Source organism: Embleya hyalina (assembly GCF_003967355.1).
Classification (GTDB): Bacteria; Actinomycetota; Actinomycetes; order Streptomycetales; family Streptomycetaceae; genus Embleya; species Embleya hyalina.
The window spans coordinates 166,221-223,891 of sequence record NZ_BIFH01000016.1 but is presented as its reverse complement, the minus strand read 5'-3'; the positions used below and the strand labels follow the sequence as shown (position 1 = coordinate 223,891).

Annotated in this window: 49 protein-coding genes (2 of these 49 cut by a window edge); 28 read left to right on the top strand and 21 right to left on the bottom strand. The window is 70.7% G+C overall.

The features are described 5' to 3' along the window. Both EMA17_RS11690 and EMA17_RS11675 read left to right on the top strand, forming a co-directional pair. A protein-coding gene (locus EMA17_RS11690; protein WP_126636868.1) for an ABC transporter substrate-binding protein crosses the window boundary here: on the top strand, nucleotides 1-461 show its 3' portion. The gene continues 682 nt to the left of window position 1, outside the view; 461 of the gene's 1,143 nt are visible here — the last part of the coding sequence; the start codon falls outside the window, past its left edge; it ends in the stop codon at nucleotides 459-461. A 1,695-nt stretch (nucleotides 462-2,156) separates the two neighbouring features. Further along, nucleotides 2,157-2,642 (top strand): hypothetical protein, encoded by a 486-nt coding sequence (locus tag EMA17_RS11675; RefSeq protein ID WP_160161377.1) that lies wholly within the window; start codon nucleotides 2,157-2,159, stop codon nucleotides 2,640-2,642. A 708-nt stretch (nucleotides 2,643-3,350) separates the two neighbouring features. On the opposite strand, the gene EMA17_RS11665 is transcribed toward EMA17_RS11675, so the two are convergent. Together EMA17_RS11665 and EMA17_RS11660 are read right to left on the bottom strand one after the other, a co-directional pair. Next, entirely contained in the window at nucleotides 3,351-4,181 is an 831-nt protein-coding gene (locus EMA17_RS11665; protein WP_126636865.1) for an SDR family oxidoreductase, read from the bottom strand. 782 nt (nucleotides 4,182-4,963) lie between these two features. Further along, complete coding sequence (locus EMA17_RS11660) at nucleotides 4,964-5,422, bottom strand: TetR/AcrR family transcriptional regulator (protein ID WP_160161376.1); 459 nt, start codon at nucleotides 5,420-5,422, stop codon at nucleotides 4,964-4,966. A gap of 535 nt (nucleotides 5,423-5,957) precedes the next feature. Between EMA17_RS11660 and EMA17_RS11655 the strand changes: the two genes are divergently transcribed. The 7 genes from EMA17_RS11655 to EMA17_RS11625 all read left to right on the top strand — a co-directional run bounded on the left by EMA17_RS11655 (nucleotide 5,958) and on the right by EMA17_RS11625 (nucleotide 18,442). Then, nucleotides 5,958-6,167 carry a hypothetical protein gene (locus EMA17_RS11655; protein ID WP_126636863.1) on the top strand — a complete coding sequence of 70 codons (210 nt, stop codon included), beginning with the start codon at nucleotides 5,958-5,960 and terminating at the stop codon, nucleotides 6,165-6,167. Then, the gene (locus tag EMA17_RS11650; protein ID WP_126636862.1) at nucleotides 6,155-7,234 is read left to right on the top strand and encodes a D-2-hydroxyacid dehydrogenase; all 1,080 of its coding nucleotides are present in this window, start codon (nucleotides 6,155-6,157) and stop codon (nucleotides 7,232-7,234) included. The genes EMA17_RS11655 and EMA17_RS11650 overlap by 13 nt, the downstream gene beginning before the upstream one ends. 109 nt (nucleotides 7,235-7,343) lie before the next feature. Beyond that, entirely contained in the window at nucleotides 7,344-7,700 is a 357-nt protein-coding gene (locus tag EMA17_RS11645; RefSeq protein WP_126636861.1) for a cupin domain-containing protein, read from the top strand. A 231-nt stretch (nucleotides 7,701-7,931) separates the two neighbouring features. Beyond that, complete coding sequence (locus tag EMA17_RS11640) at nucleotides 7,932-10,673, top strand: NACHT domain-containing protein (protein ID WP_371862989.1); 2,742 nt, start codon at nucleotides 7,932-7,934, stop codon at nucleotides 10,671-10,673. Next, complete coding sequence (locus EMA17_RS11635) at nucleotides 10,670-13,300, top strand: NACHT domain-containing protein (protein ID WP_126636859.1); 2,631 nt, start codon at nucleotides 10,670-10,672, stop codon at nucleotides 13,298-13,300. The genes EMA17_RS11640 and EMA17_RS11635 overlap by 4 nt, the downstream gene beginning before the upstream one ends. 182 nt (nucleotides 13,301-13,482) lie before the next feature. After that, complete coding sequence (locus EMA17_RS11630) at nucleotides 13,483-15,000, top strand: hypothetical protein (RefSeq protein WP_126636858.1); 1,518 nt, start codon at nucleotides 13,483-13,485, stop codon at nucleotides 14,998-15,000. A gap of 1,309 nt (nucleotides 15,001-16,309) precedes the next feature. Beyond that, the gene (locus EMA17_RS11625; protein ID WP_126636857.1) at nucleotides 16,310-18,442 is read left to right on the top strand and encodes a phosphocholine-specific phospholipase C; all 2,133 of its coding nucleotides are present in this window, start codon (nucleotides 16,310-16,312) and stop codon (nucleotides 18,440-18,442) included. 318 nt (nucleotides 18,443-18,760) lie between these two features. Here EMA17_RS11625 and snpA read toward each other — a convergent pair whose 3' ends face one another. Together snpA and EMA17_RS11615 are read right to left on the bottom strand one after the other, a co-directional pair. Beyond that, complete coding sequence (snpA, locus tag EMA17_RS11620; RefSeq protein WP_126636856.1) at nucleotides 18,761-19,471, bottom strand: snapalysin; 711 nt, start codon at nucleotides 19,469-19,471, stop codon at nucleotides 18,761-18,763. A gap of 188 nt (nucleotides 19,472-19,659) precedes the next feature. Beyond that, nucleotides 19,660-20,490, bottom strand: coding sequence for an SDR family NAD(P)-dependent oxidoreductase (locus EMA17_RS11615; protein ID WP_126636855.1), 831 nt, complete (start codon nucleotides 20,488-20,490; stop codon nucleotides 19,660-19,662). Nucleotides 20,491-20,842: 352 nt separating this feature from the next. Between EMA17_RS11615 and EMA17_RS11610 the strand changes: the two genes are divergently transcribed. From EMA17_RS11610 to EMA17_RS11600, 3 genes are all read left to right on the top strand, one after another. After that, on the top strand, nucleotides 20,843-21,736 hold the full coding sequence (locus EMA17_RS11610) for a LysR family transcriptional regulator (protein ID WP_126636854.1): 894 nt from the start codon (nucleotides 20,843-20,845) through the stop codon (nucleotides 21,734-21,736). Nucleotides 21,737-22,029: 293 nt separating this feature from the next. Further along, nucleotides 22,030-22,728 carry a helix-turn-helix transcriptional regulator gene (locus EMA17_RS11605; RefSeq protein ID WP_126636853.1) on the top strand — a complete coding sequence of 233 codons (699 nt, stop codon included), beginning with the start codon at nucleotides 22,030-22,032 and terminating at the stop codon, nucleotides 22,726-22,728. Nucleotides 22,729-22,906: 178 nt separating this feature from the next. Next, nucleotides 22,907-23,398: a DUF3291 domain-containing protein gene (locus EMA17_RS11600; protein ID WP_126636852.1), complete on the top strand. Its 492-nt coding sequence runs from the start codon at nucleotides 22,907-22,909 to the stop codon at nucleotides 23,396-23,398. Between the two features lie 736 nt (nucleotides 23,399-24,134). Here the strand turns inward: EMA17_RS11600 and EMA17_RS11590 are convergent. Both EMA17_RS11590 and EMA17_RS11585 read right to left on the bottom strand, forming a co-directional pair. Continuing rightward, entirely contained in the window at nucleotides 24,135-24,614 is a 480-nt protein-coding gene (locus tag EMA17_RS11590; RefSeq protein ID WP_126636851.1) for a nuclear transport factor 2 family protein, read from the bottom strand. Between the two features lie 67 nt (nucleotides 24,615-24,681). After that, the gene (locus tag EMA17_RS11585) at nucleotides 24,682-24,876 is read right to left on the bottom strand and encodes a hypothetical protein (protein WP_371862988.1); all 195 of its coding nucleotides are present in this window, start codon (nucleotides 24,874-24,876) and stop codon (nucleotides 24,682-24,684) included. 31 nt (nucleotides 24,877-24,907) lie between these two features. On the opposite strand from EMA17_RS11585, the gene EMA17_RS11580 reads away from it, so the two are divergent. Beyond that, nucleotides 24,908-26,545, top strand: coding sequence for an ISL3 family transposase (locus tag EMA17_RS11580; protein WP_160161375.1), 1,638 nt, complete (start codon nucleotides 24,908-24,910; stop codon nucleotides 26,543-26,545). A 33-nt stretch (nucleotides 26,546-26,578) separates the two neighbouring features. On the opposite strand, the gene EMA17_RS11575 is transcribed toward EMA17_RS11580, so the two are convergent. Both EMA17_RS11575 and EMA17_RS11570 read right to left on the bottom strand, forming a co-directional pair. After that, on the bottom strand, nucleotides 26,579-27,112 hold the full coding sequence (locus tag EMA17_RS11575) for a hypothetical protein (protein WP_126636849.1): 534 nt from the start codon (nucleotides 27,110-27,112) through the stop codon (nucleotides 26,579-26,581). Between the two features lie 161 nt (nucleotides 27,113-27,273). Further along, nucleotides 27,274-27,642, bottom strand: coding sequence for a hypothetical protein (locus tag EMA17_RS11570; protein WP_126636848.1), 369 nt, complete (start codon nucleotides 27,640-27,642; stop codon nucleotides 27,274-27,276). Nucleotides 27,643-27,933: 291 nt separating this feature from the next. Here EMA17_RS11570 and EMA17_RS11565 point away from each other — a divergent pair, with 291 nt between their 5' ends. The 8 genes from EMA17_RS11565 to rox all read left to right on the top strand — a co-directional run bounded on the left by EMA17_RS11565 (nucleotide 27,934) and on the right by rox (nucleotide 33,284). Continuing rightward, nucleotides 27,934-28,518 (top strand): DUF3995 domain-containing protein, encoded by a 585-nt coding sequence (locus EMA17_RS11565; protein WP_246126594.1) that lies wholly within the window; start codon nucleotides 27,934-27,936, stop codon nucleotides 28,516-28,518. 8 nt (nucleotides 28,519-28,526) lie between these two features. Then, entirely contained in the window at nucleotides 28,527-29,060 is a 534-nt protein-coding gene (locus EMA17_RS11560) for an RNA polymerase sigma factor (RefSeq protein ID WP_246126593.1), read from the top strand. Beyond that, nucleotides 29,057-29,584 (top strand): hypothetical protein, encoded by a 528-nt coding sequence (locus EMA17_RS11555; RefSeq protein ID WP_246126592.1) that lies wholly within the window; start codon nucleotides 29,057-29,059, stop codon nucleotides 29,582-29,584. The genes EMA17_RS11560 and EMA17_RS11555 overlap by 4 nt, the downstream gene beginning before the upstream one ends. A gap of 261 nt (nucleotides 29,585-29,845) precedes the next feature. Further along, nucleotides 29,846-30,523 carry an MFS transporter gene (locus tag EMA17_RS53975; RefSeq protein WP_246126591.1) on the top strand — a complete coding sequence of 226 codons (678 nt, stop codon included), beginning with the start codon at nucleotides 29,846-29,848 and terminating at the stop codon, nucleotides 30,521-30,523. 6 nt (nucleotides 30,524-30,529) lie between these two features. After that, entirely contained in the window at nucleotides 30,530-30,691 is a 162-nt protein-coding gene (locus EMA17_RS53970) for a hypothetical protein (protein ID WP_246126590.1), read from the top strand. Nucleotides 30,692-30,836: 145 nt separating this feature from the next. After that, nucleotides 30,837-30,971 (top strand): hypothetical protein, encoded by a 135-nt coding sequence (locus tag EMA17_RS55295; protein WP_281290477.1) that lies wholly within the window; start codon nucleotides 30,837-30,839, stop codon nucleotides 30,969-30,971. Between the two features lie 161 nt (nucleotides 30,972-31,132). Next, on the top strand, nucleotides 31,133-31,540 hold the full coding sequence (locus EMA17_RS11545) for a RidA family protein (protein ID WP_126636845.1): 408 nt from the start codon (nucleotides 31,133-31,135) through the stop codon (nucleotides 31,538-31,540). A 301-nt stretch (nucleotides 31,541-31,841) separates the two neighbouring features. After that, on the top strand, nucleotides 31,842-33,284 hold the full coding sequence (gene rox, locus EMA17_RS11540; RefSeq protein ID WP_126637173.1) for a rifampin monooxygenase: 1,443 nt from the start codon (nucleotides 31,842-31,844) through the stop codon (nucleotides 33,282-33,284). Between the two features lie 163 nt (nucleotides 33,285-33,447). Here rox and EMA17_RS11535 read toward each other — a convergent pair whose 3' ends face one another. From EMA17_RS11535 to EMA17_RS11510, 5 genes are all read right to left on the bottom strand, one after another. Then, on the bottom strand, nucleotides 33,448-33,987 hold the full coding sequence (locus tag EMA17_RS11535; protein ID WP_126636844.1) for a nuclear transport factor 2 family protein: 540 nt from the start codon (nucleotides 33,985-33,987) through the stop codon (nucleotides 33,448-33,450). 1,032 nt (nucleotides 33,988-35,019) lie between these two features. Next, complete coding sequence (locus EMA17_RS11525) at nucleotides 35,020-35,487, bottom strand: SRPBCC family protein (RefSeq protein ID WP_246126589.1); 468 nt, start codon at nucleotides 35,485-35,487, stop codon at nucleotides 35,020-35,022. Nucleotides 35,488-35,593: 106 nt separating this feature from the next. Beyond that, entirely contained in the window at nucleotides 35,594-36,154 is a 561-nt protein-coding gene (locus tag EMA17_RS11520; RefSeq protein ID WP_126636843.1) for a hypothetical protein, read from the bottom strand. 279 nt (nucleotides 36,155-36,433) lie between these two features. After that, a complete protein-coding gene (locus tag EMA17_RS11515; RefSeq protein ID WP_126636842.1) occupies nucleotides 36,434-36,640 on the bottom strand; it encodes a hypothetical protein in 207 nt (68 codons plus the stop codon). Between the two features lie 1,023 nt (nucleotides 36,641-37,663). Next, complete coding sequence (locus EMA17_RS11510) at nucleotides 37,664-37,855, bottom strand: hypothetical protein (protein ID WP_126636841.1); 192 nt, start codon at nucleotides 37,853-37,855, stop codon at nucleotides 37,664-37,666. A 3,911-nt stretch (nucleotides 37,856-41,766) separates the two neighbouring features. On the opposite strand from EMA17_RS11510, the gene EMA17_RS11505 reads away from it, so the two are divergent. Next, nucleotides 41,767-42,594: a ParA family protein gene (locus EMA17_RS11505; RefSeq protein ID WP_126636840.1), complete on the top strand. Its 828-nt coding sequence runs from the start codon at nucleotides 41,767-41,769 to the stop codon at nucleotides 42,592-42,594. Next, the gene (locus tag EMA17_RS51700; protein WP_160161374.1) at nucleotides 42,594-43,964 is read left to right on the top strand and encodes a hypothetical protein; all 1,371 of its coding nucleotides are present in this window, start codon (nucleotides 42,594-42,596) and stop codon (nucleotides 43,962-43,964) included. Before EMA17_RS11505 ends, EMA17_RS51700 begins: the two co-directional genes overlap by 1 nt. 313 nt (nucleotides 43,965-44,277) lie before the next feature. On the opposite strand, the gene EMA17_RS11490 is transcribed toward EMA17_RS51700, so the two are convergent. The 3 genes from EMA17_RS11490 to EMA17_RS51695 all read right to left on the bottom strand — a co-directional run bounded on the left by EMA17_RS11490 (nucleotide 44,278) and on the right by EMA17_RS51695 (nucleotide 47,203). Next, nucleotides 44,278-46,251 carry a hypothetical protein gene (locus EMA17_RS11490; RefSeq protein WP_126636837.1) on the bottom strand — a complete coding sequence of 658 codons (1,974 nt, stop codon included), beginning with the start codon at nucleotides 46,249-46,251 and terminating at the stop codon, nucleotides 44,278-44,280. Between the two features lie 328 nt (nucleotides 46,252-46,579). Next, nucleotides 46,580-47,047, bottom strand: coding sequence for a hypothetical protein (locus EMA17_RS11485; protein ID WP_020554288.1), 468 nt, complete (start codon nucleotides 47,045-47,047; stop codon nucleotides 46,580-46,582). 15 nt (nucleotides 47,048-47,062) lie between these two features. After that, nucleotides 47,063-47,203: a hypothetical protein gene (locus EMA17_RS51695; protein ID WP_160161372.1), complete on the bottom strand. Its 141-nt coding sequence runs from the start codon at nucleotides 47,201-47,203 to the stop codon at nucleotides 47,063-47,065. A gap of 1,024 nt (nucleotides 47,204-48,227) precedes the next feature. Between EMA17_RS51695 and EMA17_RS11480 the strand changes: the two genes are divergently transcribed. Continuing rightward, the gene (locus EMA17_RS11480) at nucleotides 48,228-48,962 is read left to right on the top strand and encodes an HAD family hydrolase (RefSeq protein ID WP_160161371.1); all 735 of its coding nucleotides are present in this window, start codon (nucleotides 48,228-48,230) and stop codon (nucleotides 48,960-48,962) included. Between the two features lie 490 nt (nucleotides 48,963-49,452). On the opposite strand, the gene dnaN is transcribed toward EMA17_RS11480, so the two are convergent. Continuing rightward, nucleotides 49,453-50,667 (bottom strand): DNA polymerase III subunit beta, encoded by a 1,215-nt coding sequence (gene dnaN, locus EMA17_RS11475; protein WP_160161370.1) that lies wholly within the window; start codon nucleotides 50,665-50,667, stop codon nucleotides 49,453-49,455. Between the two features lie 348 nt (nucleotides 50,668-51,015). Further along, the gene (locus EMA17_RS11465) at nucleotides 51,016-52,317 is read right to left on the bottom strand and encodes an amidohydrolase family protein (protein WP_126636834.1); all 1,302 of its coding nucleotides are present in this window, start codon (nucleotides 52,315-52,317) and stop codon (nucleotides 51,016-51,018) included. 76 nt (nucleotides 52,318-52,393) lie between these two features. Here EMA17_RS11465 and EMA17_RS11460 point away from each other — a divergent pair, with 76 nt between their 5' ends. Then, nucleotides 52,394-52,921 (top strand): MarR family winged helix-turn-helix transcriptional regulator, encoded by a 528-nt coding sequence (locus EMA17_RS11460; RefSeq protein WP_126636833.1) that lies wholly within the window; start codon nucleotides 52,394-52,396, stop codon nucleotides 52,919-52,921. A gap of 87 nt (nucleotides 52,922-53,008) precedes the next feature. Here the strand turns inward: EMA17_RS11460 and EMA17_RS11455 are convergent, their stop codons facing one another. Further along, on the bottom strand, nucleotides 53,009-54,079 hold the full coding sequence (locus EMA17_RS11455; RefSeq protein WP_160161369.1) for a DUF4328 domain-containing protein: 1,071 nt from the start codon (nucleotides 54,077-54,079) through the stop codon (nucleotides 53,009-53,011). Between the two features lie 243 nt (nucleotides 54,080-54,322). Here EMA17_RS11455 and EMA17_RS11450 point away from each other — a divergent pair, with 243 nt between their 5' ends. Both EMA17_RS11450 and EMA17_RS11445 read left to right on the top strand, forming a co-directional pair. Further along, complete coding sequence (locus EMA17_RS11450) at nucleotides 54,323-54,967, top strand: hypothetical protein (RefSeq protein WP_160161368.1); 645 nt, start codon at nucleotides 54,323-54,325, stop codon at nucleotides 54,965-54,967. A gap of 137 nt (nucleotides 54,968-55,104) precedes the next feature. Beyond that, nucleotides 55,105-55,875 (top strand): alpha/beta hydrolase, encoded by a 771-nt coding sequence (locus EMA17_RS11445; RefSeq protein WP_371862995.1) that lies wholly within the window; start codon nucleotides 55,105-55,107, stop codon nucleotides 55,873-55,875. A 45-nt stretch (nucleotides 55,876-55,920) separates the two neighbouring features. On the opposite strand, the gene EMA17_RS11440 is transcribed toward EMA17_RS11445, so the two are convergent. After that, nucleotides 55,921-56,691, bottom strand: a complete 771-nt coding sequence (locus EMA17_RS11440) for an MBL fold metallo-hydrolase (RefSeq protein ID WP_126636829.1) — start codon at nucleotides 56,689-56,691, stop codon at nucleotides 55,921-55,923. Between the two features lie 86 nt (nucleotides 56,692-56,777). On the opposite strand from EMA17_RS11440, the gene EMA17_RS11435 reads away from it, so the two are divergent. Beyond that, nucleotides 56,778-57,449 carry an ABATE domain-containing protein gene (locus EMA17_RS11435; protein WP_126636828.1) on the top strand — a complete coding sequence of 224 codons (672 nt, stop codon included), beginning with the start codon at nucleotides 56,778-56,780 and terminating at the stop codon, nucleotides 57,447-57,449. 58 nt (nucleotides 57,450-57,507) lie between these two features. Here EMA17_RS11435 and EMA17_RS11430 read toward each other — a convergent pair whose 3' ends face one another. Beyond that, nucleotides 57,508-57,671, bottom strand: the 3' portion of a protein-coding gene (locus EMA17_RS11430) for an ADP-ribosylglycohydrolase family protein (RefSeq protein WP_126636827.1). It continues 814 nt past the right edge of the window; the window shows 164 of its 978 coding nt (coding positions 815-978); its start codon lies beyond the right edge, outside the window — the gene reads right to left on this strand; the stop codon is at nucleotides 57,508-57,510.

Sequence of the window (57,671 nt, the reverse complement as noted above, 5' to 3'; positions counted from 1 at the left end):
CGGCAGTGTCGATCGTCGAGTCCGTCCGCCGCGACCGGCGCCTGGCCGAGATCACCATCGGTGCTCCGGCCGGGCAACCGGAGTTCGCCGAATGGGCGTCGCTGCCGGGCAACGCCGGCGCATCGATCGCGTTCCTGCGCTACCTGCCCGAGCGCCTGAGCCCACTCGGCGCGCGGGTCGAGGCGGATCTCCGCCGACAGCTGGGCAGGGCGCCGTCCTTCGTCGCCTTCGAGGGCTACGACACGATCGCCGTACTCGCCGACATGCTGCGTTCCCACGGCACGGACCGGGCCCGCATCGCCGAGTCCTGGCCGCGCGTCGCGGTCGAAGGCACCCGTGGACGGATCCGATTCTCCCGCGCTCCCGGCATCAACGTTTGGCAATGGGCGTGGCCACCGACCCAGGTCGTCGATCGAGACCCAACCGAGCCCGACCGCTTCCGGATCCTGCACACCGGCTGAGCAAGCCCGCAGACCCGACAGCCCGAATCGCTCCGAACCCGATGCCACCCACACCTGTCCACGCGCCGACACGCGCCCAACAGCCTTCGCTTTCCGACAGGAAAGAGGACCTGATCAGAGACTCCCGACACCAACCAACGCGGCCCCAACTCCACCGATACCGACCGCCCCCGCCGAACGCACCACCCCCACCGCACCCCAGGCCCGCCCACCTCCGACATCACCATCCAGGCTGGCAGCACCCTCTCGCCCACACCCACACGTCCGGCCACCTCGCGGCCACCCGTCGGCCGGTATGGGGCTCCACGGTCAGTCAGCGTCATCAACCCCACCTCGACCCCATGAGCAGCGGCGTCGCCGGGGGACATCAAACCGGACCCGCCCCGTCCCAAGATGCACGAGAACCATCAACTCCCGCACCAACAACCGCTGTTGGAAGGCCGTCCCCCCTCCGTCCAAGCCGGACGACATCACCACGACGAGGAAGTCACCGCGTCCCGAACGTACCCCGGCTCGGTCCGAAACCGGGGCGGGCCGAAGCGGATCCGTCGTGCTCGCCGTGGCCCAACGGCCACCGGTTCGCCGACCGGACCCGGGCCAACCATGCCGAGGTACATGCGCTGTTGGCCACTGGCAACAGCCGCCGCGCGATCGAGAAGCAACTGCGGATGACCAGTCGTACCGTGAAGCTCCTCGCGGACACGGCCGCTCCGGAAGACCTCTTCCGCAGGCAGTAACAGGGCCGATCGTCCGTGCTCGACGTCGACAAGCCCTACCTGGACGACCGTTGGAACCAGGGTGCGCCACCGCGTGGAAGCTGCGGGAAGAGATCGTGCCGCTCGGCCACCGAGGCGGCTACCAACGCGTCCGCGCATACTTTCGTGCCAAGCGTCTCTCGCTGGATTCACCGGCTGCGACCTCGACTCCGCCGTCCCCTCGCAAGGTTGCCGGATGAATACTCCGCCACCCCGACTCCCTCAACGAGACCGAACACCTCCGGCTGAAGGCCGTTCCGGCCCGACCCTGTCCTGAAACTCCGGCGTCGTCGAAGGACACGTCAACCGCATCAAGATGCTCAAACAATGCTCTTGTGACCCAACCGGCTGCCGGAAGACTCGGAACACGCAGCGTTTCCCCGCGAACCCCGACAGTCTGAGCGGCCCACTCATGCTCGTTGACGGGCAAGGGATCGGCTGGACGCTCCACAGCAAGCGCCTCGACCCGCGTGTCCTCCGTCGCCTCGTCAAGGACCAGACGGTATCGGTCATATGGGGAACACGGGCAGAATCAGTCCTCGACCCCTGATGAAGGCCAAACGTGCCGAGCTGTGGGCGCGGATCAAAGGTGACTACAAGGCCTCGATGGAACACGGCCGACAGACCGCTATCCGGCGCACGAGTTTCGCACCGAGCCAGACCGCCGGATGCTCTATCTCGAAAACCACCGCCGACCCCACCACGGCCCGCCCTCGCATCGAACTGACGGAAAATCACGAACCGCTGGGTAGGCCCGGAGCGCAGTGCCGGGACAGCTCCCGGTCCGTTTCCATCGGTGGCGTTCCCGCAACATGCGGATCAACCGCCGGCACACGAAGGCGTCGAGCCTGTCGAAGACATGCTTGACGACCGCGTCTCCACGCTTCGCAAGTCGGGGTCGACCGAGGCGTCGGTATAGCGGCTGTGCGACGATCGCACGATGCTGCGCAGCCTTGAGGTCACCGCGGTTCTGTCCGAGCTTGAGAAAGTTCATCGTGATCGGTTGTTCTGGAAACCCACGATCCAACTGAACCTGGATTGCTTCGTCTGCGAGCGGGTCGGCCGAACCAACACGCTGGAGCGGGGAGCCGAGCGGGCCATCTGCTGGAGCGGCAGGGACGAGCAACACTTCGCCGCTGCTCGGATCGCCGCGTTCGACGTGACAAACCAGGACGACCGCCTGGCGCTGCGGATTGTGGTGGACTTTTGGTGGGCGCCGTTCAAGGACGCCAAGCGCGGCACGGACGCAACGCCGTTGAGCAACTGGGTCCGCCTGCACTACGGCAACTACTGCCCCCTCCAAGAAACATCCAGCGAAAGCTCGATCCAGACGAACGTGCGACGCCCCACGAGTGTGTACTGCGAAGGCTGCAAGACGGAGATAGGGGTGGACGCGGAGGTTCCGTCGATTCGGCTACTGGTGTAAGTCCCGTGGCGGGAGGGACAGTGCTTCATGGCCATAAGGCTCATGTCGTCTTCCCTCTGCGGACAGGCATGCCGAAGCCGACCCGAGTTTCGGCAGCGAGCCGGAGGGCTTCTTCGCGCTTGCCGTTGAGAAAGGTGGGAGTGAGGTCGATTCCCTCGATCTCACCGAACCGGCCTTCGGATTCGGCACGCTCGCGGCGGCCGAGGAGGTCGGTTCGATCTCGGCCAGTCGGCCGAGCATCTTCGGGTCGACGTGGAGCATAGGGCAGCGGATGCAGGCGTGCTCGTGGCTACAGGGGGTCGCATAGGGGCGGCCGCAGTTGCCCGGTTCGAGCTTCCGCTTGTCGAACTGCTCGTCGAACTCCTGCCATTCGGTGTCGGTGACCGGGCGGTATTCTTCCTGCGGTCGCATCGTGCGTCGGCGGGCCAGGTGGGTCTGGTAGTGGCGGACCACGAATAGCCGACGAAAGGCATTCGGGCAAAGACCCCGCCGCAATAACCTCATCGACATCACGAATCTGCAAAGCTCCCAAGAACCCCCAGGTCAGCAAGTGAAGTCCCCACGTGGATGGGGGAACCGAAACATGACTGGGCTCTGCGGTACCAACCCCGGAAGTCGCTACACACAGGTGTGGGTGGGATGAGACGGGGGTTGATTGGCTTGACTCGTCGGGTTTCTTTGGAGGCCCTGGGGGGGTTGGTGGGGTGGTTATGGATGTGTTGTGAGGAACTGGTGGGCGCCTCGTAGGACGGTTTGGAGGGTTGCTTGGGTGGCTTGGCTGTCGAGGCGGACGTCGAGGGGGCCTGGGAGGGTGGTGGCGGCTCGGCGGCCTTTGGGGAGGCGGGTGGGGTCGAGGTTGTCGCGTTCGGCGATCAGGGTGCCGAGTTCGTGGCGGCTTATCGCGTCGGGGCCGGCCAGGTGGTGGATGCCGGAGCGGTCGCCGTGTGCGAGTTCGAGGAGGGCGGCGGCCAGGTCGGTGACGTGGATCGGGCAGCGGATGTCGTCGGTGAACAGGACACCGGTTCGGGTGCCGGCTGCGAGGTCGTGCACCGCGCGTACGTGTTCCGACCGCCGGTCTCCGATGATCAGCGAGGTGCGGGCGATGATGGCCTTCGGGTTCACGAGGCGGATACCCGTCTCCGCTGCGGCCTTCGCCGCGCCGTAGGGGGTGAGCGGGTCGGGGAGGCAGGACTCGTCGTAGTGCACGTGGGCGCCGGAGAACACCGCGTCACTGGATACGTGGACCAGGCGGCTGCCGTGATTGGCTGCGGCCATCGCCAAGCGGATCGGGCCTTCGGCCGTGATGGGCCAATCGGGGCCGCCGCTCGTTGCGTTGATGACGACGCGCGGCTGTACCTCCGCCATGAGGGCTTCGATGCGGGCGGGGTCTCGCAGGTCGAGGGCGTGCCACGGCACCCTTGGGGTGCCGCCGGGCCGGGTGGAGAAGGTCGCAGCCGTCGCATGCGCTGAGGATGCCGCCGCCTGACGGACCAATTCGGTGCCCAGGAACCCGCTGCCGCCGATGATCAAGACTGTCATGACGCGACACGGTAATCGTGTGGATGCAGGGAACGAGCGCCCTTTCGGCGGGGCGGGGGTGAGGATGAGGGTGGGGGACAGTGCCGGAACTCCACGAGGGGGTCCCCTCCGCGCCCCGACTACCCCGACGAGGCCGAACACCTCCGCTCAGGGCCGTTGCGGCCCACTGCCGGGAATCGACGCCCTCACCCGCCATGTCTGATCCTTCACGAGAATGCTCACCGAACACCGAGGCGAACCAACTCCCGCACCGGCTCGACGCAGCCCACAAAGACGACCTTCCGCCCTCCACACCCTCGCCGCAGGGTTCGGCCGTGACCGCGACGCCGTCATCGGAGCTGGTCGATTCCGACGCGGAGTTGCGGCGCGTTGCCTCCGGTGTGCTGGGGTTGGGATCGGGCCGGGGAGGTGTCACCCGCGCTTCGTCGCTGCGTGTCTGGTCGGGGTGTTGCCGTCCGGGGTGGGGCGCCGTGAGTGTCGGGCGTGGTTGTCGGGCAGGTGCCGTTGCTTGGGGATCGCGCGTCCGGGCGGTTCTGCGCGCGCTTGTGCGGCGTTCGGCCGAGGGTGGGTGGGTGGGTAGGTGGGTGGGGATATGAGGGCCTGTAGGACGGCCGGTTGGCGCCGAGTCGACGCCGTTGGCCTGATCATCCCCGCCGCCGGTCACTTCGAGTTCGGCCCCGGCTCCAGGCCCAGGCCCGCCAACGCGAACCGCACCGTGTGTGCCCTGTGTTCCGGTTCGACCGGGGTGCCCGCGCGCAAGTGGTCGTGCAGGGTCGCCGACGTCAGCCGGTACACCGCGAGCGCGTCGGCCTCCGCATCGCCCCCGCCGGCGCTTCGCGCAGGGGTCGGATCATCGCCTCCACCGAGTCCCGCTGCTCGGCCGGAAACAGTTCGGCCAACCGGTCCTGGTGGGCCATGAACGAACGGGTACGCGCCGCCGACACCGGATCGCCGGCCCGCGCCACTATGCCCTCGATCCAGGCCACCACCCTGCCCGCGACGTCGTCGGCCGCCGACATCCGGTGGTCCGGATACGCGGCCCCATCCGCCGCCGCCCGCCGCCGCCCGTCGTCGAGCAGCGCGACGAGCAGTTCGTCCTTGGACCGGAAGTGCCGATAGAACGCCTGGTTCGACAACCCCGACTCGCGCAGGATGTCGCGCATCGTGGGATCGAGGCCGCCGGTGCGCTCGACCACCCGAAAGCTCGCGTCGATCAGCCGACGCCCCTCCTCCGCGTACACCGCCCACCGTCCACCGCGCCTCCGGCGCACGGCGGACCGCGCAGCCCACCAACCCGTCGGAATCCACGGCCGATTCGATCCCGTCCATCGGCGGCACCCACCTTCGATCCCCGAAGTCCTCGACGCCCCACGCCCCCACGCCCCCGACGCTCTTGTCTGTCGGAACGCCGCATCCTACGATCCGGAACATCGTTCTCACGCGTGCGGCCGCCGTTCCGTCAACCACCCCGACCCGAAGGGGCACCGCATGCAACGCGAGGTTCCACCAACCGGGATCGGCGGTCAGGGCACCCAACCCCCCACCGGTGGCACGATGCGCGGCGGCAACTCCGACACCCCGCCCCGGAGTCGGCCGCGAGCACCGGCAACCCGGCGGCGGTGACGATGATCGCGCTCGGGGCATACGTCGCCGCCACCGCCGTGGTCGACCCGGACACCCTCCCGACGACGGCGCACGCCGGATCGGCACTGCGAACCCGGCCGGTGTACTCGCCGACCGGCCTCGATCGTCGAGCAGGTCGCCGAACTCGGCCGGATGAGCGAGGCGATCGCGGTGTTCGGCATCGGCTGCCACACCGCCTGCTCCGACAACCTGGACATCGAGGTGCTCCAGGCCCCGCACGGGCGCACCCCGTCCCCGGCCGCCGGAGCCCCGATCGGCTGGTTCGTGGACACCGCCGCCGCGCCCGCCTGCCTCGCGAACACGCACGCCGCCCCGGAAGGAACCACCACATGGCCGACCTGAACCCCCCGGCACCCATCGTGGTCGGCATCATGTACCCCCCGGCCTGGGACATCCGCCCCGCACACGCGCTCGCCGCCGACCTGGACGCGGTGCGCGCGCTCGATCCGCGCATCGAGATCGTGGACTGCCGCTACCTCGAACCCGAGGACCTGCGCACCGCCCGCGGCCGACCGGGTGCCGCGAGCCGGCCCGAACTGCGCTCGCTCGCGCCCGAGTTGACCACCGAACAACGCGCTCTCCTGGCCCGGGTCGAGATCGCCCTGGTCGCCGATCTGCCGTTCGACGTGGCGGCGCTGGCGCCGAACCTGCGCTGGGTACAGAGCTGCGCGGCGGGCAACGGCCAACTGCTCTCGGCGGGCCTGCCCACCGAGCGCATCCGGTTGACCGGCGCGGCCGGGGTCAACGGTGCGCCGATCGCGGAGTTCGTGTTGGCCCGACTGCTCGCCTTCGTCAAACGCCATCGCGACCTGGACACGGCGCAGCGGGCCCGGCGGTGGCGGCCGGCGTTCGGCGGTCTCGTCCAGGGCCGCACGCTCGGCCTGATCGGCGTGGGCGGGATCGGTACCCAGATCGCCCGCCGGGCCCAGGCGTTCGGGATGCGGGTGCATGCGACGCGGCGGCGGGTGGAGTTGCCCGCCGAGCATGTGGATCGGCTCTATCACCCGGACGACCTGCACGAGATGTTGGCGGGTTGCGACGCGGTGGTGTCGGCGGTGCCGGAGACGGCGGACACGGTGGGCACGATGAACACGGCCGCGTTCGCCGCGATGCGCGAGGGCGCGTTCTACTGCAACGTCGGGCGGGGTTCGTTCGTGGTCGAGCCGGACCTGATCGCGGCACTGCGCGGCGGCCGGCTGGGCGGCGCGGCGCTGGACGTGGTCGCCGACGAGCCGCTGTCGGCGGACGATCCGCTGTGGACGGCGCCGAACCTGTACCTGTCCGCGCACTGCTCCAGCGCGGCCCTCGAACACTTCACCGAGGTGTTCCGCCTGTTCCGGGACAACCTCGGCCGCTACCTGGCGGGCGAGCAGTTGCGCAACACGATCGACGCTCAAGCGGGTTGCTGACCACGCGGAGGCGCGGACCCGCACCGACACGGGAATCCCCACCGGAAACCCCACCGGAAACCCCACCGGAAACCCCGCCGGAAACCCCATCGACCCGAGGACGGATCAGATGAGCGAGGAAACCGTGCCCGGCACGGACGAGTCGACCGCCGAACGCACGCTCGGCGGCATCGGCACGCGGGTGTTGTTCGAGGACGACCGGGTCCGAATCTGGGAGTTGGACCTGGCCCCCGGCGCCCGCAGCGACGTGCATCGGCACGAACTGGACTACTACCTGGTGCAGATCGCGGGCGATCGCATCGCGGTTGAGCCCGAGCCGGACAGCGCGGGCGAGTACCGCGAGTACTTCGCCGCCGACGTGGTCCCGGGCGTGGTCGTGCCGATGCGTCGCGGCGGGGTGGAGACCGCGGTCAACGTCGGCGAGCAGCGGTATCACGAGATCATCGTCGAACTGAAGGACCGGTAGGTCGTCCGCGAAGGGGTCGGCGCCCCGTACCTCGGCCACCGGCCGGGTACGGCGCCGCCGACTGGTGGGACACATCACCGAATACAGCACCGAACGCACGACCGAAGACATGACCGAAGACACGATCGAACGCACGACCGACGGCAACCCGCCGCCCCCGCTCCCCTCCCACCCCTGAACCCCCGAACCCCCCACATCGGCTCCGGTCGACCCCTACGCTCGTGCACACGGGTGGGTCAGGGCGAGCGTGTTGCGCTCGATCGGTCGTTGGGGGACGCCGTGGTGGATCCGATCGTGCTGATGGCGAGCCGTGTCCTGGCGCCCGCGCTGACCGGCGGCGGCCGGCAGTTGCACCGCAGGTTCCGGCTCGCGCGCGGGTCGTGGGACGAGCGGGCCTGGGCCAAGGCCGTGCACAAGCTCGCCGAGGACTGCGCGGCGTTGCGGCGCAGCGAGTTCGCCGCGCTCGACGACGCCCGCTGGATGCGGGCCACCGAGGCGGCGGCCGAGGCCCTGACCGCGAGCGGGCCGCTGGACACCCGGGTGACGCTGGGTCGGGCGATGGACCCAGACCGGCTCACCGAGCACATCCTGCGCCTGGACGAGCGCCGCCCGGATCGGGCCGACGTACGCGACGTGCCCGAGGCGTACCGCCGGATCGTGGGACTGGCCTGCGCCGAACTGATCGCCTGCGTACGGCGCAGCCCCGACTTCCCGGCACTGGTGGCCGTCGAGCAACTGGCCCGCCTGGAACGGATCGAGCAGTACGTCACCCCGCCCTCCGACGCGGCGCTCCGCACGTTCGAACAGGACTACTGCGCGAGTGTGGCCCGCGCGCTCGACCGGCTCGAATTGTTCGGGGTCACCCTCAAGGACCCCGACTTCCGGTATCCGATGAGCACCGCCTATGTCAGCCTGGCCGTCGGCGAAGGCGATCCGAGCACACTGCGCGGCACCCGGGTCGAGGACGTGCTGGCCGGCCGGCGCCGGGTCCTGGTGCGCGGCGAGGCGGGATCGGGCAAGACCACCCTGCTGCACCGCCTCGCGGTGTGGGCCGCGCGCGACGGCTTCCCGGCGGCGCTGAGCGATCGTGAGGGCACCGTCCCGTTCTTCCTGCCGCTGCGGCACTTCCCGTTCGCGGAGCGGGTACCCACGCCGGAGGACTTCCTCGACCACACGGGAACCCTGCTGCGCGGCGAACTGCCCCCGGGCTGGGTACGCGAACTGCTGCGCACGGGCCGGGCGCTGGTGCTGATCGACGGCGTCGACGAGATCCCGCTCGTGGACCGGCCGCGGCTGACCGACTGGATCGGCGAGTTGTGCGCGCACTATCCGAGGGCCTGGCTGGTGGCCACCTCGCGGCCCGCCGCCGTTCCCGACACCTGGCTCGCCGACCAGGACTTCGTGTCGCTGCGTCTGCAACCGATGGAGCTCGCCGACCAGCGCGAGTTCGTCGTCCACTGGTACGGCGCGGTGCCGGCCGAACCGGCCCCCGGGCAGCCGTCGCACGACGCGTACCGGGCGGACCTGCTCGACAAGCTGCCGACCCGGCGTCACCTGCGCCGCCTCGCGGCCAATCCGCTGCTGTGCGCGCTGATCTGCACGCTGCACCGCGAGCGCCGGATGGAGGTGCCCGACGACCGCGTCAAGCTGTACGAGGCGGCGCTGGAGATGTTGCTGATCCGCCGGGACCGGGACCGCCGGGTGGTCACCGCGGAGGCCACCCTGCTGGGCGATCGGGCGCAGGAGGCGATCGTCCGGCAGTTCGCGTGCTGGATGGTGCGCAACGGCCACACCGAGGTGCCGCGCGAGATCGCCGTGGCGCAGATCGGCCGCTACCTCGCGCGTACCCTCGGCGCCGACCTGGAACCCGAGCGAGTGTTGCGGCACCTGCTGGTGCGCTCCGGCGTGCTGCGCGAACCGAGCCCGGGGCACGTGGACTTCGTACACCGCACCTTCCAGGAGTTCCTGGCCGCGCGCCAACTCCTGGAGGACGGCGACACGGGCCTGCTGGTGAAGAACGCGGACGAGGACGACCGCTGGCGCGAGGTGTTCACGATGGCGGTCGGCCTGGCCCGCGAGGGTGAGCGCGACCAGTTGATCCGCGGCCTGCTCGGCCGGGCCCGGCGCAGCCGCAAACGCCGCGGCGCCCTGCTCCTGCTCGCGGTCGACGCGATCGGCAACGCGCCGACGCTGGATCCGGGGCTGCGCGCGGAGGTGGTGCGCAGGTCGGCGACGCTGCTGCCGCCGGCGACGTACGAACAGGCCCGGCAGTTGGCAACGTTGGGAGAGGTGGTCCTGGATCTGTTACCGCCGCCGATGTCGCCGATCGACGGTCCGACGGTGCGACTCGCGGCCTGGGTCGGGGGTGAGATCGCGCTCGAATACCTGTCCCGGGTGGCCGCGTTGACACAGCGAGCGGACGACGAGGAGGCCCAGTCCACGATCACGCTGCTGATCGAAGCCGCGAACTCCTTCCCCGTCCGGGTGTTCGGCGAGCGGGTGATCGCCCACTGCCGGGTGCCGGATGGCAAGCTCGTCGCGATCAGCTCGTCGACCGGGGCCGAACTGTTCGGCTACCTGCGTCCCGTCCCCACGGCGCGCATCGGCACTTCGAGCCGGCTCGTCCGACCGTCGCCGGCCTTCTTCCACTCGCTGCGGAAGCTGCGGGTGGTCCACGCACCGCACTCCGGCGAGGCGATTCACGCACTCAACCTGTTCATGGACGGTGCGTCACTGGAGGAGTTGACGATCGAACTGCTGATCCCCCGCGACAAGTCGACGACCACCCCCCTGTCCGGGGAAGGGGGCCTTCACGAGTGGACCGCCTACCTCACCTCAACCGGCCTGTTCCTCCCGAACCTGACCGCCCTGAAGCGCATGACCGTCACCATCCAGGTGACGTTCACACAACGCGGAGCGACGGCGATGGCCCCCGACGTCCTCATCGGCTGGGCTCCCGAGGACCCCTCGTGACCCCCGACCGACCCACCGCCGCCGACCCGTCCCTCGCCCTCCTCCGCGTCGCCTTCGACCGCGGCCTCCCCTACCTGTGCGCCGCGCTGGGCATCGAGCGGCACGAGTTCCGCTACGCCGACCTGCGCCGGTTGCCCGGGCGCTTCACCCTCGCCTGCGCGGATCTGCGCCGGCGGCAGTTCGCCGACCTCGGCGATCGGGCCTGGCTGTTGGCGGGCGAAGAGGCCCGGGACGCGTTCGCCGACCTCGCCGACCGCCCGATCCCGGCCCTGCGCGCCGACAGGACGACACCGACCACTCTCGCCGACCACATCCGTCCCGTTCCGCCCGGCGGTTCGGACCGGATCCACGCCGCCTCCCGGGCGCTGCTCGCACTGGCCTGCGCCGAACTGCTCGACCACCTCCGCGAGCGTCCGGACGCCGACCCGGGCGATGCCGCGCGCACCGGCCCCACCGCCTCCCCGGACTTCGTCGACTTCGAACACCGCTACCTGGACGAGGTGTCCGCCACCCTCGACCGGCTGGAACTGTTCGGCGTCACCCTCAACCGGCGGAAGTTCAACTACCCGATGTCCACCGCGTACATCAGCCTGACCGCACACGACGTGGACCAGCCCGCCTACCTGCTGCCCCAACCCATCGAACAGGCCCTCCAGGGCCGGCAGCGCGCACTGATCCGCGGCGACGCGGGCTCCGGCAAGACCACGCTCCTGCAACGCCTCGCGGTCTGGGCGGCCCGCGCCGAATTCCCCGACGAACTGGCCGGCTGGAACGGGTGTGTGCCGTTCTTCCTCCCGCTGCGGCACTTCCCGCTCCGCCCACCCGATCCCGACGAATTCCTCGACTCCACCGGCGCCGCGCTGCGCCCGCAACTGCCGCATGGCTGGGTGAGCGCCGTACTCCTCGCCGGGCGGGCCCTGGTGTTGATCGACGGCATCGACGAACTCCCCGTCGAGGTACGGCCGCACTACGTGCGCTGGTTGCGCCGACTCACCCGGGAGTACGGCCGCTCGCGCTTCATCGTCACCTCCCGCCAACCCGCCGTGCCGGCCGACTGGCTGCGCGACGAGCATTTCCTGTCCCTCGAACTGCGCCCGATGAACCTGACCGACCAGCGCGCGTTCGTCACGCACTGGCACAACGCGATGCGCGAGACGGCGCTCCGTGCCGGGGAACCGTTTCCCGACCACCACGAGAACGACCTCGCCGACAAGCTCACCGTCCGCAGCGACCTGCGCCGACTGGCCGCCAACCCGCTGCTCGCCGCACTGGTGTGCGCGCTGCACCACGACCGGCGCATGCAACTGCCCGAAGACCGGATGAAGTTGTACGAGGCGGCCCTGGAGATGCTGCTCGTGCGCCGCGACGAGCGCAAGGGCGTGCGGGCCGTCGAGGGCGTACGGATCGCCGAACGCAAGCAGGAGGCGCTGCTCCAGCGACTGGCGTACGGGATGCTCCGCGACCAGCTCACCGAGATCGACCGGGACCTGGCCGTGCGCCGCATCGCCGAGTTCATGTCCCGGATGTCGATCACCGACACCGCGCCCGCGCAGGTGTTCCGACACCTGCTGATCCGCACCGGGCTGTTGCGCGAACCGAGCCCGGGACGCGTCGACTTCGTACACCGGACCTTCCAGGACTACCTGGCCGCCCGACAGGCGCTGGAGGAGCACGCGCACGCCCTGCTGATCCGCAACGCGCACCTGGACACCTGGCGGGAGGTCTTCGTGATGGCCGTCGGCCACGCCCGCGAACAGGAGCGCAACCGGCTGCTGCGCGGCCTGCTGCGGCGGGCGAACTGGCGCCGGCGCGACCACTACCTCCTGCTGCTCGCGGCCGAGTGCCTGGGCAACGCCCCCGTACTCGATCCGCAGCTCCGCGAGGTGATCACCAGCCGCACCCGCACGATGTTGCCGCCGAGAACGCTGGACCAGGCGAAACGACTGGCCGGCCTGGGCGAACCCGTCCTGGACCTGCTGCAGGGCCCGGAATACCTCGACGACGACGCCAGGATCGCGACCGTCGCCACCGCGGCGTCGGTCGGCACCGAGGCCGCGATGCAGTTCATCGCCCGCTTCGCGCCCAACGCCGGCGAATCCATGCAGCGCTACCTCCTCCGCATCTGGCACGACTTCGATCCGGAGATCTACGGCAGACTCGTCCTCTCCCGATTGCGGGTCACCGTCCCGCTCACCGTCTACCGGGCGGAGACCGCCCGCGCCCTGCGGCACGCCCGGAACGTGCACACGTTGCGCGTCGAGGGCATGCGCGAGATGGCGGCGCTGAGCGAGATCCCCGGGCTGACCAGGCTGTCCATCGCCATCCGCGACACGGTTCCCGACCTGCGGCCGTTGCGTACGACGAAGACCCTGACCCACCTGTGGCTGATCTGCGACGAGCCGCCGCGCAATCTCAACGAGATCAATCGACTGCCCGAGCTGACCAGTGTCCTGCTGACCATCGACCCGGTCGACGACGTGTCCCCGCTGCGCACCGTGCCCGTGGACCTGGTGCCGCTGCGCCGTCACCGGGCGCGGATCAATCTGGATGATGAAGGTCGATATCCCGTGCTGGGCTCCACGCCCTATCGGGTCAGCGGCGCGCACGCGCGTTCGTGGGATTGGTGACACCGGAGGAGCAACAGGCGGCTGAGGCAAGGAAATTGGGCGTTCCGGCTGCTCGGCGCGGCAATCGGGTCCGGGTGGACCGCAAAGTTCTCGGATTGTTTGCGGGGTGTTCGGTTAGTCCTTTCGGGTGTTGGGCTCGAATGGGGCTTCGGGCCCGGGCTCGGTGCGGTAGACAAGGGGGCATGCCTCTGAAGACGCGTGCCGCCAGGGTCGGCTCGATGGATGTGAATCGTATGGCCCCGGTGGAATTGCGGGTGTTCGCCCTGTTCGCCGCGGCAGCCGCGGCAGGCCAGACCGTCACCATCCGGGAGGTGGCCGGACTGGCCGGGCCCAACGGGCGCACGATCGGCTCGCGCAGTGCGATGAGCATCGCCGGCGATCTGGTCGACAGCGGTCTGCTCGCCCTGTCCCCACCGTTGGCCTCGGTCGGGCTCGACGGGCCGATCGAGGTGTCCGTGGCCGGCCGGAGCACGACGGAGGGCGCCGCCAAACCGGTGCTGCCGCGCCCGATGTCGCCGACCATGCCGGAGTTGCGCGAACCGGTCGGGCCCGGGGCCGTGCCCGAACAGGCCCGCGGCGCGCGGCCCGTGCCGGAGCCTCGGCTGTCGAAGGAGGCCCGTCGGCCGCGTGAGCAGAAGGGCGCCAGGGACGGCGAGCAGACCGGGCTGCGGCGCTTCGGCGTGCTGACCGTGCCGCCGGGGCTGCCGGACGCGCTGCTGGCCGAACTCACCTCGATCGTCGAGGGTTTCCGGGCGCATCAGGCCTCCGGGGTGGCCGATCTGACGGTGGTCGCCGAGTTGACCAAGCGCAAGGCCGCCGCGCTCGCGGTGTGGGCCGAGGTGCCGTATCCGCTGGGCACGGGGCTGGTCCGGGCCGAGGCGGAGCGGGCCCGCCGGGCGCACGAGACGACGTTGCAGCAGTTGGCCCAGCAGCGGGGCATCCCGTGGGAGAGCGCCCGCCCCGGCGCGGAGCCCGGCGGGCACTGGGCGGTGAGCGGGTTGGGCGAGCCGGTGCGCGGCGCACTGACCTACATCGGCCGCACCGCCCCGGGCACCGCGCCCGTGGCCCGACTGCTCGCGCTGGTCTGCCTGTTGCGCGGGGTGGGCACCGGCGTCGCCAACCTGACCGGCCCCGACCTGCGCGGCGTGTGCGGCAAGGAGGCGGAGTCGGCGGTCGGCGAGTTGACCGAGTCCGGCTGGCTCAGCGTCGACGTCGATGACCTGCTGGCCACCGAGGAGGACCCGGTCGGCTGCGGCGTCCCCGGCGTGGAGGGGTTCACCCTGGGCAAGCTGCCCCGGACCCGGTCGTCGGGCTGGGTGGCCCGGCTGATCGCGCACAAGAAGCTCCGCAAACAACCGGCGCGGGTACGACTGGCCGCACTCGGCATCACCTCGCACTGCGACGCGCACGGTGCGGCCCGGGCCGATCTCGACTTCCTCGCCGGCCTCACCGCGAGCACCCCGGAGGAGGCGACGGCGGCGGCCGAGGTGCTGGTGGCCGAGGGCTGGCTGACCGAGGCCCACGTCGAAGAGGGCATGCTGCACGCCCGGCTCGACCCGGATCAGCTGATCTTCGTCGAGGCCCTGCGCACGAACACCCCGGTACAGACCCTCCAGGCGGCGGCCAAGGCGGCAGCCGCCGCAGAGGCGGAGTCCGCGCCGAAGGAACAGCCCACACCCCCGACCGAGCCGACCACCTGAGAACGACAACGCACACCACGCACACGACCACCTCCCGCGCCGGGTCCGGGTCCGGGTCCGGGTGAGCCGGCGACGGCCGCCCGGACCCGTCGACCCCGCCCAGTCGGCCCATAGCCGATCCGAGCCGGCACCGGGAGGTCGCCGGATCCGGGGCGGAAGAGGAGTCCGTGCCACAGGAACAGCCCACACCCCGGACGAGCCGACGACCCGAGAACGACAACTCGCGCCACACACACGACCACCGCCCCTGCGCGTCCGGGTCCCGGTGAGCCGCTGACGGCCGACCCGGACCCGCCGCCCCCGCCCGAGCCGGCACCGGGAGGTCGCCGGATCCGGGGCGGAGGAGGAGTCCATGCCACAGGAACAGCCCACACCCCGGCCGAGCCGACGGCCCGAGAACGACAACTCGCGCCACGCACACGACCACCGCCCCTGCGCGTCCGGGTCCCGGTGAGCCGCTGACGGCCGACCCGGACCCGCCGACCCCGCCCGAGCCGGCACCGGGAGGTCGCCGGATCCGGGTGCGCCACTGACGGCCCGACCCGGCTCGGCCGGAACCATCCGGGCCGGAACGGCCGCAGGCAGGTGGACCACCGCACCCGGCACGGCCCACGCCGCCGTGCGAGCCGGCACGTCCCGGGCCGGCACGTCGGCAACCACGACATGGGCGCCACCGAGCCACCGACCGATGCGCCCGGAGATCCCCACCACTCGCGCACCGCCATGCCCCTCCACAGCGAGCCCATCCCCGTCTCGCCTCCCCCCACCGGCCGGCTCCCACGGGTCCTCCCCACCGGCCACCTTCCCGCCGGGCTCTCTCCATGGGCCTCTCCCCACCGGGCTCTCCCCTCCAGCCCCTTTCCCGCCGGCCCCTTTCCCGCCGGCCTCTCTCCACCGGCCTCTCTCCACCGGCCTCTCTCCACCGGCCTCTCTCCACCGGCCTCTCCCCACCGGCCTCTCCCCACCGGCCCCTTTCCCGTCAGGCTCTCCCCACCGGATCCTTCCCAGCGGGCCCCTTCCCACCGCGCCCCCTCCACCGGGCCTCCTTCCCGCCAGGCCCGAAGGGGTGGGTGTACGCCATGTGTGATGCGGGGGCGTGGCGGGCCTTCCGGTGTGACGGTCGGTCGCCGGGCGGCGGGTCGCCGGTCTTCGGGCCGGCGGATGTTCGCCTGCCCGTCACCCGCGATCCGCTCCCCGGTAGGGCGCGGGGCGATGAACTGCGTACGTCCGCCCCCCGCCGGGCCCGCACCGCCGACCCCCGTCGACAGGCGCGAGCGTCCGGCTCTCCGCGTCCTCGAAAGGGCATTTCGTGTCGGCCTCCCCCCAGCCTCCCTCCGGCGTATCCCGCCGCCGCCTGTTCCAACTCGGCGCGGGCGGCGCGGGTCTCGCCGTCGCCGGCTCCCTCCTGCCGCCGTCCGTCCAGCAGGCCCTCGCCTCCCCGCCCCGGCGCGGCGGGTTGAAGGCGATCAAGCACGTGGTCGTACTGGTCCAGGAGAATCGCTCCTTCGACCACTACTACGGCACGCTGCGCGGCGTCCGGGGCTTCGGCGACCGCAACGCGATCCGCCTGCGCGACGGCGGCAGCGTGTTCGAGCAGCCCGGCGGCACGGCCGGCCACGTCCTGCCCTTCCCGGTGCGCAAGGCAGCCCAGGACGCGTCGAAGGACCTCCAGTACATCGGCGCGCTCGACCACAGCTGGGACGGCGGCCACAAGGCCTGGAACGACGGCTGGAACGACGGCTGGATCGGCGCCAAGTCGCCCGCCACGATGGCCTTCTACGACCGCACCGACCTGCCGTTCCACTACGAACTGGCGGACACCTTCACGATCTGCGACGCGTACCACTGCGCGCTGCCGTCGTCCACCTCGCCCAACCGCAACTACCTGGTCAGCGGCTACACCGGCTACGAGCCGGGCAGCACCACGCGACGGGCGATCGACAACGCCGCGTACTCCGAGGACACCCACGCCGGCTACTCCTGGACCACCTACGCCGAGGAGCTGCAGCGCGCGGGCCGGTCCTGGAAGGTCTACCAGGAGTGGGACAACTACCAGGACAACAACCTGGAGTTCTACGTCTCGTTCAAGCAGGTCGCGCGCAAGGCGCTCGCCGCGGCCGGCGGCTTCAAGAGCCTGGACTCGTTCTACGGCAAGCTCGCCGGCGTGCCCGCCGCCGAGCAGGACGCCATGCTGGCCAAGCTGGAACAGGGCGTCGCCACGCTCTCGCCCGCCGAGCGGGTGCTCTACGAACGCGGCCTGCGCCGCGGCCGCCCGCACTCGCTCGCCGACGCGCTGCGCGCCGACATCGCGGCGGGGACCCTGCCCGAGGTGTCCTACCTGGTGCCCTCCGCCGCCGACTCCGAGCACCCGAGCGCCTCCTCGCCCGCCGCCAGCGCGACGATCACCTACCAGGTGCTCGACGCGATCGCGTCCAACCGGGAGATCTGGGACTCGACCGTCGTGCTGCTCACGTTCGACGAGAACGACGGCTTCTTCGACCACGTGCCGGCGCCCTGCCCGCCGGCGGAGGTCACCGACGAGTACTACAACGGGCTGCCCATCGGCTTCGGCGCGCGCGTGCCGATGATGATCGTGTCGCCGTGGACGGTCGGCGGCTACGTCTCGTCGGAGATCTTCGACCACACCTCGGTGACCCGGTTCCTGGAGACCTGGACCGGCGTGCGCGCGCCCGACATCAGCGCCTGGCGGCGGACCGTGTCCGGCGACCTGACCGGCGCGTTCGACTTCGACCGGGCCCGCCGCTCGCAGGTACCGCCGCGCCCGGCCCCGGCCCCCGCGTTCACCTCGCGCTGGCGGCCCGCGCCGCCGGCGAACCAGAAGCTGCCCGAGCCGGAGCGCGGTCGCCGCCCGGCCAGGCCGCTGCCGTACCAGCCGGACGCCTCCGCGCGGCTGGACGCCTCCAAGCGCACGCTGACGCTCGACCTCGCCAACGGCGGGCAGTCCAGCGTGCACCTGCAACTGTTCCCGTACTCCGGGGACCTGGCCAAGCCGAAGCACTACGACGTGCGCGGCCGGCGCTCGGACACGATCGCGCTCAAGGGCGAGCACTACGACCTGACGCTGGTCGGCCCGAACGGCTTCCGCCGCGAGTTCGCCGGGGCGATCGCGCCGACCACGCCCGGGGCGGGCGCCGAGGTCACCTCGCGGGTACGCTCCACCGGGCGCATGCTCGACCTCGAACTGGTCAACCACGGCAAGCAGTCGGTGACCTTCAAGCTCACCCCCAACGCCTACGGGCAGGGCTGCTCCGACCGCGAGCGTACGATCACTCTCAAGCCCGGCCGCGACCGCACGGTGCACTGGTCGACGGGCTCGGCCGACGGCTGGTACGACGTCACGGTGACCATCGAGGGCGCCGACGGCTTCGTCCGACGTCTGGCCGGTCACATCGAGAACGGTCGGGAGAGCGTCAGCGGCTGACCCGCGACCGACCCGACTCGCGACGTGGGTCGCCCGGAGGCCGGCGCGGCGTCTCCGGGCGGCCCACCGGCCACGCCGGGCAAGCTGCCGCGCCCGCACGACCCCGTACGCCCCGGCGCACTTCCCCGCGCCGGGACGTACGAGGGGGTGCGGGCGCGGGGGCCGAACACGAGCCGACCTCGGTCGCCACGACCCATCGGTGGGTCGTCGAGGCCGAGGTCGGGAGCGAAGCTCGAAGTCGGAGCCGGAGCCGGGGGTGGATCAGGGTCGGCTAGCGGTCGATGGATCCTCTCGGATGATCAGCGAACTTCTCGAACGTCAGTGCACCTTCTTGAAGACGGAGGAGTTCGCGGCCAGGCCGTTCTCCCACAGGTATTCCACGTCGCTGCGCTCCTGCTCGTCCGGCTGCGTGTTCGTGCAGGACGGGCCGGGGCCGCCGCCGGACATCAGTTCGCTGCACGGACCGGAGTAGTTGTCCGGCAGGCCGAGCACGTGACCGGTCTCGTGCGCGGCGACGCGGACCGAGTAGTACTCCTGGTTCTGTTGGTAGTCGAGGAAGATGTATCCGTGCCCGTGGCCGTCCGTGTCGGCGTAGGAGCCCTGCGGGTCGCTGCCCTCGTAGTAGGCGAAGTCGGCACCGCCGCCACCGCCCTCGCTCAACTGGACGTTGCTCACCGCGCTGTTCCAGATCTGCGCGCTCTGCGCTATCTCGGACGCGAACGACGGCGCCTGGCTGGCGTCGTAGGTGATGGTGACGCTCAGCAGACCCGGGTTGGCGGCCTGCTTGGCCTTGACGGACCTCATCACCGCGTCGAAGAACGCCTTGTTGCCGGCCTGGTCGGCGGCCGAGCCGACGTACGCGGAGGCGCTGTGGTGGCTGGGCACGGGCCGGTGGTGGGACGGGGACGCGGAGGCGGAGGCGGGTACCGCGGTCAGTGCGGCGGCCAGGCCGAGGCCGAGCGCGGCCGAGAACACCGTCCTGCGGCGGGAGACGTGGCGCGGGTGACGCGATCGAACGGGTCGATTCATTGGGGGACTCCATTCATGCCGGGAATCGGCGGTCGCCGGTGGGACGCCGGTGACTCGCCGGGGGAACTCCGGTCAGGGCGAGTCTGTCCCCGGTGACGACGAGCGCGGATGATGCCAGTGGGTGATAGCTCCGTCGGATCCGGTGGCGCCCGCCACCCCCGACATCCGGCCCTCGGTGCGCCGCGCGGTCAGGCCCGGAAGGGCAACGCGGTGCGCTCCCGGACCAGTTCGGCGTGCGGTGTACGGGTGCCGGCCGGGAGGGTGGCCAGCCACACCACGTCGGCGGCGGCCCGTTCGAGCGCCTCCTCCCGCGCGGCCGCGTCGCCCGGCGCGGCCGGATCCGGGCGGCCCACGCACGCGACGTTGACCACGATGTCGCGCCGAGCCGGGTCCGCGGCCAACTCCCGGGCCAGCACCTTCACCGCGGCCACCGTGCCGATCGCGGACGGGACGCCGATCCACGCCGGCCACCCCTCGGCCGCCGACCGCCCCTCTCGCACGGCCCGTACGTAGTCGTCCATCACCTCCGACAGGTCGGCCAGGCTCACCCGGTCCACGTCGAAGCGCGCGCGCAGCCGATGGGGCAGGTGCCGCAGACCGCCGAGGTCGCCGACCACGCACACGAACCGGGCCCCGTCGCGCAGTCGCGGCGCGAACGCCTCGATCAGCCTGCGGGTGCCGTGGTTGTTGGTGTCGACGTACGCCCCGACCTGGTCCTGGTTGCGGGTGGCGAGGTCGATCCGGGCGCCGGCGCCGCCGATCAGGATGTCCACGCCGCCGTGCCGGGCGGCGACGGTGTCGGCCAACGCCTCCGCGCCGGCCGGATCGCACAGGTCGAGCGCGGCCAGGCGCGGCGCGAACCCCTCGCGGCGCAGCCGGTCGACGGCGGCCCGTCCGCGTTCGGGGTCGCGGGCGGTGAGGTAGACGACGTCGTCGGCGGCGAGTCGGCGGCACAACCCGCGCAGCACGGCCAGGCCGAGTCGCCCGTTCCCCCCGGTGACGATGGCGGTTTTGGACATGGCACTCCCCGATTCCGTCGAGCCGTCGTACGTGGCGCGGGTTGCCGCGGGCCGAGTCGGGTGGAGTCGACCGGGCGGACCGGCGTGTGTCTACGATCGTGCCGAGGCGAGGGGCGGAACAACGGCGATGCCGGCAATGAGCGTTAACCCTCGGGTTAACGACGCGGGGCATCGCGGCGGATCGGTCGGCTCGACGACGACGGGGCAGGGCGGTACGGCCGGGCTTGGTGTGGCCGGGCTTGGTGCGGCCGGGTTTGGTGTGGCCGCGCTTGGCACGGCCGCGAGCGCGGCACGGCCGCGAGCGCGGCACGGCGATATGGCACGACGATATGGCAACGAACGGCGGGGGCGTATGGAGCTGCGGGACATCGAGATCTTCCTCGTGCTGGCCGAGGAGTTGCACTTCGGCCGCACCGCGGATCGTTTGCTGATCTCCTCGGCACGGGTCAGCCAGGCGATCAAGCAGCAGGAACGTCGGATCGGCGCACCGCTGTTCGAGCGGACCAGCAGACGCGTGGCGCTGACCCCGATCGGAGACCGGTTGCGCGAGGACCTGGCGGCGGGCTATCAGCGCATCCAGGACGGGATCGAACGCGCCGCCGCCTCGGCACGCGGCCTGACCGGCACGCTGCGTCTGGGCACGATGGACGCCACACTGGCCGAGATCCCGGAGATCCTGGAGACGTTCCGGACCCGGCACCCCGACTGCGAGGTGCGGATCCGCGAGGCGCACATCGGGAACCCGTTCGGGTTGTTGCGGGCCGGCGAGGTCGATCTGCAACTGGTGTGGCTGCCGGTGGAGGAGCCCGACCTGACGGTGGGTCCGATCGTGTTGACCGAGCCGCTGGTGCTGGCGGTGTCCGCCCGGCACGAGTTCGCGGGGCGCGAGTCGGTTTCGCTCGAAGACCTGGCGGTGGGCCCGGTGTTCGGTTTCGACGACTCGGTTCCGGCCTACTGGGCGGAGGCGATCAACCCGGCGCAGACACCCAGCGGCAAGCCGATCCCGCGCGGCCCGGTCAGCTCGACGGCGCACGAGACGCTGACCACGATCGCGGCGGGCCTGGCCATCTCGCCGGTGCCGCTGCACGCGGTCAAGTACTTCCCCCGAGGCGACATCGCGTACATCCCCATCCACGACTCCCCCGTGTTGACCTGGGCCCTGATCCACCGCACCGCGGCCCTCTCCCCCCTCGCCCGGGCCTTCACCCGAGCGGCCGAGGACACGTTGGCGGCGGCCGGATCCTGATCCCGCGCCGACGGGTCCGGGACGCGGCGGGGCTTCGGGCCGGCTTTCGTGGCCGCCGGTGCCGCCGGACGCGTGGTGCCCCTCGGCCGCGGCGGGGTGCCGGGCGACGGCGCGAACGCGTCGGGTCTTCGCTCGCCGGGCCGATCCGCGTGCCGGGTCCGCCGGCCGTTCGGGTCCAGTCGCTCGGCGGTCCCGGTGACGCGTCGGGGTTCAGCGCTGCCCGGGAGCCGTGCGAGGCGGCCCGGAGTGCCCGGGACGGGTCGGGTTCGGGTGGGCTCGCCTACACTCCGGTTGTGTCCGACCTCTCCTCTCCCCCGCCCGGTGACGACGCGCTCGACGCGGTCGGGGTGCTCGTCGATCCGGTGCGCCGGGCGTTGTATCGCCACGTCGTCGCGGCCGAGGGCCCCGTCGGCCGGGCGGCCGCGGCGGACGCGGTCGGCATCCAGCGCACGCTCGCGGCCTTCCACCTCGACAAGCTGGTCGAGGCGAACCTGCTCACCGCGGAGTACGCCCGGCCCGCCGGCAAGGGCGGCCCCGGCGCGGGACGGCCGGCGAAGTTGTACCGCCGCAACCCGGTCGAGACGAGCGTGACGCTGCCTCCGCGCGCCTACGACACGGCCGGCCAGATCCTGGCGGACGCGATCGAGCGGGCCGGCGCGGACCGGGCGGTACACGCGGCCGCGTACGACGCCGGGCGGGTGGCCGGCCGGGCACTCGGGGGCGGCGTGCCCGCGACGGAGGAGGCCGACGAGCCCGCCCGGGTGCTGGCGGCCCTGACCGCGCGCGGCTACGAGCCGGTCCCGGAGGGGTCCCGCATCCTGCTGCGGAACTGCCCGTTCCACCAACTGGCCGAGGACTTCCCGCCACTGGTGTGCGGAATGAACCTGGCCCTGCTCGAGGGCCTGCTCGACGGCGTCGACGCACCCGGCCATCGGGCCCGCCTGGACTCGGTACCGGGCCGCTGCTGCGTGGTCGTCGAGCGCGCCCCGTAGGGGCGGCCACCGATGAAGCGACGGCGGCGACGGAGCGAGGCCGGCCGAGGTCCGTTCGGCGCGGCTGTACGCGCCCCGGCACCGCTCCACCGCGGCGCGGGATGTACCTCCTCGTTGCCCTCGATTTCTAAAAACAATTCTCATTGACATATTCTCCGCGACCTGGTGAGGTGATGTCATGCCGACGACACACCACATCGCCCAGTTCAACGTCGCGCGAATGCTCGCTCCCCTGGACACGCCCACGATGATCGACTTCGTCGCCGGTCTCGACCCGGTCAACGAACTCGCCGACGACGCGCCCGGCTTCGTCTGGCGCCTGACGGGCGAGGACGAGGGCGTGCCCTCGTCCACCGACATCCGCCCCTACGACCCCGACTCCATCGTGACCATGTCGGTGTGGGAAACCCCGGAACTGCTCTGGGAGTTCGTCTACCGCAGCGGCCACCTGGAATACCTGCGCCGACGCCAGGACTGGTTCCACCACCTCGCCGAGATCACCCAGGTGGTGTGGTGGCTCCCGGCGGGAACCGTCCCGACCGTCGCCGAGGGCAAAGAGCGCCTGGACCACCTGCGCGAACACGGCCCCACCCCGTACGCCTTCACCTTCCGCAACCGCTTCCCCGCACCGACGACGGACACCGAGGAGCGGGCGGCGGAGGTCGCCTGACCACGCGCGCGAACACGGCCGCCCTCGCCGCCACCGCAACCCCGTCGCTCGCCTGCCGCCCGAGACTCGCGCCATCACCGGGGTCATCGGCCGCCCCGCACGCCGACTCACCCGGGCTCCAGGGCGATTCGTCCCACACGAACGCCGAGGCGATTCGGGCGCCCGATCTCGCGTCAGACCTGATAGAGCCCGTTCCGCCGATGCCGCGCGGGCGGAAGATCCACCCACTCCGCCGCTGTCACGTCGAGGCCGCCGGCCGCCGAACCATTGACCATGGCCCGCACCGGAACGACCCCCGCCCGCAGTCGCGTCCGCTCCCGCCCCTCGGCCAGGGCGGCCGCAGTGCCGACTTCCCGATCGGACGCGAGGTACCGCCCCCAGGCGTACACATCGACCCGCCGGACGATCCGCCGCGGACGCGGACGACGTCCCTCACGAGCCGCCTCCGCCAAGACTCGGCCGCTGTAGCGCAGGTCGAAGCACCGGACGGATCGCCACGGTCCTCCGGAAGAACAATCCGATCCGCGCCCCCGTTCGAGGCGACGCGGGATCGGGTGATGTGCGGTGCGGGACATGGGAACTCCGTCGGTGCACCGCCAGGTCCTCCACCTGGCGTACCCAACGAAACCCGTGCGCGCCGGTGCCCCGATCCCGCCCCGGGCCCCGCCGCCATCCGCCGCCGGTCGTCCCCATACGCGGCAAGCTACCGGACCGTCTCGCCGAGGGCGCGGGAAATCTACGGGAACAGGGCCGCGTCGACCGCCTTTGTGTCCCAGTAGAACGGCCGGATCTCGGTGATCAGCCCGTTTCGGATGGTGATCATCTGCATCACCCACGTGTCGAGGACGCGGCCGGTGGCTCGGGCGGTGAGCAGGCCGTGGTTGAGGATGGCGACCCGCTCGCCGTCTACGGCGAAGCGTTGTTCGAGGAATTCCATGTCCTGCCAGGCCTCGCCCATGGCGGCCATGAAGTCCTCGATGCCCTCCGGGCCGTAGCGGGGACCGCCGTAGGGGAGGCCGGGCGACTGGTACATGACGACGTCCGGGTCGAGGCACGCGGCGAGGTCGGCGAAGCTCGCCTTGCCCCGGCCGCCGGCGGCGACGTACTCGGCCTCCGCGGCGAAGAACCGCCGGAGGACGGCGAGTGCGTCGGCGTCGTCGGCGGCGGCGGGCCGGGGCGCGGGGAATGGGGCGGGGTGTGTGTTCTCGGTGGTCACGGGTTCATCGTGAAGTCCGGCGCGGAGTGATGCCGGCGGCAATCGGTCGTCGCGTTTCGGGCCCGGATCACGGGGTGTTCGCTCGGCCGACGGGCTCCGGTACGGCGAAGAGTTCGCCGTTCGCCGGCACGCCGAGCCCGCGCCACGTGAACGGGATCCCGCGCGCCACGTCCGGATCGGCCGCGTCCATCGGCTGGAAGTACACGTGCGGCTCGCTGGAGTTGGCTGTGGCCTCTATTTCGTGACGGTCACTTTCGATCATCCGTCCGAGCGGATGGCGCGGGCCGTCCAGCGTGCTGTTCGCGGGGGACGAACAGCAGTTCTGGGACTTGGTGTGGCCCGACGTCGAGGACCTGACGGTCGACGCCGTCGGGGTCGTCGAAGAAGTGTTGTGGATCGATGTCCACAGTCGGAAACCCTTCGCGACCTGCCCGGACTGCGGATCCGATACAGCGCGCGTGCACGGCGCCTACCGCCGCCGCCTGGCGGACCGGCCGATCGGCGGCCGCCGGGTCGTGCTTCGGCTTCGGGTACGTCGGTTCTTCTGCGACAACGACCGCTGCCTACGCCGCACGGTCGCCGAACAGGTCGAGCACTTGACCTCGCGGTACCGGCGGCGGACGCAGGCGGTGTCCCGCCTTGTGCAGGCGATCGGCCTTGCAGTCGGTGGCCGAGCCGGCGAGCGGCTGGCCGCCCACCTGCCCGTGCGGGCGAGTCGGAGCCAGATCCTGCGCGAAGTCCGCGCACTCCCCGATCCGCCCACCAATGGCGTACGGGTGCTGGGCATCGACGAGTTCGCGTTCCGAAAGGGCATGACCTACGGAACCGTGCTCATCGACGTAGAGACCCGTAAGCCGATCGACCTGCTGCCCGACCGCACCACGGACACGGTTGCCGCGTGGCTCGCCGAGCATCCTGGCATCGAGGTCGTCTGCCGGGACCGCTGCAGCACGTTCAGCCAGGCCACCAACCGCGCGCTGCCCGACGCGGTCCAGGTCGCGGACCGCCGGCACCTGCTCCACTCACTCGCCCGAGCCGTCGAACGGACCGCCCACGCCCACCGCGCCCGTCTGCGCAAGGACACCGACCTCGACGACGCGGCCGAACGCCCTGCGCCATCGACCTCCGCAGAACTGGCCGCGTTGATCAGCCCACCGGAGCCGGGCGACCCGCCCGACAGCCAGATCCTCGCCCGGGTCCGTCAATGGCACGCTGACGTACACCAGCTGCGGAAGTGTGGCTGGACGATCAGCGCGATCGCCGACCGGCTCGGACGAGACCGCAAGACCGTCCGCCGCTACTTGAACACCGACCTCGACGAGATCCTCGCCTCGGCTCGCGAGCGCCGCCCGAACGGGGCACATCAACCGGTTCAAGCCGTACCTGCAGGCCCGCTTCCGTGCCGGCGCGACCAACGCCACGGCCTTGTTCCGCGAGATCCGCGAACGCGACTACCGAGGCAGTCGCGTCATGGTCACCAGGTACATCGCGACCCTGCGCGACGGCACGCCCCCGTCGAGCCCAGGCATGTCATCCCCAGCCCTCGGCGGCTCACGACCTGGATCATGCGCCACCCGAACGCGCTCACCAGCGCGCAACGCGACCACCTCGACCGCATCCTCAACGCCTGCCCTGATTTGGCCGCCGCCTGCGATCTCGCCCACGAATTCAGCGGACTCACCCGAGAACGCCGCGGCCAGGACCCACCCCGGTGGATGACCCGGGCGCTCGACGCAGGGCCACCACCGATCCAGGGCTTTGCCGCCACTCTGCAGAACGACTGGGATGCTGCCGTCAACGGCCCGACGCTGCAATGGAGTTCTGGTGCCGTGGAGGGGCAGGTCACGCGCATCAAGGTGATCAAACGCAGGTCATACGGGAGAGCGTCGTTCGAATTGTTGCGGACCCTCGTGCTTACTGAACCGCCGTAACCATGATCAGTCACCCGCTTCACCAGGCGTCAGCTACGGAAGCTTCTCGATGGACGGTGATCCCGGGAAGCCGGCGGCCACGTCGTAGGAATAGTCGTATGCGGTGTTCTCGCCCAGCATGTCCTCGCTCGTCAGGAAGCGGTACATCCACTCGGAGAAGCCCATGACGTAAGCCGGGCAATCGCCGTCGCCGACGTGCACCACGACCTCGGATGAGTCCTGCCGGACGAACACCACGTGCCCCTCGTCGCTCGACAGGCAGGGGATCAGACCGGTCGGGCCTGCGGCGATCGGTTCCGGAAGATCGGCCCAGTCGGCGTTCTTGAAAGCCTCGGTGGTCGCGATGACCCAGGCGTCGAGTCCCCACCGCCGTACCCCAGGCTGGAGGATGTACAGCTTGCCGTTCACCCGGCACGGTCGCACCGAGTCGACGAACCGCTTGTAGTCGTCGGGGAACGCGATGCCCAGCACCGCCTCCAGACGGCCCCAGGCAGGGTCCTCCGGACCTGCATCTCCGAGACCGAGCAGCCGCCGCACTTCAGCTTCAAAATCCAGCACCACCGGCACCTCGGCAAGCTTGGGCGTTCTCGTAGAACGCGTTCGTGTCGGCCTTGGGCTTCCGCGCAACAGAAGCGCTCGTGATGACCGATTGACTGCCCCGGATTGGGTGCGGTGCTGCGCCTATCCAAGCGGTACACCCTCGCGACACATACCTCGCCCCAGGCTGATCAGCATGCAGCCCCCGTCGCCCAGGTCGAGAACCACGTGATTCCCGACCGGCCGCCGGCCCCGAACATGTCCCGGAACGCCCCTTCGGCGAGGAGGTGGACCAGCGCCGGGAACGAGTTGCGGCTCGGGTGGTCGCGTTGGCCGTTGCTCACCCGGACCACGGTCGTGTCCGCGACCGCCGGGACGGGCGTGTCGAGCGCCGGGAAGGTTCGGTTGCGTCGCACGATCGGCCACCATCCGAAGCCGGGCCGAGGGCGCCCGTCCGGCTCGGCGACGATGTCGATCGCGTACGCCCGGCCGTATGCGCGGGTGCCGTGACCGGGCACCTTGTCCGCCGGGCTGTTCAGCGCCCGCGGGCATCCGGTCACGGGGGCTTCGACCTCGATGGCGGGTCGGGAACCGCCGACCGCCGTCCTCGGCGCGGTGCCTTTTCGGCTCGCCGTGAGTTGTACGGCCATCGCGAACGCGAGGGGGATCCAAGTCCACAGCCACGAGTAGCAGCAAGCCGTCGTACGGGAGGGTCGCCGGGGGGCGCACGACGACCGACGATGCGACGCCGGGGAGAGATGTGTTCGCCGTCACATGGAACCTTTCCCGAGTGGGCGTCCTCTTCCTCGCGATCGGCCGACAACTCGTCGGCCCGGGAAGGGGATCGCGCCGTGTACAACGCCGCCGAAGCCGCAGGCAGCACGAGAACCGCCACCGACGCGACCGCGGCCGCGGATGTGGCCGTGGCCGCAGCCGCAACCGCAGCCGTCACCACCGCCTCGGCCATCGCCGCGCGCCGGCGCAAAGGCACCGCCGTCGCCGCGTTGCTGGCCGGCGACGCGCTGGTCCACGCGTTCTGGGCGACCGGCGCGACCTGGCCGGCGGACAGCACCGAGGCCCTGTCACAGGGACTGCTCAACGCCGACGTCCCGTTCACCCCACGCGTCCTGCTCCCACTGTGCGCACTGCTCACCACCGCCGCCGTCGGCATATACGCACACAGTCGAGGCCGCGGCGGGAGGCTCGCCGCACTCGTCACCGCGGCCGTGGCCACCGGGCTCACCGTGCGGGCCGGGGCGGGCGTGGTCTGGGCCTTCGGCGTCGGGGCCGACCCGGGCAGCACCTTCCACCGGCTCAACCTCGCCGTCTACACCCCGGTGTGCGTGGGCTTCGGATACGCCGCCGCCCGCGTCGCACTCGACGGCATCGCCCGGCGGCCGAGTCGGCTGCTCCGAACGCGGACCGCCGGGAGATGATCACCACCGTGCCGAAGCGTGGAACCGAGGACCGAGCCGCCGAGCGCCGTGCGCGCGGCGTCGCCCTGGCCCGCGCCGCCCGCCGCGGCGACACCCTCGCGATGAGCGATCTGCTCGACCACCTGATCCCCTACGTCACCACCATCTGCGGCCCGATCGCCCTGGACGCCCGGCAGGACGCGGTCCAGGAAACCCTCGTCGTGGTCTTCCGCGCCCTGCGCGGCCTCGACGAGCCCGAGGCGCTGTACGGCTGGGTCCGGGCAATCGCGGTGCGCGAGGCGGTGCGAATCGCGCGGCGAGCGGTCCGCGACGTCCCCACCGAATGGGCCGACCCACCCGCACCCGGCGACCCGCAACTCGCCGCCGACATCGACGACGTACTGGCCCGGCTCTCCCCCGAACACCGCGCCGTACTGGTCCTGCGCGACGTCGAGGGCCTGGACGAACAGACCGCCGCCGACCTGCTCGGCGTCCCCGAAGGCACCGTCAAGTCCCGGCTGCACCGCGCCCGGGCGGGATTCCGAAGGATGTGGACGGCATGAGCAAGCCACACGAACCCGACAACATCGAACCTCCCGACACCGACCTCGACCTCGATACGAACGCCGACACCGACCTCGGCACCGAGCCGATCGACGCGGTGGGCCGACTCCGAGTGCTGATCGCCGGGATCCCCGGCGCGCGCATCGTCGAGGGAATCGTCGACGCGCCGTTCGCCGACGTCTGGGCGGTGATGGGGGACCTGGAACACGGCTTCGGTCGATTCCAGCCGGACATGCGCCACGTGCGGGTACTGCGACGCGACGGCGACCGCATAGAGGCGCACGCACGGAGCCGGTACGGGATGCGGGCCCGCTTCGACGGTGTGCTGCGCCCGGGGTGGTGCTGGTTGCAGAGCAGGTTCGTGATCATCGGCATGGCGGCCGTCCCCGAGCACGGGAGGACGCGGGTGGCCCTCACCGGTGGCGTACGCGTCCCCGGCCGCGCCGCCATCGTGCCGGTGGGCGCGACGCGCGAACTGCGCCGGGGACTGGTCCGACTGGGACAGGCGGTGGAGGAGGGCTGACCGACCCGGCGAAATGGGGCTGCGGGCAGGGTGGTTGTGGTGGGGGTGGGGTATCGAGGGCTTGCATCCTGGACAGATGACATCCAGAATAGAAGTCACGGTCACCCCGACGCCTCAACCGCACCACCGCCCTCGAGAGGGCGTCCCAATCGCCAGATTCTGGATATGGAACATCGCGAATATGCAAACGCCCCGCCCTCGACCGACCTTCGACAACGGCCCCACGAGACGCCGCCGGCCCCGCCACCACCCCCTCGGTCGATGTTCCGTGCGTGGCTCGCCGTGGGTGCGGTCGCGCTCGGGATCTTCTCGCTCATGACGTCCGAACTGCTGCCCGTCGGACTGCTGACCCCCGTCGGCGCGACGCTGAACGTCTCCGAGGGCACCGCCGGACTGATGGTCACCGCACCGGGCATCGTCGCCGCGTTCGCCGCACCGGTGATCGCCGTGACGGCCGGTCGGCTCGACCGTCGGGTCCTGCTCGCCGCGCTGATCGCCCTGGTCGGTGCCGCCAACCTGGTCAGCGCCGCGACGCCGAACTTCGCCGTGATGCTGATCGCCCGGGTCCTGGTCGGCGAGGGTGTGGGGGGCTTCTGGGCCATCGCGGGCGGCCTGACCCTGCGCCTGGTCCCGCCCGAGCAGGTCGCCCGGGCCACTGTCATCGTCTTCGGCGGCGTCTCGACCACCTCCGTGCTGGGCGTCCCCGCCGGCACCTTCATGGGCGAACTCACGGGCCGGCAAACCGCCTTCGCTGCCGTCGGCGCGCTCGGCCCGGTCGCCCTGGTGGTTCTGGTGGTCCTGCTGCCTCCGCTGCCGAGCGCAGCGTCCGCCCGGCCGACGACGTTCCGCGACCTGGCCCGGCTGGGCCGCGACAACCGGGGTGTACGCGCCGGTCCGGCGCTCACGTTCCTGCTGATCACCGGCCACTTCGTCGCGTAAACGTTCGTGCGGCCCATCCTGCGCGACGTATCCGACGTCGACGACGGCCTGATCGGTCTCCTGCTCCTCGGCTACGGACTGGCGGGCGTGGTCGGCAACTTCGCGGCGGGCGGGCCGAGCCTCCCGCGACGCCCGCCGCACCCTGCTTCACCATCGCCGCCACTCTGACCGCCGCGCTGACCCTCCTGGCCGCCCTCCAGGGCGTCGCCGCAGCGGGCATTGTGCTGCTGATCGTGTGGGGCCTGGCCTACGGCGCCGTATCGGTGAGCCTCCAGACCTGGATGCTCATCGCCACACCCAACGCGGCGAGGCGGTGACGTCCCTGTTCGTCGCCGTATTCAACCTGTCCATCGCCCTCGGCGCGCTGCTCGGCGCACTCGCCGTCGACGGCATCACCACCACGGCGGCCCTGTGGCTCGCCGCCGGACTCACCCTCCTCACGCACTGACCGCAGGCACGGTCCGCCGCCCAACCGGCAACCGACCAACACCCGCACCATCGACCGCGCCCCGGCCACGCACCGACCCACCCACAGCGCACACGAGCCGCAAACCGTAACCCGCAAGCCGCAACCCGGCACCCGGCACCCGGACCAAGGAGCCCTCGACCATGAGCAACACCTCGTTCACCATCACCAACCCGTCCGACCTGCACAACCCGGTGTCCTACGGCTACAGCCACGTGGTCGACGTCCCGGCCCCCGGCCTGGTCTTCATCGCCGGCCAGTACGGCTCCGGCCCCACCGGCGCGGTCGACTCACCGGACTTCGCGGCGCAGGTCGAACTCTCCTTCGCCGACCTGGGCGCCGCCTTGGCCGCGGCCGGCCTGGGCTTCCGTGACGTGGTCCGACTCGGCACGTACGTCGTCGACCACGACCACGCCAAGCTCGAAGTCCTGCTCGCGGTGATCACCCGCATCTGGGGCGACCGGCCGCCGGCCCAAACCCTCCTCGGGGTGGCCGCCCTCGCCCTCCCCGACATGCGCTTCGAGGTGGACGCCGTAGCGGTCCGCCCGTAAGCCCGACAAACCGATCCGAGTCCAATTGGACTCACCACACGCGCCGTGGCCCGACACCCTGCGATGTCGGACCACGGCGCGTTCGGTTCGGGCATAAAAAAGAGGCGAGGAGAAATCCTCTCCCTGCCCTCTTCAACGTATAGCGCGCCCGGGGCCTTGCGGCAAGACCCCGGACATGCCCCAGAATGACCCACCCGGGCCGGACCCCAGCCGAATGACGGCTGCGCCGAACCCATGGGCCGTCGTCGGCGTTTGCCACAACCACGCGGCCGGAATCCAATCTCGTCGAATGGGCGTTGTGATGATTGACGTGATCGTGGTCGGCGGCGGACCCACCGGCCTGATGCTGGCCGCCGAACTGCGGCTGCACGATGTGTACACGGTCGTCCTGGAGCAGTCGGCCGAGCCGTCCGACCACTCGCGAGGACGCGGACTGCACACCCGGAGCGTCGAGATCATGGACCAGCGCGGCCTGCTGGACCGATTCCTCGCGGCCGGTGACAAGTTCTCGATCGGCGCCTTCTTCGGCGGCATCCACAAGGAGTGGCCGGAACGGCTGGACACGGCACACCCGTACGGCCTCACCATCCCGCAACCCGTCACCGAACGACTGCTCGCCGAGCACGCCCTCGCACTCGGCGCGGAGATCCGGCGCGGCTGCGCAGTGGTCGACGTGCGCCAGGACGACGGAGGGGTGACCGTCGAGACAACCGACGGAACGTTTCTGCACGCACGCTACGCCGTCGGATGCGACGGTGGACGCAGCACGGTGCGCAAACGGCTCGGGATCGCCTTCCCCGGCGAGCCCTCCACCATCGAGACGTTGCTGGGGGACATGGAGGCGACCGACGACCCGGCGACGATCGCCGCCGTGGTCACGGAAGTCCGCAAGACCCAGTTGCGGTTCGGCGCCATCCCCGACACGGAAGGACACAAGGGCGTATATCGCTTCGTGGTGCCCGCCGAGGGGGTGGCCGAAGACCGCAGCGCACCGACCTTCGAGCAGTTCAAGCAGCGGCTGCGCGACGTCGCGGGCACCGACTTCGGCGTGCACTCGCCCCGCCACCTGTCCAGGATCGGCGACGCGACGCGGCAGGCCGAGCACTACCGCGTCGGCCGGGTACTGCTTGCCGGCGACGCGGCGCACGTCCACCCGCCGACCGGCGGACAGGGGCTCAATCTCGGCATCCAGGACGCGTTCAACCTCGGCTGGAAGCTGGCCGCCGAGGTCCACGGCCGAGCGCCGCGGGGACTGCTGGACACCTACCACTCCGAACGCCACCCGGTGGGCGCAAGCGTGCTGGACAACACCCGCGCACAAATGACCCTTCTCGGAACCGACCCGGGTGCCGCCGCGCTGCGGAACCTGCTCTCGAGGCTGCTGGACTGCGAGGAGGCGAACCGCTACCTGACCGGGATCACCACCGCCATCGACGTCCGCTACGACCTCGGCGAGGGTCACGAACTGCTCGGCCGCCGACTGCGGGACGTCGAACTCGAACGAGGCCGCCTCTACGAACGGATGCACCGGGGCCGCGGCCTGCTGCTCGACCGTACCGGCCGGCTGTCGGTGACGGGTTGGGCGGATCGGGTCGACCACGTCGTCGACCCGGGCCGGGAACCGGACGCACCGGCCGTGCTGCTGCGCCCCGACGGCCACGTGGTGTGGGTCGGCGACGACCAGCGCGAACTGCTCCCCCGCCTGTCCAAGTGGTTCGGCACCCCCACCAGCCGAGAGCCGTAAAGGCCTGAAGCTCGGCCACCCCAGCCCGACCTCGAGTCGACGCGAGCTGCGAAGCCACATCGGCCATCTGCCGAACCCGGCAATCACCAACGCCCAGGCCCTGGATGTACCCACCGTGCCGATACCAACGGCCCACGCCTTCAGCGTCGGTCACAAGCCACGGTCAAGACGCTTCCACTTCCACTTCCACTTCCGCCTCCATCTCGACATCGACCTCGAACGCAGCCATCACCTCCCTCTCCGAACCCGAACCCGGCGACCAACCCGAGCCCGCCAGGGGCGTGGTGTCGAGATACCGCACCTCGTAGACCCGCTCCGTGAACTTCCACCCGTCCGAGGTACGCCGGTAACGATCGTGATAGAGGGAGTAGTTCACCCCGGACCTGCCGTCACGCATACGCCCGATTTCCTGCACATACGCACGCCCGGACGCCGTATCGCCGTCGAGCTCGATCGCGCCGGGGTGCACCGTCTGCACAAAGAACTCCCACGCACCCTGCAACCGCTCGATCCCGGCACGGATCTCCCGCCGACCGGTGAGCCCCACGTGAGCCTCGGGAATCCTCCACACGCCGTCGTCCACGAACAGCGACACCAGGCGGTCGTAGTCGCGCATCATCGCGGCATCGGTGAACTCGCCCCACAGAGCGGCAATTTCGATCCGATCGACAATACTCTGGAGCTTCGGGTCAAGGTCCGTCATCGTTCTCCTCCATGGCCCTTCCGGACTTCGCGGATGATTCGATGTTCCAACCGGTATGACCAAACAGGCCGCCCGAATGTCAGGAGGCGAAGGCGGCCCGACACCTCGACACGACATCTCGTCGAACCATCAAGGATAAATCCCCTAAAAGCCTCCAAAACCACGACCACCACCTCTTCGGGACCGGAACCCCCAACCGATCCCCCGCACGGCTGAGCGCGATCGTCAGCGAGTGTCGGCTATTGACCACCGGTACGCCCGGCCCCGCTCGCAACAGGACGCCATCGAGCCACCCGACGCCCGGGATAGCCAAGATCACCAACCCCATCCGCCATGACCTGCTCGACCCGGCCCAGATCCGACGCGGGTCCTACGCGGACGAATGGCCCGAGCCATCACCGGACCACAACGCCCTACTCGGCGCCCTGAGCCAGGCTCCGGCGGCGGCCCACCCACGGGCCAGAGGGCAACCGAGTCGGCCTCAGGGCCCGACACGGGAAGCGACATCCCGATCCTGCAACCGCAGCTCTACGACGACGTGGTCAACAGCTCGCGGGCGGAGCGCCGACCATGGCGGCCGATCACACCCGGTTCGCAAGACTCGCGGCCCACGATCAACGACAACCAGCCGGGTTCGTCCCGTTCCCCACGGCGGAGCTCGACGGCGGCACGCCGGTCAACACGGCGACGCTCCGGGGCATCGACATCCACAACCGATCCGCGCACATCGGACCGGCGCTGCTCCAGGCCGTCCGCAGCAAGGACTACGGCACCGACGTGGTCGCGGCGCTGTGCCCCCACGGCTTCGTCCGCCGGGGCGTACCACGCTCCTCGACCTGGGACCCTGCTCGGACTCCTGGCCCGCGACCGGAAGCCGAACTCGCAGACATAGCCCACCACCCCGACCCGAATCGCCCACCCCAGAGAGCGGATCGGTCGGCATCAGCAACGCAATCCGTCCCCACATCAATCCGTCATCACCACCCGCAAGGCCGATGCCCGTGGAAGACAGAAGACGACGGCCAGGCGCTTCTACCCCTGACGGCCTGCCAAAACACCATCGAGGTGGGGCAGAACATGGTGAGCCCAAGCCTCGCCATGCCGCCCGGCCGCACCCTGGTCGTAGAACCCGGCATGCGTCAGACACAGCCGCGTCCCGCCTCCCTCCACAGTGGCCGCCAACTCGACCGAAACGACCGTTTCGGCACCGGCGGTTCCCGCAGTGCCGGTAACCCAGGTCAATTCGACGAGCCGATAGGGCTCCAAGGCCAGGAACCGACCGTAGTGGGGCTGAAGTTCGCTCGCGTGCCGGGTCACGAACACGTAGGGCTCACCGACAACGGCCCGCATGCGAATCAGGCCCGGCTCGGCAAACCAGGTATCGAACTCCTCGGTCCACGCCCGATACACCACCTCCGGCGCAGCCCTCATCACACGTTCGACGGTCAGCCCATACGGACGCGCGCTGAGATCGGGCCGGGGAAGGGTAGCGCTGTTCACGATGGGTTCTCCTCATTCAAGCCGTACTTCAAAATCATCCACCCACCAGGTGGGGGCTGGTCAGCAGCAACGGCCGACCATCGGCGCACCAATCCCGCTCACCTGCTCATATCACCACCCAGTACTGACGGCATCGCGTATTCGTCCGTCGTGAGTTCGAAGTACCGCAAGCAGCGGTTCCCGAGACGGATGGGCTCAATCGGTAGCTGACGCCGGGGAGTCCTACTGCGTCGTAGAGGTGGTGCAGCCAGCCTCTGGCAAAGGCGTGCTCGATGCCGGTGGGGTCGGCGGCGAGGCCTGCTTCGGCGGCCCAGGCGACGGCTCCGGCGACGGCGTGTTCGCGCCGGTAGTCGGTGGGGAGCGCGTCGGGGTAATCGCTGAGGATGCATTCCTCGGTGAAGACGCCGTCCCAGCGCAGGCCGGAGGGCGTGGCGGCCTCGCCGATCGCGCAGTCTTCGGCCATGACGTAGAAGGCCATCGCGGGGGCGCCGGTCGCGGCAACCACGGCGGTGATGTCGGCGTCGCCGGGACGCGAATACATCCAGATCTCCCGCCACGAGCCCCTGGGGTAATCGTCCAGGACGCCGTTGCCGAACGCGGCGACGGCAGGATGCTCGGCGAGTTTGTGGTCGCCTTTGGCGACGACGATGTAGCCCCAGTAGCCCATGGCGGGAACGTAGCGGCGCGAGGTGACAGAGGTTCGTGCTGACCATGCAGACGGTGAGCCTGTCGCCGCGTTCGTCGTGGGTCAATGCGCGTTTGCCGGGGCGCCCCTGGGCCTCCTGGACGTGGCGAGCGGTGTTCCACTCGTGGCAGATCTGGACCGGATGGGTGCAGAACCGCTCCAGGCATTCGGCCGGCCGGCCATAGTGCGGGTCGGTCAGGTAGGTCATGAACAACCGCAGCGCGCTCTGGAAGCCGAGCAGGGTTGAGTGGCTGAGATTCTTCACCGCCCGCGCGTCGGTGAAGAAGTCGTCGGTGTCCGCGGCCGACCAGTCCCATGGGTGGCAGTCGGCAAAGTCCCGGAACTCGCGGCGTCGACCGTGCCGAAGCCCAGGTTGCGGGCGAATTGTTGGTTGCGCCAGCCGTCCAGCATTGCCTGGAAGACCTCGGCTTCGGGATGCAGCAGCGGCAGACCGGCCGCCAGAAACAAGTTCGCGGACCCTTCCGGACCGGACGTTCATCCCTCGCATCCCATGCGAACCTTTCGCATGTTCTGCGAACGCCGCAGGTCAGCCCTGGCCACGGGCTCGCGCCGCGATCCACCGTAGCGAGGCATAGAGCTTCACAACCGGCCCGCGTACTTCGCCGCAGACCGCTGAACACGCTGGTCAACCACGGTCACCGGCGGGTCGGTCGCCAACAGAGTGCCCGGGCACTCGCCTATCGCCAGTTCGTAGTTCCTGCGACTCGGCATCCTTCCGGGGAGATAGCGCGCAACACGCACCCACGTCTGCCCGACTCGGAAACCCCGCCGACCGGCACATTGAGACGGAGGGCCATACTGGCCACGCACACCGTTTCCCCTCGCCGGGGCAACCCGCTGACCTGCAACGATGCCACAGACGGCGTTCTAAGGGCCGAACAAGATCATGTGCATCGGATCATGCCAGGTAATGAGATTTCGTGGCTTACCCGGGAATTTCTGTAAACGCGCAGGTCAGACGGGGTGCCAGCAGCCATGATGGCCAAATCTCCGTTCAGCACCCCCGTAGCCAACGCCGAACCGCCCCTACGGCCCAACCTCGGGGCCTCGGGATGCCCGATCGCGTACATCGGAGGCATACGACGCGCGACCATCGGCGCGAGCGGGGATCCGCCAAGTGATCCGAACACCGGCGGAGGCCACGAGCGCGTACCCGACGCCACAGCCACAACCGACCCAACGCGCCATGGGCAACAGGCGCCGACGAGACAACCACCTCGCCAAGTCCGCAACGAAGCACCCAACGCCGCTGCCAAGAGTTCCCCACAAAGGATCGCTGTCGTCCCTGACCGGCAGACGCCCCAACCCGACATCCCATACACAGACGTCGCCGAATCGGGCCGTACGGACAACGGCGCGTCGACGTGCCCAACGACTCGCCGAGTTGAACATGAGCGTGGCGGCGAGCGCAATCCACACCAGCGGGGTGGGGATGCCGTAGCGCAGCGGATGGCGCCACAGCCGCTCGCCTCAGGAGGCGCCTGCCCGGTCCGCGTTGCGGCGGGTCCAGGGCGGGGCGGCGGCGTTGACCTCGTGGCCGAGGCGGCCGAGCACGGCGGGGAGCAGCCTGAGGGTGGCGGCGGGCACGAAGGCGACGGCCGGCATGATGCTCAGCGCCATGGAGCGGAACGCAGCAGCCGAGAGGAGCCCAACTGCGGTCACCTTTCCCGAGCATTTCCCCGATCCCGATGAGGCCCCTCCAGAAGCCACACCGGCTCACTCAGGCCCGACAGCCGCTCATTTGAACCGATCAAAGAACGATCACGCGAACAAATTTCCGGCGGGGGAGCGGAGCCCGGAGCGGGAGTGGCGCTATCCGGAACCAGTGCAACGGCCGCGGATGGCCCGGCCACACGAAACCTGCGATGCCAAGATCACCGACCATCAGAGGGATCCCGAACCCTTGCGGACGGATCGCGCTCGGAACATCACCGCCTAGGCACGCAACCGACCAAGAGCAACTCGTCGCACACAACACACACAAGCGGGCTCCGCTACACCCACCTGCGGCATCCAGAGCCCACCTCTTCGGCAACCCGGCTCAAAGTTTGAACGGCACCAACCGGCAATCGATTAACCGGCACCGCCTCGCACGACTTGACGCTCGGCGCCGCTAAACATGACCGGAGCCCGTGCCAAACCGAAGCCCACCTCACCCAAGCACCAGGAAGCAGGCCTCGGAAAGCCAACTACTCTCCCGCGTCTCCCTCTTCGCCCAAGGGAGTCTCGTCGTCGGTGCCGTCGTCATGCCCCGCCCGGACCGCAGGAACCTGGGAGGAAGTTATGGCACTTCTCAAGGTATACCCCGTAGTCCGCAAGGCGGCGATGATCAAGGGTGCGCCCACCGGCGAGCCGAGCCAACCGATGGGAACCTTCGCCCTGACCTAAATATCGCCAGCATCGCCTTTGCTGAATCAACGCTCCAGCAGTCACCAGGGCAACGGACTTCGCTGGGTTTGAGTCGGCTGGCCAACTGGTGTTTTTGCAGAGCAACAAACCTTCCTCATCCGCGAGGTCATGGCCTCTGACCTGCATAGTTCACAAGTTCACAACTCATGCAACGCAAGATGTTCGGCAAGGTGCACTGACAGCTGCGCGCCAAGTAGCACGGGCAGATATACGTCAAGATGTGCAAGGACATGTTGCTCCGACTGCATGGTGGCAAGTTCGACGTCATGCAACACAGTATGTTCGAGAGACTGCAACGAGATAAGTTCGACGACCTGCAACACTAAAACGGCGGCTGTGTGGGCGGGTGTGCGGGTGTCTGTAGCGGCGGGTGTTTGGGCGTATGGGTGGGCGTACCTCTGTGTGGTCGGGTCAACGGTCGGATCGACGGATGGGTAGATCTGTCTGCGGACGGCTCTCTGAGTCCGTGTTTGGTCGTGTGGGTCGGTGAATGTGCGGGTCTATCACCGGGCGTATGGCCGTACGGATGGATGGCTCGATGGATGTAGGGACGGGTGTTGGTATGGGTATTGCTGTGTTCGGATGGATGGATGGGTGCTGAGATGGGTGGGCGGATCTATGAGTGGGCGGACGAAACGATGACTGTGTAGAGCGAACGACGGGCGTGCGGATGGGTCTATCGCTGGGTGCACGGATATGTGTACGGGTGGGTGGAGCGATGAATGAATGGATGGGCGGATCCATCGATGGGCGTGCGGACGGACGTTTCTGTGGGCGGATCGATCGGTGGACGGGTGGACCTGTGGGCGGGTCTACGGCCGGAACTATGGGCGGATGGATCTGCGGACGGCTCGAACTACGGGCGTACGGCTGGATGGTCGGATGTACGGGTGGGCGGACGGACGGCCGGAGCGAACGAACGGCGGGCCGGTCGGCGTGCGGAGCGCTGGGTATTGCTGTGTGCAGATGTTCCTGTGTGCGGAACGATGGGCAGGCGTTCGGTCGGTCGGAGCGATGGCTCGACGGCCGGACGGACGGGCGGTCCTGCGGACGGGCCGTCCTGCGGGCGGATCGTTCTGCGTGCGCAGCGACGGGCGGGCGGTCGGAGCAACGGGCGTTTCGGTGCAGCGGCGGGTGGATGGCCGATCGGCTGTATCGGCGGGTGGGCCGATCGGTCTATCCACGAACCGCGCGGTGGGCGGCCGAATCTCCGGACGGGCCTGCCTTCGGGCCGGTCTGCCTGTGGTGCGCTCCGACACTCCCACACACAATCCGGCTGCGGCTCACCGGGCGGACAGAGCTGCGGAACGCTCAGGCCACGGCACGCACGAAGGCTCCGTGGACGAACGCACGGGCGCGCGGATCCGACAACGAATCGGCGTACGGTCGAAGCACGCAACGCCACGGCGGGTGGATCTGCGGCCGGGACGGCCTCTCAGCGGCTCTGTGGCGGGATGTCCGGGCGGTAGGGGCAGACGAACAAGCGAACACCCGCACAGCGGCTCTCAGGAGCGACAGAGCGATCCGGCGAACATCCGTTGGTGCGACGGAACATACGACGTGTCGATCCGAGCATCGCCCTTCACGCCGCTCCCCGACTCCCCCGCCCTTCGGCCCCGCACGGGACAGCGCCGGCTGGGCATTACGCGCTGCCTGGCACGCGAGCGGCCACCCCAGTTCTCGCGGCCCCGTCGCCGGATGCGCACCCACCCGAACCGCACGACGCACAACACCGCCCCGCCGCAGAGCAGGCGGACCGAAGACCGGCGACCTGGACGAGCCGGGCCGCCTGGCCGCCGGAACCACGGCGGCAGGCCGCCTGGCGTAGAGCAGGCAGGCCGAACGAGACGGCCGAGCACGGCCGCGTCTGAACGGACTCGTCGAAGGACCGAATCAGGCTGCCTTGGGACGGGTAGGCCGATGCCGGCGCGAACGAATCGGCGAAGTACGGCATGTGGGTTCCACTACTCGGCTCAGCAGATGCGGCCCCAACGAGCGGATGCGGTCGGCCGGACGCTGCCACGACACCGCGCGGCACGGGCGGCACGACCTGGCTGGCAAAGACGGCACGGGCCCACGTTCAGCGGGTTCTCGGGCCCTGCGCGCGTGAGTTACTGGCTTGCGGCTGGGATCCGTCCGGTGCGCGGCGTGGCTTCCGTTGAAAGCGGCCTCCACGTGGCCTTGGGTCCCGCGCCTCGTCTCTAGTCAAGCAAGCCAGGCAGGGCAGGCAGGGCAGGGCACAAGAGCCGGGACCAGGGCCAAGGGCATGCAGGCTGAGGACGCACACAGGCCGCAGGGGACCGGTCAAGGACACGCAGACAGGAACGCGCAGCCTGCGGCGCGCAGGCTGGGTGGGGTGTTCGTGTCTTGGCTTGGCTGGCTTCGCTGGCTTCGCTGGCTTGCCGGGGTGGGCCGGCACGTAGGCGGTCGGGGCAGAAATCGGGGATGTGGGGGCGGGGGCTTGGGGCCGGGACACCTGGGCCCGGGGCCGGGGAGTCCGGGCCGGGCGCGCGGAGTCCAGGGCCTGGGCCCAAGGCCGCAGAGCCCGAAGACGCAGAGCCGGGGGACGCGGGCCCTGGGGACGCGAGCCCCACAACGCGAAGCCGAGGACGCGAAGCCCCGGGGCGCAAAGCCCGAGGACGCGGAACCCCGGGGCGCGAAGCCCGAGGACGCGTAGCCCGAGGACGCGTAGCCCGAGGACGCGAAACCCTGCGGCGCAAAGCCCGGGGACGCAAAGCCCGGGGACGCGGAGCCGGGGACGCGAGGCGGGGATGGGTGTCTCGATATGTCGTACAGGTGGTTCGGAGAACGAGAGGTTGGGGGGAATTGGTGCGCCAAAAGAGTCTGTTGGGGGCGAAGATCGGGCCGACCAAACGGGTTAACCGGGACATACGGGTGGGTTTTCCGAGTGTCACAGTGAATTTTGGGATTCCGCTGCTAACCTGACAGACAAAACTTAGGTCGGACCCCTCAAGGACACCTTGGAGGTTCTGCCCGCTAGATCCTGGTTCGTTGCGCTTTCGGGCTTCCGGCGGAAGTATCGAGCAGCTATCCCGGAGGTACGTCGTCTTCCCTGTCAGGTTCAGTGGACGGCTCTGACAGGCCACCGGGCGGAACCCCGGCTCACGCAGGCGTTCGGCCGCTCTACTCCGAGAGGACGCGCGATGGGTGCAGTTGTGGCGGTGGCCAGCCAGAAGGGGGGTCCCGGGAAGACGACGACGACGGTGAACCTCGCGAGTGCTCTGGCCATCAACGGCTTTCACGCCCTCGTGGTCGACCTCGAGCCGCAGGCGCAGGCCGGCGTCGCCCTCGGTGTGGTGCCACAGCCTCAGCGCTCGGTCGGCTTCGCGCTCTACGCCCAGCTCAACGGCATGACGCCCGACGTGCCGGAGATGATCTTCGACCGCAGCGAACTGCTCAAGTCGTTCGAGACCACCGGCAGCCTCAGCCTCTTCGGCTCCGTGCAGAGCACGATGGTCGACGCCGAGCGCAAGATCGCCGGGATGGACTTCTCCACCACCGGGATCCTCCGCCGCATCCTCGAGCCGATTCGCCGGACTCCGACGATCATCCTGATCGACACGCCGCCCAGCGTGAGCGCCCTGTCCGCCGTCGCCCTCGCCGCCGCCGACTTCGTGGTCGCGGTCTGCGAGCCGCTGTACGCGACCGTCCAGGGCGCCGCCGTGATCAAGGGGCTGACCGCCGCCACCTCCGAGCGCACCCTCGGCGAGTGTGAGCCGCGCTTCCTCGGCACCGTGATCAACAAGGCCAACGCCCCGTCCCGGCGCACCAGCGAGGACGACCAGGTCGAGCAGCGGCTGGCCGACTACGGCCTCGACCCCTTCCAGACGCAGATCCGCCGGGACAGCCGGATCTCGCAGGCGTACGAGATCGGGCGCCCCGTCTGCATAGAGCAACCGAACATCGCCGCGAGCGTTGCCTACACCGAGCTGGCCATCGAACTGTTCGACCGTGTGAAGCAGGCCGTCTGATGACCGACGAGAAGCCCGTGCCCAAGTCCAAGGCAAAAGCGAGGAAGGCACCCGCCGTTCAGTCGTCCGTCCTGGCGGCGGCGCTGCAGGACGCCATGAACGGCAGCTTCCTGAACTCGGGCACCGACTCGACGGCCGCGCTGCTGGCCCAGATGGGCGGCGGCAGCGGCAGCGGCGGCGGTTCCGGGGCCACGTCCTCGGGGCCGCCGTTCAAGACCGCCGCGGCCGCCGTACCGGCACCGGCGGCCGAGCCCGAACCGAAGCCCGAGCCGGAGCCCGAACCGAAGCCCGAGCCGGAGGAAGCGGCCCCTGACGCGACTTCGGGTGTGGCCGCCGACACGGCGCCCGAACCCGAACCCGCGTCCGAGCCCGAAGCGGTACACGCCGCGGCCTCGCCCATCGTCGAGCCCGTCCCGGCGCGCGCGGAGCCGGTTCAGGTCACGGAGCACGTGTCGGACACGAAGCCGGTGGCGGCTTCGGAATCGGTGCAGGCGTCGACTCCGGAGCCGGAATTCGCGCGCGCGGCGGCGTCCACGGCCGCAGGCTCGGGTTCGGTCGCGTCCGTACCTGCCGAAGCGTCGCCTCCCAGGCCTCGGCGGGAAGTCGAACCCGACGAGGAACCCGTGCTCGCCCGGTTGGCGCGGTTCGAGGTGTCCCGCGAGGAGGCCCAGGCTCCGACGCCGCGGCCGGAGCCGGTCTCGACCCCGGCTCCGGCCGCGCGGGCGGAGCGGACGCCGGACCGCGCCGCCGAGCCCGCCCCCCGAGCGGCCGCACCGACCCGGTCCGCGCCGGCCGCCCAGCCGGCGAAGACGTCCGCGCCCGCGAAGGCCGCCTCGGCTCCGCGTGCGTCCCGGCGCAACGCTCCCGCGCCCGCCGCGCCGGCTCCGGTCGCCACCGGCTCCGCCGACGAGCAGTCGGCACACGCCGCGCTCCTGGAGAGCTTTCTCGACGCGCGGATAAACTCCAAGGGCTGGGAAACCTGGGGATTCCGGCTCCTGCCCGACGTGAAGGCGCGTCTGGGCAAGCGGCTCACCGCCGACAAACGTTCGTCGCAGAATCGGCGCCTGGCGCTGGGGCACTACCTCAACGCCGCGTTGCTGGAACTCCCCGAGGACAACGACGAGCAGATCGAGATGATCCGCTCGTTCCTGCGTGCCAGGGGCGGGATCACCGACCCCAGCCAGTCCTCCAGCTACCGGGTCAGCCCGGCCGTGTACGAACTCGCCCGCGATCTCGACACCGAGCTCACCGCGACGGAGAAGCGCGGTCTGGTCGTGTACCTGTTCTCGGCCGCCGTCGAACTGTTCCTCGAACGCCTCGACGCCGAGGGCGCCCTCGGCCGCCCCGAGATCTTCTCGCCCCAGCAGTAATCCGCCGTCGGCGGGCGTGGCGGACTTCCGGTCCCCCGCGCCCGCCGACGGCGTTTCGCGTGCGGGGTCGGGGGCGGATCCGGAGTCGAGCGCGCGGCGGGCCGGGCTTCGCTTCCGGTGACGGCCCTGTCCGCGTCGTCGGCGCGTTGCCGTCGGCCACGTCGCTGCCGCGCCGAACCCGAACATGCCGCCCGATTCGTTCTGTTCGCGGGGATTTCGGGTCGACCCACCACCCACCGAGTCGCTGAGCGGCCCTCCTGCGGCCCCGCGACCCGCCGGTCATCGATCAACCCGCCGACGGCTCCACGGGCGCTCAGAACGCCCCCTGGAGCGCTCCGGAGGCCCCCTCGGCGGCGGCGGCCTCGCGATCCTCGCGACAGTCCGCGCACACCCCGTCGGCCCGCAGGCCCCGGACCGCCCGGTCGCAGTCGTCGCAGGTCCCGATCGGCGCCGGCGCGGCCACCGGGCGGACCGCCGCCCCGACCGCCGACCCCGTGCCCACGATCGGCTCCCGCCCCGACCGGGCCCGGTTCGCCGCCCGTCGGTCCGCGCCGAACCGCTCGTCCGCCGCGGCGCGGCGATCCTGGTCCTGCCGGGCGCAGTTGTGGCAGGCGAACGGGTCGCCCGCCAGGCCCGCCCCCGGACCGGCCGTGGGCAGCCACAGACGGCCGTCCTCGCAGTTCGGGTCGGCGCACCCACGCCGGGCCAGCCCACGGCCGCCCAGCCAGCCCACGGGGCTGCGTACGGGCCCTTCCTGGGTCCGCCACCGGTCCGCCAGCCGGGCGAAGACCCGGTCCGCGTCGCCGACTTCGGCCACGGCGCGGTCCACCAGCGCCGCCGCCACGACCCGCTGACCGGTGCTCATCCGGTCCACCAGCGACCCGATTCCGGCGAACGCCCTCGCCGCGATCGGGGAGATGGTGGTTCGGTGGTTCCGGACCGTCACGTGTCGCAATCGACGGGGTTCCGCCGCAGGCGCCTCGTTCGCCGGGGACGTCGCGAAGCCGATTCGGGCGCTGTTCGCGGGCTCGGGCACGTCTACCACCGAGAGCGCCCTTCGGGCGGAACCCCCTCGGGAAGCCACGTTCATTCGTAGGTCAGTCGGAGTGTCTTCCTTATCCGTGACGGAGGTCCGAACCCCCTGCGAACCCGACGTCCATTGACCCTCCGCACCTGGGTTCCGAGCCGCCGAAACGCCGTTCTCCGGCGGCTCGGACGAGGTTCGGACGACGGTTCGAGAGGCGGCTTCGGTCGGTGTCCCGGCGGGTGTTACGACGGATGCTTCGACGGGCGTTTCGACAACCTTGTTGACGGTTGATCGGAGCATCGGAAAGGCCACCGCTCCGGCGCCCACGTGAAAGGCCGCCCCGAGAACGACCGGACGCTCGGTCCGCGAGTTCGCCGAGGTCTCCCCCGCCGTCCCGGCAGCCCCGGCAGCCCCCGTCGAGTCGGTCTCGGCCATGCCCTCGTCCGCCGGCGAATCCTCCGCTTCCCCGAACATGTGTCCGGCGAAGATGTCCACGGTCTCGTCGGCCTCGGTCGCCACATCGGCCACACCGGCCTCGGCGATCGACTCGTCGTCGCTTCCGGGTTCGAAGGGTCGGAGCGGGACCATCATGTTGCGCCCCTGCCACCCCTCCCGACGGCCCACCTCGACCCAGCCCCATCGCTCCAGGTCGGACACCACGCCGCGGGCGGCGCGTACGCTCACCGGTTCGCCGATCCGGCGGCCCGACTGGTGGCGCAGCACGTCGGCGAGTTCGGCGTAGGTCAGGTGGTGGCCGCGGGCGCGGGCGTAGCTGATGACGGCGTACGCCCGGGCGTGCCGGTGCGGGACCGCGCCCAGGAGCGCGACGGGCACCATCACCCACGGCTCGCCCTTTTCCGGGGCGCGCAGGCGGCGTACGGCGGACGTCCCGGTGCCGGAGGGCTTCGTGCGGCGGACCACGGTCAGTTCCTCGCCGGCGGTGAGCTGCTTCTGCGCGGCGTACAGGGACGACGGGGCCTTGAGCGCGACACGGCCGTCCGCCTGGGTCACCGAGCGCACGGTCAGGCCCAGGTAGCGGGCGATCGTGGTCAGGTCGGCGATGCAGCCGGGCTGGTTCGGGCCGGCGGCCAGGTGGCCGACCTTGGCGGCGAACACGAAGGCCAGGTCGTTGTACGCCTCGCCGGTCACCACACGCAGCGGGACCTTGACCGAGGCACGGCGGACCGAGTCCGGCATGGTCGGATCGACGCCGCGGGCGCCGCTGACCCGAACTCGGGCCGCGCGCAAGGCGGCACGCACCCGGGACTGCATCGTGAATCCAGAGGATTCGGGCACACTTGAAGAGGGCAAGGACCTGGCTGAAGACAGCACTGGGCCTGCCTCGGGGATCGCAGGTATGATCTGCTCCTGAAGCTGGTGAAGAGAAAGAGGTATGGGCGACCCGACCGTTCGGCGCGTGGAAGTACCGGAACGGCTGGGTCTCACTGTTCGGTTGTGTAAGCGGCCGGCAGGCCTCCTTTCTCCGACGGCGCCCCTAGGGGCGCTGAGCTGCGAGCGAGTGGACTAGGGCTGGACTCCTAGGCCACTCGCTCTGCTTTTGTGGACTTCCGACGGCGCTGCCCGGCGCTCAGGCCGCACCATGCCGTCGTCCGACCTGTTCCTGTTCGGCAGCCAGGGCGCGCAGGGCCTGCTGGGCCCACGCGCCGAGGGTGAGGTACTGGTACGGCGTGTTCTCCTCGACGAACCGCAGTGCGAGTGCGGCGTGTTCACTCGGTCGAACGGCCAGGTCGGCACCCGACGGGTGGACGTAGAGGCCGGTCATCGGGTCGACGTCGGCAAGGTCGCCGACGCGTGAGTGTTCGATGGCCAGGTGCTCCCAGAGGCGCAGGCGTTGCGGTGTGTTGCGCGCATAGTTCTCACCCGGCCAGCTGATCCTTCGCAGGGCCTCGAAGGTGAGCAGGGGCAATACATCGCTGGGCGAGAGCACCGTCGGGTGCAGCACGTTTCGGTCCCGTGCCTCGTAGCCCACCTTGCTGGGCAGACCCGCGATGGCCGCGAGCCTTGCCACGGTCCAACGCTCCCGGGAAGTGGCCATGACCGTCCTTTCGTGTCAACGACCGAAGCCTATCGCGATCTCCGGCAAATAACTTCCTGTCAGGAGAGTCGGCGTGTCGCTCGTTGCAGTGAAGCCGGCACGGCAATGCCACAAAAGCCCAGAAAATAAGGCATTGCCGTTGTGTTCGATCTGCATGTTGGAAGATCCGCCCGCCCACCCATCCCCTGTCACGCATGAATACCCAGGCGCCGAGTGTGTGTTCTGTCGCGTGATCCAGTGCTCGATCGAGTGTGGGTTCCGCCGTTCGGACCATCGCGAGAGCGACCGTGTGACCGATCGTGCGATCCGCCGTGCCGCCCACCGCGGGGCCCGTCGTGAGAGCCGTCGCAGGAGCCATCGCCAGAGCCATCGGCGGTTCCAGCGCGCGTGCCGTCGCCCCGCCCACTGCTCCGGCCGGCCGCCCACGACACCGCGCGTCCGTCGTTCGTGCCGTACACCCGCCCGCACACCCGCCCGTACAGCGATGCGGATTGACGAACGTGTTGGGCTGCAATGTCCCGGACATATCAAAGGACATCTCGCCGCACAGCCGCACGCACAGATCCCGCTCCGGATTGCCGGACAGCTTGCCATGCAAGTTGCAGGTCAAGGGCCATTTGAGGGTGCTGCGAGAATGGCCTGACGAGGTGGTGCAAGGGCTCGGCGGAGGGGCTTTCGAAGGCTTGAGTCAGGGATTGAAGCGGGAGTGAAAATCACCTTAAAAGGTGGGGAAGCCAGCTTTTACAGTCATTGGGAAGGGGTGGAGGGCCGGCTCGGGGGAGGGGGTGGGGGAAGGATCGGGTGGGGTACACCGAACCGACGGGACGGTTGGGATGGTGTGCCGCATTGCGGTGTGGTGCCGTGTGCGGGACGCGGGGGGCGGGGTGGGCGGTGGTGGAGTCGGGAGGGCGCGCGGCCTCAGGGGGTGGGAGAGGGACGAGTGGTGGTTGTGATTCCGCGCCTTCGCGGTGAGCGGGCGCGTGTCGATTCCGGCGCCGGAGGGTTTGCCGTCGCCGTCGAAACGCCGGTTGGTTGGGTTGGGGTGCCTTCCTTCCTTGCGTTCGGCGGTTCGTTGCGGGGTGTTTTCCTGTGCGGTCGGGTCTGCGGGTCCGCGTCGGGCGGGCGGATGCCATGCTCGGGGCAGCGGCCGCGCGGGGCGGTCGGGAGGATCGGAGTGCTGATGGCGACCGGTGGATCCGGCCCCCGGCTGGTGTTGTGGGACATCGATCACACCCTGATCGACGGGGGGAAGGTGTCGCGGCGGGCGTACGCGGCCGCGTTTCGGCAGGTGGCCGGGCGGACTCTGGAACAACCGTGGCAATTCGACGGTCGCACCGAGATGGCCGCGGCGAGCGAGGTGCTGCGGCTGCACGGGTTGTCGCCCGAGGATGGCCTGTTGGCTGCTTTCCTGGACCTGATCGTCGTCGAACTACGGCAGCGTGAAGCCGAGTTGGCGGCGGAGGGGCGAGTGTTGGCGGGGGCGCTGGAGGCCCTGACGGCGCTGGGCACGATGTGCGATGTGCGGCAGTCGGTGCTGACCGGCAACCTGTACGCGCTCGCCGTATTGAAGATGAACGTCTTCGGCCTGGCCGACCACGTGGACTTCCGCGTCGGTGCGTACGGCGAGGACGCCTACGAGCGAATCGACCTGCCCGCCCGGGCGTTCGCGCGGACCGAGGAGCACCTGGGCCGGCGGCACGCGGGCGCCGACACCGTGATCGTCGGCGACACCCTGCGCGACGTGGCCACCGCCCGCGCGGTGGGCGCGCGAAGTGTGGCGGTGGCGACCGGCTCGACGAGCGCGGCCGCGCTGAGGGCGGCGGGCGCCGATGTCGTCCTCACCGACCTCGCCGACACGGAGGAGGTGCTGAGCGCGCTGCTGGGCGGCGGGCCGGATCGCGGCTCGGGCTGGTGACGGCGGGTGAGGCGGTGGCGGGGCGGGCGAGCCTGCTTGGCGGGCGCTGGGTTCGCTGTCCGGTAAGGATTCGACTCGGGCCGAGGCTTGGTGATGGCGGGTGAGGCGGTAGTGGGGCGTACCTGCGTGCGTCGCCGAGGTGTTGTGTGCGGGGTTCGGTGGGGATTGGCTCGGTTTGAGGCTTGGTGACGGCGGGTGAGGCGGTGGTGGGCTGGGCTTGCGGGCGTGGTTGAGGGGTTGGGTTCGTTGCCTGGTGGGGACCCGGGTCGGGGCGGGCTTGTGACCGTGGGCGAGGCGGCGGTGGGGCGCATGCGTGTGTGGGTGTCGGGGGGTGTGTTTGGTGGGGGTCGGGCTTGGTGAGGAGCGGCGACGCGACGATCGGTCGTACATACGTGCGCGGTCGAGGTGCTGTGTGCGTTGCCGGGTGGGGGCGGGTGAGGTGGCGGGGCGCGCATCCCTATATAGGGGAGCAGGCGTGGGCGCTCGTTGGTCAGGCGCTGCGCATGGGCATCAGTAGGTAGCGGTAGTCCCGAGTGTCTTGGTTTGTGATGCTCTGGGGGGAAGGTTGGTTGTTTGGGGCGGTGTTCGGGTTTGTCGTCGGTGGGCCCTCTGTGAGTACGGTCGGCTTGGTCGGCGTGCTGAACAACATTTGTGCGGTTGGCGTGCGGAGGGCGGTCAGGCCGTCCAGGAGGTGGGCCGGGTTGAAGGCGGACCTGGTGGGTTCGCCCGTCAGGTGTACCGGGACGGTCGCGCCCGCCTCGGCCTCGTCGGTGGTGCCGGCCTCGACCCGCAGTGCGTCGTGTTCGAACGTCAGGCGGATGGGCGCGTTGCGGGTGACCACGAGGGATACCCGCCGAACCGCCTCGATCAGCGCCGTCGTGTCGACGGTCGCCACGGCGGTGGTCTCGTTGTCGAACAGCCGGTCGTAGTGCGGGAACTCGTAGTCGAGCAGTCGTGTGGTGGCCTGCCGTCCGGCGGAGATCAGCCCGAGCAGGCCGCGGCGGCCGGCCTCCGGGCCGAGGGCCAGGCGCAGGTCCGCTCCGATGTCCGGGTTGCGGGCGAGTTCGGCCAGGACTCGGGCCGGGATCAGGGCGGTGCGGGCGGGGTCCTCGGTGATGGGCTGCCAGGGCATGCGGCGGACCGCCAGGCGATAACGATCGGTGGCGGCCAGGACGAGCGAGTCGTGGGTCAGGTGGAGGCGGACGGCGGTGAGTGCGGGCACGCTCTCGTCCCGGGACGCCGCGATCGTCACCTGCGCGACGGCCTCGGTGAAGGCGGACGCGCCCACCACTCCGACGGTCTCCGGGAGCAGCGGGGTGGCCGGATAGTCGGTCGGGGCCGACAGCGGCAGTGCGAAGTAGGCGCCGGCGCAGGTCAGTCGGGCCCGACTCGCCGGGGACGGCGACGACGACCTGGTCACCCTTCTCGCGTCGACGGTGAGGTCCACGGGGTGCTCGCGGGGCAGGGATCGGGCGATCTCGGCGAGCAGTCGCCCCGGGACGAGGATCCTCCCGGGGCGGGTGACCTCGGCCGGAACCTCGATCCCGGTCGAGACCTCGTAGTTGTACGCGGAGATCGTGAGGGTGCCGCCGTCCGCCTCGAGTCGGAACGCGGCGAGGGCGGGGACGACCGGCCGGGCGGGCAGGGCGCGAACGGCCCAGGCGATGCCCTCGACGAGGCGGTCGCGTGTTATTCGAACCTTCACAACGGGCCCTTTCCGAGAACTCGACGAGGAGGATGGTCGCGTGGTGATCGAATATTTGTTCGATTCCAGGAAGGGCGACACTACCGGGGCGCTCGGACAGCGCGCCCGGATCTCGGCGAATCTCGGCGAATCTCGGCAGATCTCGGTCATTCGAGGTAGGGCAGGTCATTCGAGGTAGGACGGGCGGGAGCGACGCCCGCCCCTCGAATGCCTCGTACGAGCGCCACGTCCGGAGACACGTCTCCCGGACGAGGTCCTCGGCGTCGTGGACCGAACCGGGCATGCGGTGGCGGTTCGTTCGGGAGGTCCCGTGCGTGGTGCGTGGCGTCGGGGTTCGCGGTGGTGTTGTCAGATTGCGGTTGCCACGTGTTCGGCGGCTGCTCGTGCGGCGGTGACGGCCTCGATCCCGGCGGGGTGGGTGAGCCGGCCCGCCTGCTTGACCGTGCGGCCCGCGACCAGGACCGTGTCGACGTTGCCCGGATGCGCCGACGCCACCACCGCGCCGGCCGGGTCGTGTGCGGCGCCGACCATGTTGACCGTGTCCGTGCGCAGCAGGACCAGGTCCGCCTGCTTGCCGACGGCCAACGATCCGATCCGGTCGGCCAGACCCAGCGCGGCGGCGCCGCCGATGGTCGCGATGCGCAGTACATCGGCCGCGAACAGCCGCGTACCGTCCGCGAGTCGGCTGGTCAGCAGGGCCGCCCGAAGCAGCGAGAACATGTCCCCCGGGGTGCTGGTGACCACGTCCACGCCGAGCCCGGTGACCAGGCCCAGGGCACGGGCCCGGTTGATCATCGGCGCGCCGTGTCCCATCTGCGCCTCGATGGCCGGTGCGATCGAGAGTGCGCCGCCGGAATCGGCGATCATCGCGAGCTCGTCGTCGGGCAGCGAGTTGCCGTGGACGTACAGCGTGCGCGCGTCGAGCAGGCCGCGCTCGCGCAGCGCCTCGATGGGCCGGCAGGCGACGGGGCCGCTGCCGACGTGTACGGCCAGCGGGATGTCGAGGTCGGCGGCCAGTCGCCAGTCCTCCTCGACGAGTTCGATCGGGGTGTACGAGGGGCCGCCGGGGGCGAGCGCGAGCGTGACCAGCTCGTCCGGGCCGTCTCCGGCGAACAGGCGTTCGCGCAGGTCGCGGACGTGTCGCGGGTCGCGGGCGGCCGGGTCGAACGGCGGGTAGCCGTAGCCGAACACCGCCCGGATGCCCGCCGCGCGCAGAGCGCGGACCGCCGCGTCGCCGTGTTCGGCCCGGTGCTGGACGTGTGAGAAGTCCTGGACGGTGGTGATGCCGCCGTCGAGGCATTCGAGCGCGCCGACCAGGTTGCCGGCGTACACGTCCTCGGGGCGCATCGCGGGGGAGAGCCGGCCGAGGACCAGGCCGAGGTAGTCGCCGAGGTCGCTGTCGACGGCCACCGCGCGCAGTACGGACTGCCAGACGTGGCGATGGGTGTCGACGAAGCCCGGCAGCACGATCCGCTCGCGTGCGTCGAGGACTTCGGCTCCCTCGGCGGGCAGGTCGGGGCCGACGGCGGCGATCACCCCGTGCTCGATCAGTACGTCGGTGTCGGGGCGGGCCGTGACGTGCGGGTCGGTGTCGACGACGGTGCCGCCGCGGAGGAGGAGTCGGGCGGGGCCGGTGGGAGAGCCGGACATGGGGAGCCTCACAACGAGTCATATTCACTGGAAAGCTTTTTAGAAAGCTATCAGTTGTGTGTAATACGCTGTCAAGATGACCGCATCCGAGGACCGCGCGAGCGCGCTCGTCAGCGCGTGGCAGGCCGAACTGCCCGACGTGCTGGATGCGACGACGGAGTTGAGCAAGCGGATCATGCTGCTCGCGGCCGACCTGGACGAGGCCACTCGCCGTGAGCTGCCCGAATTCGGCCTGACCCCGGCTCAGTTCGGCGTACTGGTCGCGCTGCGGCGTGCGGGCGCGCCGTATCGGCTCAAGCCGACGGAGTTGAGTCGTGCGCTGCTGCTGTCCTCGGGCGGCACCAGCAACGTGACGAATCACCTGGTCGCGGAGGGGTTGGCCGAGCGCCTTCCGGATCAGGGCGACGGTCGGGGCACGCTGATCTGCCTGACGCCGCGCGGGGTACGGGTCGCCGAGGAGGCGGTCCGGGCGAACGCCGCCGCGCACGCCGAGGTCTGGCGGGGCGCCCCGGCGGCGGCGATCGAGGCGGCGACGCTCGCACTGCGCGAGATCGCCGCGGCCACCGAGGCACCGCGGACCGCGGGGCGGCGGCGCGGAGCCTGACCGGCCCGGCGTTGTTCGCGGGGGCGGCCGGTGGGCGCCGCCCGCGAGTCGGCGGCGCCGCTCGGAACGGAACCGGCGCGTGCCCGGTCAGAACGGAGCCGGCGGGTCCTTCGGACGGGGCGGGGGCGGCGGCTGGCGCGGGATCGGGGGCGCCACGGGCGGCGCCGAGCCGGGAACCGGGCCGGACGCGGCGACTTCGGGGTGGGTCGGCTGGGCCGCGTACAGGGTGTGCATCGGATGCATGGGGTGCGCCGGGTGCATCGTCGGCGGCACGAGGAAGGCGTATTCGCGCTCGATCTGGAACCCGGTGATCCGGGCCACGACCGCGATGGCCGTGCCGGCGGCGATGATCATCAGGAGGAAGGCCCAGCCGGCCGCGGTGTCCGAGGTGCGGTAGGACTCGTGGTAGGCGACCCACGCGTCGCTGCCGGTCATCGCGTCGCCGCCGTCGCTCTCGCGACCGCTCAGGCCGACGGCGAGGACGACGTTCGCGGCGAGATAGGTCGACCACCAGGCCCAGAGCAGCGGATGCCGCCCGGGGGTGGCGCCGCCGCGCATCGGCGCGCGGGGATCGCTGGCCTTCCAGATGTCGTGTGCGATCAGCGGCGGGAACCACAGGTTGACCACCGGGCAGAACCAGCCGCCGATCGCCCAACCGCCGGACAGGCGCTGCACGGACGGCGGGAACAGTTCGACATTGCGCCGCGCGCGATGGAACCAGACCACGAAGACCACGGCCGTCGCGACCATCGCCAGGGTCGCGAGCCCCCACCACACGGCGATGGAGTGGTTTGCCCCGTCCGAATCGGGCGCGGACCACCTGCTGCGCAACAACTGGTCGACCAGGCTCGCGCGGTGGAAGAACGCGATGGCGGCGAGCAGACAGGCGACGGCCGTGACGCCCAACAGGACGTAGAGCGCGATGGCCGGCCCGCGCAACGACCGGAAGATCGGACCCGGCCGAAACCGCGGATCCGGCATCGGCGTCCCGACGGGCCCGAAGTGGGCGAAGCGCGCGTCCAGGGCGGCGTCGGTGGGGGTGGTGGGAGGGGCGTACTCGCGATGACCACAGTTCGTACAGCGATCCGGCAACGTCGATCGGGCACCGCAGGCTGAGCACAACACGAGTTCGTATCCCCCGTCGACGGTCCTCGGCACGCGACCGGACGGGCCGGCGGGCGACGGCATCACGGCCGACCGCGCCGACCGCGCCGACGGCGCCGCGTAACGGGCATCATGCCGTGAGTACCTTCCCATGTCACGATCGGGAGACCCGCGAATACGCGAGGTGATGGGCGTGGCGACGACGCCGGCGCACCGCATCGCGCGGAGCGGCGCCGTGCCGCGCGGCCGGGCGGGGCATGCGTAACGACATGGGTGGTTTGGGGGTACGGTCTGGGGGTGATCGGGACGTGGTGGGATGTGCTGCTCGTCGGCGGGGCCTCCGGGGTGGGCAAGAGCCGGGCGGCCGCGGAACTGGCCCTGTCGGCCGGGGCGTTCGTGGTCGAGTTCGATGACGTGGTGAGTGCGGTGCAGCACATCACGACGGCCGGGGGGCATCCCGGGCTGCATCTCTTCGACGGGATCGCCGATGTCGACGGGCTCGGTGTCGAGCGGGTGCTGGATCTCCAGATCGCCACCGCCCGAGCGCTGGATCCCGCCGTCGTCGGCGTCGTGCGCAATCGGCTCACCGTCGATGTCCCGGCGGTGGTCGAGGGCGACTACCTCACACCGGCCGCCGTGGCGCAGGCCATGCGGGAGGGCGTCGAGGCCGGGCGCAGCGTGCGAGGGGTGTTCCTGCACGAGGACGACGGTGCCCGGATCCTCGCCAACTACGCCGAGCGGGAGCCGGAGGGCGGGGTCCAGACGCAGCGGGCGGAGGTCGGTGTTCGATACTCGCGGTGGCTGGCGGAGGAGGCGACGCGGTACGGGCTGCCGGTCGTCGAATGCCGGCCGTGGGGCACTTTGACCGAGCGGATCGGGCACGCCGTTGCCCGGGCCGCGGTGGGGAACGCGGGGCGGGCCGAGCGGTTGGCGGTGGAGTGAGGTCGGGGTGGAACGATCGTGTTGGGCACGGTCGGATTCCGTGCGGGAGTGCCTGAGTGAGCGGTGAGCAACCTCCGGGTGGTTCGGCGGTGTTCGAGCGTTTCGTGGTGGAGTGCGATGGCGAGCGGCTGAGTTGTGTGCGGGTTGTCCCCGCTGCCGGCGCCGGAGCCGGTCGTGGTGCCGGTGTCGGTGCCGCGGTCGAGGGTGCGCACGATCTCGGGGCGCCGTCGACCGTTGTCGTGATGCACGGTGCCGGGAACGGGAACAAAGGGCGTCTCGTCGAGCTGATGAGCGACTGTGCCGGTCGTGGTTTCCCGGCTTGTGCGCTCGACTTCTCGGGGCACGGCGACAGTTCCGGGACCCTTGGCGAACTGAGCCTGGAACGCCGGTTCGTTCAGGCCCGCGCGGTCGTCGACGCGGGTGTGCCCGCGGATCACCGGCTGATCATGGTCGGGTTCAGCATGAGCGGGCACACGGTGGCGGATCTGGCGGCTCACTACGGTGACCGGGTGCGGGCCATCGGGCTGTGCGCGCCCGCCGTCTATGCCGCCGAGGCGTGGAGTGTTCCGTTCGCGGCGGGCTTCACCGGGATCATTCGCGCGCCCGGCAGTTGGCGGCGGTCCCCGGCGCTCGATGCCTTCCGCGGTGTGGCGGCGCGTGCGGTGTTGGCGACCCCGGTGGTCGACGAGGTCATCCCCGAGGCCGTGACCGAGGCCATCGCGGCCGCGCTCGGTGCGTCGGCCGCGCGGTTCACCCGGCTGGTGTTCCCGCGTGCGGGTCACAAGCTCGGGTTGTGGTTTCGGGCGAACGCGGCGGCACGCGCGGAGTTCCTCGACGCCGTCCTGGCCGGATCGCCCCGAGACCCGGATGGCGAGCCGGGCGTCGGGGCCGACCACTTGGTGCACTGAAGCGTTGTTTCGATCCGCCGCCGTGCCGGCCGGTTCGCGTGCTGCTCAGGCGAGTTGCAGGCGGTCGATCAGGCCGGCCGCGGTGAAGGCCTCGACGAGGGCGGTGCGGCCCTCCGTGAAGTGGCCCCAGCTGTCGAAGTGGACCGGGACGACGCGGCGCGCGCCGAGGATGGCGGCGGCCTCGGCGGCCTGGGCGCTGTCCAGGGTCAGCAGGGCGCCGTCGAACAGCGGGGTGCGGGCGGCGCCGGCGAAGAGTACGGCCGTGTCGACCGGGCCGACCCGGGCCGCGATCTTCTCGACCACGGGCAGGGACGCGTTGTCGCCGCTGACGTAGACGGTCGGGAGGTCGGCGGCGGTCAGGACGAAGCCGACGACCTCGCCGGTGATCGGCTCGCAGCCGTCGGGGCCGTGCTGGGCGGGGGTGGCCGTGACGGTCACGGTGCCGCCGTCGGGGCGGGGGACGTCGATCGTCGCCCACGGGGCCAGCGGACGGGCGGTGCCGCCGAGTCGGCCCGCGCCGCCGGGGGTGGTCAGTACGAGCGGGACGTCGGCGAGCAGCGCGCGGCCGGAGTGGTCGAGGTTGTCCGGGTGTTCGTCGTGGGAGAGCAGGACCACGTCGATCGGGCCCAGGTCGGCCGGGTCGACCGAGGCCGGGGCGGTCTTGGTGAGGAAGCGGCCGTCGCCGACGGGGTACTCGCCGGGGGCGTCGAAGGCGGGGTCGGTGAGGAACGTGAGGCCGCCGTACTCGATCAGGGCGGAGGGGCCGCCGAAGACCCGAATGGCGATCTGCTCGTTGGTCGCGTCGATACCGGTCACTGCACACCTCACGGATAATCGTTGTGTTTGCCGTGAGAAAAGCTAGCCGATCCTCACGGAGAACGGCAAGGCTTAACATGAGACTCATGAAGGAGACCGCCCCGGCCGCGCCCGCCGACCCCGCCGCCGATCCCGTCGCCGACCTCGCGGCCGATCTCGCCGCCGCCCGGCCCGTGCGCTCGGGCCCGCCGCTCGCGCCGGGCGCGGATCGGTACCTGGCCCTGGACCTGGCCAACAGCGATCTCGCCTTCCCCGGCAGCCGGGACGTGGATCTGCTCGGCACGCCCGAGTCGGCGAGGGAGTGGCTGGTCACGCGCGAGTTGGCACCGGCGGAGACCGTGCTCTACGACGTGTGCGCGGGACGCCTGCGGGCGCTGCGCGACGCGGTGCGAGCGCTGTTGTCGGCGCGGGTCGAGGACGCGGTGGCGCCCGCCGACGCGGTACGCGCCGTCAACGACGCGCTCACCAGCGCGCCGTCGGCCGCGCTGCTGCACTGGGACGACGTACACGGTCCGTATCGGGCGCAGGCGCACCCGATCGACCAGATCGTCAACCACGCCATCGCCGTGCTGGCCGCCGACGCCGCCGACCTGCTGACCGCGCCCGACGCGGCACGGCTCACCCCCTGCGGCGCCACCCCCTGCCGCCGCTTCCTGGTCCGTACGCACGCGTCCCGGCAGTGGTGCTCGACCCGATGCGGCGACCGGGTCCGGGCGGCGCGGGCCTACGCGCGCCGGACCCGGGGGACGGCGGACTGACGGCGAGCGGGACTCGCGGTGGGCCGGGCGGGCCGTGGGCCGCGTCGGCTCACGGGCGTCAACGAGCCGTGCGCGGCGTACGCTTCAGCAGATCGTGGGACAACCGCAACAGGTCGTCCGCGCGCAGGACTTCGCCGGCCGAGCCCGGGATCGGCACGTGCAGGCGGTCGGTCCAGCGGCTCGGGATGGCCGCGAGGCCGTACACGGCTCCGGCGAGCGCCC

Coding starts and splice junctions, on each gene's coding strand:
- EMA17_RS11675 (WP_160161377.1), top strand. CDS start 2,157: ATGCTGCGCAGCCTTGAGGTCACCGCGGTTCTGTCCGAGCTTGAGAAA.
- EMA17_RS11665 (WP_126636865.1), bottom strand. CDS start 4,181: ATGACAGTCTTGATCATCGGCGGCAGCGGGTTCCTGGGCACCGAATTG.
- EMA17_RS11655 (WP_126636863.1), top strand. CDS start 5,958: ATGAGCGAGGCGATCGCGGTGTTCGGCATCGGCTGCCACACCGCCTGC.
- EMA17_RS11650 (WP_126636862.1), top strand. CDS start 6,155: ATGGCCGACCTGAACCCCCCGGCACCCATCGTGGTCGGCATCATGTAC.
- EMA17_RS11645 (WP_126636861.1), top strand. CDS start 7,344: ATGAGCGAGGAAACCGTGCCCGGCACGGACGAGTCGACCGCCGAACGC.
- EMA17_RS11630 (WP_126636858.1), top strand. CDS start 13,483: ATGCCTCTGAAGACGCGTGCCGCCAGGGTCGGCTCGATGGATGTGAAT.
- snpA (WP_126636856.1), bottom strand. CDS start 19,471: ATGAATCGACCCGTTCGATCGCGTCACCCGCGCCACGTCTCCCGCCGC.
- EMA17_RS11615 (WP_126636855.1), bottom strand. CDS start 20,490: ATGTCCAAAACCGCCATCGTCACCGGGGGGAACGGGCGACTCGGCCTG.
- EMA17_RS11610 (WP_126636854.1), top strand. CDS start 20,843: ATGGAGCTGCGGGACATCGAGATCTTCCTCGTGCTGGCCGAGGAGTTG.
- EMA17_RS11600 (WP_126636852.1), top strand. CDS start 22,907: ATGCCGACGACACACCACATCGCCCAGTTCAACGTCGCGCGAATGCTC.
- EMA17_RS11585 (WP_371862988.1), bottom strand. CDS start 24,876: ATGATCGAAAGTGACCGTCACGAAATAGAGGCCACAGCCAACTCCAGC.
- EMA17_RS11555 (WP_246126592.1), top strand. CDS start 29,057: ATGAGCAAGCCACACGAACCCGACAACATCGAACCTCCCGACACCGAC.
- EMA17_RS53975 (WP_246126591.1), top strand. CDS start 29,846: ATGTTCCGTGCGTGGCTCGCCGTGGGTGCGGTCGCGCTCGGGATCTTC.
- EMA17_RS11545 (WP_126636845.1), top strand. CDS start 31,133: ATGAGCAACACCTCGTTCACCATCACCAACCCGTCCGACCTGCACAAC.
- rox (WP_126637173.1), top strand. CDS start 31,842: ATGATTGACGTGATCGTGGTCGGCGGCGGACCCACCGGCCTGATGCTG.
- EMA17_RS11535 (WP_126636844.1), bottom strand. CDS start 33,987: ATGACGGACCTTGACCCGAAGCTCCAGAGTATTGTCGATCGGATCGAA.
- EMA17_RS11520 (WP_126636843.1), bottom strand. CDS start 36,154: ATGGGCTACTGGGGCTACATCGTCGTCGCCAAAGGCGACCACAAACTC.
- EMA17_RS11505 (WP_126636840.1), top strand. CDS start 41,767: ATGGGTGCAGTTGTGGCGGTGGCCAGCCAGAAGGGGGGTCCCGGGAAG.
- EMA17_RS51700 (WP_160161374.1), top strand. CDS start 42,594: ATGACCGACGAGAAGCCCGTGCCCAAGTCCAAGGCAAAAGCGAGGAAG.
- EMA17_RS11485 (WP_020554288.1), bottom strand. CDS start 47,047: ATGGCCACTTCCCGGGAGCGTTGGACCGTGGCAAGGCTCGCGGCCATC.
- EMA17_RS51695 (WP_160161372.1), bottom strand. CDS start 47,203: ATGCAGATCGAACACAACGGCAATGCCTTATTTTCTGGGCTTTTGTGG.
- EMA17_RS11480 (WP_160161371.1), top strand. CDS start 48,228: ATGGCGACCGGTGGATCCGGCCCCCGGCTGGTGTTGTGGGACATCGAT.
- EMA17_RS11465 (WP_126636834.1), bottom strand. CDS start 52,317: ATGTCCGGCTCTCCCACCGGCCCCGCCCGACTCCTCCTCCGCGGCGGC.
- EMA17_RS11460 (WP_126636833.1), top strand. CDS start 52,394: ATGACCGCATCCGAGGACCGCGCGAGCGCGCTCGTCAGCGCGTGGCAG.
- EMA17_RS11435 (WP_126636828.1), top strand. CDS start 56,778: ATGAAGGAGACCGCCCCGGCCGCGCCCGCCGACCCCGCCGCCGATCCC.